Source organism: Lelliottia sp. 489 (assembly GCF_050435885.1).
GTDB classification, from domain to species: domain Bacteria; phylum Pseudomonadota; class Gammaproteobacteria; order Enterobacterales; family Enterobacteriaceae; genus Enterobacter; species Enterobacter nimipressuralis.
In genome coordinates this window covers 1-57,671 of the sequence record NZ_JBNDLC010000010.1, presented here as the reverse complement: position 1 = coordinate 57,671, position 57,671 = coordinate 1, and the positions used below count along the sequence as shown (strand labels likewise).

Sequence of the window (57,671 nt, the reverse complement as noted above, 5' to 3'; positions counted from 1 at the left end):
TCAAAACCAGCATTAAAACCAGTGCCAGCGTCAGCCAGAAAATGGCAAAGATGCGGGCGGTTAAACTGCCTATCATGAAGCGGAAACCATCAGATAACCGCGACCACGCAGGGTTTTAAACCATGGGTGACCGTCTTTGCGCTCCGGCAGCTTACGGCGCAGGTTAGAGATGTGCATGTCGATGGCGCGGTCAAACGGCGTGAGGCGCTTGCCGAGCACTTCCTGGCTTAAATGTTCACGCGAGACCACCTGGCCGAGATGCTGGGCCAGCAGGTACAGCAGGGTGAACTCGGTGCCGGTCAGTTCCAGCGTCTGGCCGTCAAAGCTCGCTTCCTGGCGGCCCGGGTTCAGGCTCAGAGAGTCCACTTCTAACGTTGGAGAGCTGTTGTCAGTATTCTGCTGCTGCTCGCTCCAGTGGGAACGGCGCAGGATTGCGCGAATACGGGCAACCAGCTCGCGGTCGTTAAACGGCTTGGGTAAATAGTCATCCGCGCCCAGCTCAAGGCCGAGAACGCGATCCAGTTCGCTGCCGCGCGCGGTCAGCATGATTACAGGTGTCTGGTGTGTCTGGCGTAATTCTTTCAGCGTATCAATACCGTTTTTCTTCGGCATCATCACGTCAAGCAAAAGCAAGTCGATGCTGTCATCAAGCAGGCTCAGCGCCTGTTCCCCATCGTGGGCAACCAGCACGTTAAAGCCTTCCATGTCGAGCAACTCTTTTAACAGGGATGTGAGCTCTCGGTCATCATCAACTAACAGGATTTTATTCATTGTTTAAATACCTCCGAGGCAGAAATTACGACATCAAGGCTATCTAATCCATGACTTTACGTTGTTTTACACCCCCTGACGCATGTTTGCAGCCCGAATCGTAAACTAGCTCTCGTTGAATCGCGACACGAAAGATTTTGGGAGCAAGTGATGCGCAAAGTTACCGCTGCCGTCATGGCCTCAACACTGGCGTTTAGTGCTCTTAGCCAGGCTGCTGGAGTCATCACCGGCGATAACGGTCCCTCGGCAGAGGGTATTACGCAGCACAGTGGCCAAAGCAATATGTTTGACGGCATAAGTTTAACCGAACATCAGCGTCAACAGATGCGAGATCTGATGCACAGGGCACGACACGATCGACTCCCTGTTAATGTTAGCGAAATGGAGACAATGCATCGCCTTGTCACCGCAGAAAATTTTGACGAAAGCGCTGTGCGCGCTCAGGCAGAAAAGATGGCGCAGGAACAAGTTGCCCGCCAGGTCGAAATGGCCAGGGTCCGCAACCAGATGTTCCACCTGCTATCGCCCGAGCAGCAAGCGGTTTTGAACCACAAACATCAGCAACGTATGGATCAGTTGCGTGAGGTTGCCCGGATGCAACAAAGCTCTGAGATAAAGCTTTTTAGTAGCAATACCCGTAGTAACCAGTAGACCCTGTTTTCCTTGCCATAGACACCATCCCTGTCTTCCCCCTCATGATGAGGGGGTTTTTTTTGCCCTTCATTCAAGTTTGTTAACCGTTTATTCATCCTTTGACTCCTTTTCCATCCGTTATACTAGCGGCATGGCATGACAGGAGTGTTTATGAATCAATCCTATGGCCGGCTGGTGAGCCGCGCCGCAATCGCCGCGACGGTTATGGCGTCGTGTTTGCTGATCATCAAAATCTTTGCGTGGTGGTATACCGGCTCGGTCAGTATTCTGGCCGCGCTCGTGGATTCGCTGGTGGATATCGCGGCATCCCTTACCAATCTGCTGGTGGTGCGCTATTCCCTGCAACCGGCGGATGAAGAGCACACGTTTGGCCACGGAAAAGCGGAATCGCTGGCGGCGCTGGCGCAAAGTATGTTTATTTCCGGCTCGGCGCTGTTCCTGTTTTTGACCGGTATCCAGCATCTGGCGTCACCGACGCCGATGAACGATCCGGGCGTTGGGGTTATCGTTACCGTTATCGCACTTATTAGCACAATTGTTCTGGTAACTTTCCAGCGCTGGGTGGTTCGCCGAACGCAAAGTCAGGCAGTACGGGCAGATATGCTTCATTATCAGTCTGATGTTATGATGAATGGCGCGATTCTTATTGCGCTCGGACTGGCGTGGTACGGATGGCATCGTGCCGACGCATTGTTCGCGTTAGGGATTGGGGTTTATATTTTATACAGCGCTTTACGCATGGGTTATGAAGCAGTGCAATCGCTTCTGGACCGCGCGCTGCCCGATGCCGAACGCGCAGAGATCTTTGAAATCGTGACCTCTTGGCCCGGCGTCAGTGGTGCTCACGATCTTCGTACGCGGCAGTCAGGGCCGACCCGCTTTATTCAGATTCATTTAGAAATGGAAGACAATTTACCGCTCGTTCAAGCGCATTTAGTGGCTGAGCAGGTAGAGCAGGCGATTTTGCAGCGTTTCCCGGGTTCAGACGTGATTATTCACCAGGACCCCTGCTCAGTCGTCCCCCGGGAAGGCAAAGGACATTTTGAGCTTTCGTAATTCGTTGTAAAAAAGTGAGCCAGGCCAGCATTTTGTGGATAAATTACCGCCATTGGGTCTGACCTGAATCAATTCAGCTGGAAGTGATTGATATACTATTTGCAGTATTGGTTGGTCGAATAGACGTCTTCCGGCAACAGATTTCATTTTTGCATTCCTAAGTTCAGAGGTAGTCATGATTAAGAAAATCGGTGTGTTGACAAGCGGCGGTGATGCGCCTGGCATGAACGCAGCCATTCGTGGGGTTGTTCGCGCGGCGTTGACGGAAGGTCTGGAAATTTTTGGCGTATATGACGGTTACCTGGGTCTGTACGAAGACCGCATGGTTCAGCTGGATCGCTATAGCGTATCCGACATGATTAACCGTGGCGGTACTTTCCTCGGTTCTGCGCGTTTCCCGGAGTTCCGTGAAGAGCACATCCGTGAAGTGGCTATCGAGAACATGAAAAAACGCGGCCTGGACGCGCTGGTTGTTATCGGCGGTGACGGCTCGTATATGGGTGCAAAACGTCTGACTGAAATGGGCTTCCCTTGCATCGGTCTGCCGGGCACCATCGACAACGACATCAAAGGCACCGACTACACCATCGGCTTCTTTACTGCCCTGGGTACTGTCGTTGAAGCAATTGACCGTCTGCGTGACACCTCTTCATCTCACCAGCGTATCTCTATCGTGGAAGTGATGGGCCGCTACTGTGGCGACCTGACCCTGGCGGCAGCGATTGCGGGCGGCTGCGAGTTCATCGTGGTGCCGGAAGTAGAATTCAGCCGCGAAGACCTGGTGAACGAAATCAAAGCAGGCATCGCGAAAGGGAAGAAACACGCGATCGTTGCTATCACCGAGCACATCTGTGACGTTGACGAGCTGGCGAAATACATCGAAACCGAAACCAAACGCGAAACCCGCGCTACGGTTCTGGGCCACATCCAGCGCGGTGGCTCCCCAGGGCCATACGACCGTATCCTGGCTTCCCGTATGGGCGCATATGCGATCGATCTGCTGCTGCAGGGCCACGGCGGCCGTTGCGTCGGTATTCAGAACGAGAAACTGGTTCACCATGACATCATCGACGCGATTGAAAACATGAAGCGTCCGTTCAAAGGTGACTGGCTGGACTGCGCGAAAAAACTGTACTGATTCGGCCTGATATCCTCACGCCAGCCCTCTCCCGACGGGAGAGGGTGAAAGAACGAAAAACGGTAATCTTCGGATTACCGTTTTACTTTTCCCGCCTGCTGAATATTTTTTATTCCACTCAGTTATAGCCAATCTTTTTTTATTCTTTAATCATTGGTTCGCTTTCTGGCACGCTGCATTCATCAAACACAATACAATGAGAGTTGGAAGATGAATAAATGGGGCGTGGGGTTAACTTTATTGCTGGCATCGTCCAGCGTTCTGGCTAAGGATATCCAGTTACTGAACGTGTCGTACGATCCGACGCGTGAGCTTTACGATCAATACAACAAAGCCTTTGCGGCACACTACAAACAAGAAACCGGCGATAACGTGGTGATTCGCCAGTCTCACGGTGGCTCAGGCAAACAGGCGACTTCTGTCATCAACGGCATTGAAGCGGACGTGGTCACTCTGGCGCTGGCCTATGACGTCGATGCTATTGCTGAACGTGGTCGTATTGATAAGAACTGGATCAAACGCCTGCCGGACAACTCTGCGCCATATACCTCCACCATCGTGTTCCTGGTGCGTAAAGGCAACCCGAAACAGATTCATGACTGGAATGATTTGATCAAACCGGGCGTGTCGGTCATCACCCCGAACCCGAAAAGCTCAGGCGGCGCACGCTGGAACTACCTGGCAGCGTGGGGCTACGCTCTGCATCACAACAACGGCGATCAGGCTAAAGCGCAGGATTTCGTCAAATCCCTGTTTAAAAACGTCGAAGTGCTGGACTCCGGTGCGCGCGGTTCGACCAATACCTTCGTTGAGCGCGGCATTGGCGACGTGCTGATTGCATGGGAAAACGAAGCGCTGCTGGCGACTAACGAGCTGGGCAAAGACAAGTTCGAAATCGTAACCCCGAGCGAATCGATTCTGGCTGAACCGACGGTTTCCATCGTCGACAAAGTGGTCGAGAAGAAAGATACCAAAGCGGTGGCAGAAGCTTACCTGAAGTATCTCTACTCTCCGGAAGGCCAGGAGATCGCCGCGAAGAACTTCTATCGTCCACGCGATGAGGCTGTGGCGAAGAAATATGACAGCGCGTTCCCGAAACTGAAGCTGTTCACCATCGACGAGGAGTTTGGCGGCTGGGCGAAAGCGCAGAAAGAGCACTTCTCTAACGGCGGCACTTTCGACCAGATCAGCAAACGCTAATCAACGCATGACACGGTGGCCCGGCGCGAGAAATCCGCCGGGCTTTTTTATTTGGTCATGTTTTTGCGTTACTCTTTCGCCTCTGACGACAACAGGGAACGCGTAATGAAAAAACTGATGGTCTTGATGGCGGTCGCCATTCTCCTCGCCGCAGGCGGCTGGATCTGGATAAAATCCGGCAATCCCGACGCGTTACGCCATATCGTTCTCGACCAGTGCCTGCCGAATCAGCTGAATAACCGCCAGCCAGCGCCCTGTGCGCAGGTGAAACCGGATGCCGGTTATGTGGTATTCAAAGACCGCAACGGGCCGCTACAGTATCTCCTGATGCCCACCTACCGCATCAACGGCACCGAAAGCCCGCTGCTCACCGAGCCGCAAACGCCGAATTTCTTCTGGCTGGCGTGGCAGTCGCGCAATTTTATGAGCATGAAGCGCGGCGCGGATGTGCCTGACAGCGCCGTCTCCCTGACCATCAACTCCCCAACCGGGCGCACGCAAAATCATTTCCACATCCACATCTCCTGCCTGCGTCCCGATGTGCGTGAAAAGCTCAATGCGCATCAGGGGGAAATCAGCACCCAATGGCTGCCTTTCCCGGGTGGGCTGGAAGGGCATGAATATTTGGCGCGACGGGTGACAGAAAATGAGCTGGTGCAGCGCAGCCCGTTTATGATGCTGGCCGACGAACTGCCGCAAGCGCGCGAGCACATGGGCCGCTTTGCGCTGGCGATGGCCCAGCAGTCCGACGGATCATTTGTGCTGCTGGCAACGGAGCGCAATCTGCTGACGCTTAACCGCGCTTCCGCTGAGGAATTGCAGGATCATCAATGTCATATCCTCCAGTGACCCCACCATAAATAGCGTTTACTCGCGCTGCCTGTCGCCGTAGACTTGCTGAAAAAATCTACAGGAGACAGGCATGTCGCTCTGGTTTGCTCACCCTCTGTTTCTGCCCTCGGCTATCGTTGGCGTCACCATCGTGCTGTGGGCCACCTCGCTCCTGCCGGAATTTATCACCGCGCTGCTGTTCTTCACGGCGGCGATGACCGCCAAAATCGCGCCACCGGACGTCATTTTCGGCGGCTTTGCCTCATCTGCATTTTGGCTGGTGTTCAGCGGCTTTGTGCTGGGTGTCGCGATCCGCAAAACCGGGCTGGCGGACAGGGCCGCGCGGGCGCTCTCGGCGAAACTCACCGACTCGTGGCCGCTGATGGTGGCAAGCGTGGTACTGCTGAGCTATGCCCTGGCGTTCGTGATGCCATCAAACATGGGGCGCATCGCGCTGCTGATGCCGATTGTGGCGGCGATGGCGAAGCGGGCCAGCATTGCGGACGGCTCGCGGGCGTGGTTTGGCCTGGCGCTGGCGGTCGGATTCGGTACTTTTCAGCTCTCAGCAACTATCCTTCCCGCTAACGTGCCCAATCTGGTGATGAGCGGCGCGGCGGAAGGCTCTTACGGCATCCACCTGAACTACGTGCCCTACCTGCTGCTGCACACGCCGGTGCTCGGCATTCTCAAAGGACTGATTCTGATTGGCCTGATCTGCTGGCTGTTCCCTGGCTCGCCAAAACCCGCGCGGGATCTTGCGCCATCCGCCCCAATGGGGCGCGATGAGAAGCGCCTGGCGTGGCTGCTGGCGGTTGTGCTGGTGATGTGGGTGACGGAGAGCTGGCACGGCGTAGGCCCGGCCTGGACGGGGCTGGCGGCGTCGGTGATCGTCATGCTGCCGCGCATTGGCTTTATTACCGGCGAAGAGTTTTCGGCCGGGGTGAATATGCGCACCTGTATCTATGTGGCAGGGATTCTGGGGCTGGCAATCACCGTGACGCAAACGGGCATCGGCAGCGCCGTCGGGGAGGCGTTGCTGCGCCTGATGCCGCTCGATGCGGATAAGCCGTTTACCAGTTTTATTGCCCTGACCGGTATTACCACGGCGCTCAATTTCATCATGACCGCCAACGGCGTTCCGGCGCTCTATACCACGCTTGCGCAGAGTTTCTCGGATGCGACGGGTTTCCCGCTGCTGTCGGTGATCATGATTCAGGTACTGGGGTATTCCACGCCATTACTGCCGTATCAGGCGTCGCCGATCGTGGTGGCGATGGGGTTGGGGAAAGTGCCTGCGAAAGCGGGAATGTTGCTGTGTCTGGCGCTGGCTGTGGTGACCTATCTGGTGCTGCTTCCGCTGGATTATTTGTGGTTCAGCGTGCTCGGACAGCTGTAAAAAAGCCCGGTGGCGACGAGCGCTTACCGGGCCTGGCATTTTGTCGGGCGGATAGCGAAACGCCACCCGTCACAACGGCAATTACGCCTGTTTAGCGGCTTCTGCTGCTTTAACGATCACCGCGAAAGCGTCTGCTTTCAGGGATGCGCCGCCAACCAGTGCGCCGTCGATGTCAGGCTGGGTGAACAGCTCTGCCGCGTTAGATGCGTTGACGGAACCGCCGTACTGGATGATCACTTGCTCAGCCACTTTCGCGTCGGCTTTAGCAATGTGGTCACGGATAAATTTGTGAACAGCCTGTGCCTGCGCTGGGGTGGCAGATTTGCCGGTACCGATCGCCCAGACTGGCTCGTAAGCGATAACCACGCCTTCGAACGCTGCTGCGCCCTGCGTTTTCAGCACGGCGTCGATCTGACGTGCGCAAACTTCTTCCGTTTTGCCTGCTTCGTTTTCGGCTTCAGTTTCACCGATGCACAGAACCGGGGTCAGACCCTGCTCTTTCAGCACAGCGAATTTCTTGGCGATGAACTCGTCGGACTCTTTGTGGTAAGTACGACGCTCAGAGTGGCCAATGATGATGTACTGTGCGCCGATGTCTTTCAGCATTTCTGCAGAGGTTTCACCGGTGAATGCGCCAGACAGGTTAACGTCAACGTTCTGCGCGCCCAGCACGATGTGGCTGCCGTCAGCGGCGTGTTTAGCCAGATCCAGATAGATGTCTGGTGGAGCGATCGCTACCGCACAGCCGGTCACGCCAGCCAGCTCTTTACGCAGATTAGCAATCAGCTCGTTTACCATGTGGCGGCTGCCGTTCAGTTTCCAGTTACCCATCACTAAAGGATGTCGCATTTCAATTCTCCACGCTAAAAAAGCGAATTAAGGATTATGGCCGCCCGTGAGAGCAGCATGGTCTGTGAATCAGTATAGAGATTTTCCCTCGAAAGGCTTTGCTTTTTGTCATTAATTCGCCCCTCCGAGTGCGTCAGATAGCGCCAGCTTAATCGGTTCAACAGCGAAGGTCAGTCCCTTTTCACCGTTATCTGCGACCACATAGCGAATCGCGCCTTCCGTTTCGGCGTAGTAGCGCTTGTTTTTGCCGCTGGTCAGCAGTTTTTGCAGCTTTTGCTGGCTCTGCGCTTTGGTCAGGCTCGGGGTGAAGGCGCGCAAAATGGCACTCATGTACTCCAGCGCTTTAGCTTTCGCGGCTTTTTGCTCTGGCCCCTGGATTGGCAGCCAGGTGATTTGCATGCTTTTGATTTTCAGCGTGCCGCGCTCCAGCGCCGTGGAGGCGTACAAGTTTTCGTTAATTTTGCTCGCGGCGCGCGTCAGGGTTGGCGTATCCCGCGCGCTGTCGATGGCGCGGAACTCGCCCAGCGCGAGCTTCGGGTTTTCTTTGTTGAAGGCTTCGCGAAACTGACTGATCGACTGATCAAACGATGGCGCGCCCTGCAGAAGGTAGGGTGCCGTTGCGGGGGCATCGGCGGCGAACAGGGAAAAGCTGGCACTCAGCAGGGTGAAACACAGCCAAAAAGGATAAGCCCAACTTTTCATCAACATTGTCCCTGAACGTAACTGTTCATGATTAAAACGATATCTGGTCTGCTTGTCAAAAAGTCACCACTCCAGGGTAAACTACGCAGCATACGATAATAAGGAACCTTACATGACCATACAGCAGTGGTTGTTTTCATTCAAAGGGCGTATCGGACGCCGTGATTTTTGGATCTGGATTGGTACGTGGATTGTCGCGATGCTGGTGCTTTTCGGCCTCGCCTATAACAACTGGTTAGGCACCCAAACGGCGGCGTTTGCGCTGGTGTGCCTGCTCTGGCCGACGGCGTCGGTTATTGTCAAACGTCTGCACGATCGTGGCCGGTCCGGCCTGTGGGCGTTGCTGGTGATTCTGGCGTGGATGCTGCTCGCGGGGAACTGGTCGATGTTGCCGTCAATTCTTCCGTGGGTGGTGGGAAAACTGCTCCCGACCGTCATCTTTGTGATGACGATTATCGACCTGGGCGCGTTTGTCGGCACCCAGAGCGAGAATAAATACGGTAAAGACACGCTGGAAGTGAAGTTCCGCTGATTACCAGTAGTGTTCGGCAGTCATATGGCCCGGTCGGCGACGCAAGTGTTTGGTCATCTGCCGGGAGTCTTTCAGCAACTGCTGGGTGTCGCGCACCATCTGCGGGTTACCGCACAGCATCACGTGGCTGTTTTCGGTGTTCATCGTCAGGCCGACAGCCGCTTCAAGCTCTCCGCTCTCAATCAGCGCCGGAACGCGCCCGGTCAGCGAACCTTCTGCCGTTTCGCGGCTCACCACGGTCTGGATTTTTAGCTTCCCTTCGTAACGCGTCTCCAGCGCCTGCATCAGCGGGAGATAGCTCAGGTCGGCGGCATACCGCGCGGCATGGACCAGCACGATGTTTTTGAAACGCTCCAGATCTCGCCCGTACTGCAAAATCGACAGATAAGGGCCGATGGCGGTGCCGGTCGCCAGCATCCACAGGGTGTCGCAGTCCGGGATTTCGTCCAGCACAAAGAAACCTGCCGCTTCGCTGACAATCTGAATCTCATCGCCCGGTTTTAGCGCCGCCAGTCGCGGGCTTAATTTGCCGTCTGGCACTGTGACCAGGTAAAATTCCAGATCCGGATTATCAGGCGCATTCACGTAAGAGTAGGCGCGCTGCACGCGCTCGCCGTCAATCTCCAGTCCCAGCTTGGCAAACTGCCCGGCTGTAAATGGGTGAATGGGAGCATGCACGGTGAGGCTAAATAGTGCATCGGTCCAGAATTCTACCTTTGTGACTTTTCCAGTTACCCACTCCGCCATGATGTTCTCCTGAGCTGTTTTCTTACGCTATCTTCCATTCTTGCGAGAGAGATTTCCAGCCTGCTGCGGCTGGAAAGCTCATTAGAACAAATTGCCCTACAGAATGTGCGTCTGTACGTTCGGGTCTTTGCGATCGAGATAGTGAATCGACTGAATGCGGCGGATGGTGCGTGATTTACCGCGAATCAGCAGGGTTTCGGTGGTCGCCATATTGCCCTTGCGGGTGATTCCGTCCAGCAGATCGCCTTTGGTAATACCGGTGGCCGAGAAGATGACGTTATCGCTGCGCGCCATTTCGTCCAGACGCAGCACCTTATTGGCTTCGATGCCCATCGCTTTACAGCGCGCCAGTTCGTCTTCACCGATACGACGGTTCTCTGCGTTATCGCCTTTGACATCGTGACGTGCCAGCAGACGGCCCTGCATATCGCCATCCAGCGCGCGAATCACGGCGGCTGACACTACGCCTTCCGGTGCGCCGCCGATGCCGTAGAGGACATCCACTTCGCTGTCTGGCATACAGGTCAGAATTGACGCTGCTACGTCGCCATCCGGGATAGCAAACACGCGCACGCCCAGCTGCTGCATATGCGCGATGGTGGCGTCGTGGCGCGGCTTCGCCAGAATAGTGACCGTGAGTTCGCTCAGCGGTTTACCCAGCGCAGCGGCGACGTTACGCAGGTTATCTTCCAGCGGCAGGTTGAGATCGATAGCGCCTTTTGCGCCCGGACCGACAATCAGCTTTTCCATGTACATATCCGGCGCGTTAAGGAAACAGCCTTTATCACCGACGGCCAGGACTGCCAGCGCGTTAGCCTGGCCCATGGCGGTCATGCGCGTGCCTTCGATCGGGTCGACGGCGATATCCACCGCGTCGCCATTGCCGGTACCGACTTTTTCGCCAATAAAGAGCATCGGCGCTTCGTCGATCTCGCCTTCGCCGATCACGATGGTGCCGTCAATGTTGACCTGGTTGAGCATAATGCGCATCGCGTGGACGGCAGCACCGTCAGCGATATTTTTATCGCCACGGCCTAACCATTTGTAGCCCGCCAGGGCGGCGGCTTCGGTTACGCGGGAAAATTCGATAGCAAGTTCACGTCTCATCAGATACTCATGCAGTCAAAAGGAATTGCACGAAGTTTATCACAGAGTGGGGGAGGGTGCGGTTTGATGCCCTCTCCGGGGGGAGAGGGCAGATAAGGCTTATTCGTCGTGATCTTCCCACGCCAGAGCGCGTTTTACCGCTTTTTTCCAGCCACTGTAGCGAACGTTACGCTCGGTGGTTTCGATGCCTGGGCGGAATTCACGTTCGATCACCGCTTTCTCTTGCAGTTCGTCCAGGTTCTGCCAGAAGCCAACCGCCAGACCGGCCAGATACGCCGCACCCAGCGCCGTCACTTCGCGGACTTCCGGGCGCTCAACGCGGGTACCCAGAATGTCGGACTGGAACTGCATCAGGAAGTTATTCGCAACAGCACCGCCATCCACGCGCAGGGCGTGCAGACGGATGCCGGAGTCTGCCTGCATCGCTTCCAGGACGTCGCGCGTCTGGTAGGCGATGGATTCCAGCGTGGCGCGAATGATGTGGTTCGAGTTCACACCACGCGTCAGGCCGAAGATGGCACCACGAGCATACGGGTCCCAATATGGCGCGCCGAGACCAGTGAACGCGGGCACCACGTACACGCCGTTGGTGTCTTTCACTTTGGTCGCGAAATATTCGGAATCGAACGCGTCGCTGATCAGCTTCATCTCGTCGCGCAGCCACTGAATGGACGCGCCCGCCATGAATACCGCGCCTTCCAGCGCATAGTTCACTTCACCTTTCGGACCGCAGGCGATGGTGGTCAGCAGGCCGTTGTCGGATTTCACCGCTTTCTCGCCGGTGTTCATCAGCATAAAGCAGCCGGTACCGTAGGTGTTTTTCGCCATCCCTTCTTTCACGCACAGCTGGCCAAACAGGGCCGCCTGCTGGTCACCGGCGATACCGGAGATGGGAATACGCGTGCCGCCTTTACCGCCAATGTTGGTCTGGCCGTAAACTTCGGAGGACTTGCGCACGTCCGGCAGCATGGCGCGTGGGATATCCAGCGCGTCCAGCATCTTGTCATCCCACTCAAGGGTGTTGATGTTGAACATCATGGTACGTGAGGCGTTGGTGTAGTCGGTGACGTGCACGCGTCCCTGGGTCATTTTCCAGATAAGCCAGGTGTCCACGGTGCCAAAAAGCAGTTCGCCGCGTTTTGCGCGCTCGCGGGAGCCTTCCACGTGGTCCAGAATCCACTTCACTTTGGTGCCGGAGAAGTACGGGTCCACCACCAGGCCGGTGGCGTTGCGGATGTACTCTTCCATGCCGTCGCGCTTGAGCTTCTCGCAGATCTCCGCTGTACGGCGGCACTGCCAGACGATGGCGTTGTAGATCGGTTTGCCGGTTTCGCGTTCCCAGACAATTGCCGTTTCACGCTGGTTGGTGATACCAATTGCGGCAATTTCGTCGGAGCTGATGTCGGCTTTCGCCAACACTTCGACCAGGGTGGAGCTTTGGGTGGCCCAGATTTCCATCGGGTCGTGCTCCACCCAGCCTGGCTTTGGATAAATTTGTTCGAATTCGCGCTGCGACACGCTGACGATATTCGCGTCATGATCCATTACGACAGCGCGGGAGCTGGTAGTGCCCTGGTCGAGCGCAACGATATATTTTTTGTCGGTCATAGTATGTGTCCCGTAGTCAGATTACAGCGAAGCATTTTGTTGTGTGGCAGAGGTCGTTTCCTTCTCTTCTTCCACACAGGTGTCGCACGGTAAGTGGCGACCAATTAATTTACGATAGCCGAATGCACCCAGCGCAGCCCCTACAATCGGGCCAAACAGCGGCACCAGGAAGTAAGGAATATCTTTCCCACCGGTGAAGGCAACGTCGCCCCAGCCAGCGAAGAAAGCGAAGGTTTTCGGTCCAAGGTCACGCGCCGGGTTCATCGCAAAGCCGGTCAGCGGCCCCATGGATGCGCCGATTACCGCAATCAGCAGGCCGATCAGCAGCGGTGCCAGCGGGCCACGCGGAATGCCGTTGCCGTCATCGCCCAGCGCCATAATGACGCCCATCAGAATAGCGGTAATCACCATTTCAACCGCGAACGCCTGCACAAAATTGATATGTGGGTTCGGATACGTGGAGAAGATACCGGCCAGATCAAGACTTTCGACGCTGCCGCGCACCATATGATGCGTCTGTTCGAAGTCGATGAAAAGATTGTAATAAAGCCCGTAAACTAACGCCGCTGCGCAAAAGGCGCCGGCAAATTGCGAAATGATGAAAGGGATAACTTTGCGTTTGTCGAAGCACGCGAACAGCCACAGCGCGATGGTCACCGCCGGGTTAAGATGTGCGCCGGAAACCCCTGCGGTCAGGTAGATGGCCATCGCCACACCCAGACCCCAGATAATGCTGATTTCCCACTGGCCAAACGTGGCACCTGCCACTTTCAGTGCAGCGACACAGCCTACCCCGAAGAAAATCAACAACCCGGTACCAAGGAACTCGGCGATGCACTGGCCTTTTAAGGTTGATGTCTGACTCATAATCGGAATCCTGAAGAAAGATGAATGTTATTGTTAGCGCAGCGACTGAGCGGCCACGATGTCCTGTAGACATGGTGTTAATTTATCGTTAACGAGCAAAAACGAGAAATATCGAAATCAAAATGTGTGTGCTGCGTCAATAAAATGAGCGTTATCGCGCCATAAAGCGCATTTTTGCATCATTTTGCAAATGAGAGCTGAATCATTTCATTAACTAAAGTATTAACAATTTAGGGGTATATGCAGCGAACGCACCAGGACCAGGCCGAAAAGTGTTGCAAACCGCAATCTGCGCGGTGTGCCGCTGGACAGGGACGGCGGCGCTCCATACAATCGACAACTATATGTCGTGCGCGTTTTCGTTAAAGCGTCGCCTTGCAATTCAGGAGAGGTATGACCATGTCATTAGAAGTGTTTGAGAAACTGGAATCGAAAGTACAGCAGGCGATTGACACCATAACGCTGCTGCAGATGGAAATTGAAGAACTGAAAGAGAAAAACAATTCGCTGTCGCAGGAAGTGCAGGCTGCACAACATGGCCGTGAAGAGCTCGAGCGCGAAAACAGCCAGCTGCGTGAGCAGCAGAACGGCTGGCAGGATCGTCTGCAGGCGCTGTTAGGGCGTATGGAAGAAGTTTAATTCCCCGTCCTCTTTCGCGCCGTAGCAGCTTTGCTATAGCGCGAAATCGTCAGGGGAAGGGTGACGCAGAAAAGTAGGCCGGGTAAGCGTAAACGCCACCCGGCTTTTTTATTACTCGATATCCAGCGGATCTTCGGAAAGGATAATGCCGGTATTGTCGGCGTAGAGATGGTCGCCAGAGAAGAAGGTTACGCCGCCGAAGTTGACGCGCACGTCGCTTTCGCCGATGCCGTCACCCGCCGCGCCGACCGGAATCGCCGCGATGGCCTGGATGCCTAAATCCAGCTCTTCGAGATCGTCCACCTGACGCACTGCGCCATACACCACCAGTCCTTCCCACTCGTTTTGCACGGCGAGACGGGCAAGGTCGGCATCGATTAACGCACGACGCATAGAGCCCCCGCCATCGACCAGCAGAATGCGACCACGGCCGTTCTGTTCGAGAAGTTCATACAGCAACCCATTATCCTCGAAACATTTTACCGTGATGATCTGTCCGCCAAACGATGACCGTCCTCCAAAGTTGGAGAACAGCGGTTCCACGACGTTGACATCTTCCTGGTAGATGTCACAAAGCTCGGAAGTATCGTATTTCATAGGTTTAATGTCTGGTTGCTGCGAATGTGTTCAGTATATCGCGCGAAACGCATTGTTGGCAAAATCATCAATTGTTAATTGATATTTGTCAGTTAACCGATCGTCTGGCTTAACACAATTCCGATGACAAACAATAGGTTAGTCAGCAGCGCGCCTTTTACCGTGCGTTCGAGCATCGGCGGCATCGCGGCAGGACTCATCTCGCGCATCACGAAACGGGCCTGTTTAATCAGCAGCGGCGCGGCTAGGACGAACAGCCAGCCCCAGATGCTGTGCAGTGAAATCAGGTTAAACAACGCCAGGCAGACCAGCGCACCCATCAGCAAAGCGGCGTGATAGCGACGCGCGTTGACCGGGCCTAAGCGCACTGCGAGGGTGTTTTTGCCGTTCAGACGGTCGCTGTCGATATCGCGCAGATTATTGATGTTTAACACCGCCGTCGCCAGTAAACCGCAGGCGGTGGCCGGCAGGAAAATGGCCGGAATCAGCGTGTGTGCCTGCAGATACCAGCTCCCCATGACGCTCAGCCAGCCGAAAAACACCAGCACGGAGATATCACCCAGGCCAATGTAACCGTAGGGACGCGTACCCACGGTGTAAGTGATTGCCGCCACGATAGCCAGCCCGCCCAGCACCATAAAGCCGATGAAATCCGCGGTGGTTTTACAGGCCACTGACACCAGCGACAGACCCGACAGACAGATCAGCACCACGGTGATAACCAGCGCGCGCTTCATCTGCGCCTGAGTAATCACCCCTTTTTGCATTCCGCGCAGCGGCCCGATACGGTCGGGTTTGTCACTGCCTTTCACCGCATCGCCATAGTCATTGGCGAGGTTTGAGAGGATTTGCAGCAAACCGGCCGTGATAAGCGCCAGCCCGGCGACCAGCGGATCGAAATGCCCCTGCCACCATGCCAGTGCGGAGCCAACGACGATGGCAGCGAATGCCAAAGGTAAGGTCTTAGGACGCAGGCTTTCCAGCCACGCCTGAGTACGGCTGATATCAGTCATAGTATTTAGCCAATAAAAATGGGGGCAGTAGCCCCCATCAATGATGATGAAATTACATTAAGCGCGATTATAGGATAAAACGGCTCAGATCTTCATCTGCCACTAACGCATCCAGATGTTTACTCACATAATCTGCATCAATGGTAATACTCTGACCGTTCAGATCGCTGGCTTCATAAGAGATATCTTCCACCAGACGCTCCAGCACCGTATGCAGACGACGTGCACCGATGTTCTCGGTGGTTTCGTTCACCTGCCACGCGGCCTGTGCGATGCGTTTGATACCATCTTCGGTGAACTCAATGTTCACGCCTTCGGTCGCCATCAGCGCTTTGTACTGCACGGTAATGGAGGCATTTGGCTCGGTGAGGATGCGCTCGAAATCTTCGGTGGTCAGCGCCTGCAGCTCAACGCGAATTGGCAGACGGCCCTGCAGTTCCGGGATTAAATCGGAAGGCTTAGCCACCTGGAATGCGCCAGATGCGATAAACAGGATGTGGTCGGTTTTGACCATGCCATGTTTGGTCGACACGGTGCAGCCCTCAACCAGCGGCAGCAGGTCGCGCTGAACGCCTTCGCGGGACACGTCCGGGCCGTTGGATTCGCCGCGCTTACAGATTTTGTCGATTTCATCGATGAACACGATACCGTGCTGTTCAACCGCGTCGATAGCGTCTTGTTTCAGCTCTTCCGGATTCACAAGTTTTGCCGCTTCTTCTTCGATCAGCAGCTTCATCGCATCTTTGATTTTCAGCTTACGCGGTTTTTGCTTCTGGCCGCCCAGGTTCTGGAACATGGACTGCAGCTGGCTGGTCATCTCTTCCATGCCCGGAGGGGACATGATTTCAACACCCATAGGTGCTGCGGCGAGATCGATTTCAATCTCTTTGTCGTCCAGCTCCCCTTCACGCAGTTTTTTGCGGAAGGACTGGCGCGCCGCAGAAGGCTCAGCGGGTTGCTCGGACTGTCCCCAGTTATTTTTCGCCGGTGGGATCAGCACGTCGAGAATACGCTCTTCCGCCATCTCTTCAGCGCGGTAGCGGTTTTTCTCGATCGACTGAATGCGCACCATTTTAATCGCAGAGTCGGTCAGATCGCGGATGATGGAATCCACTTCTTTCCCCACATAGCCCACTTCGGTGAACTTAGTGGCTTCGACTTTGATGAACGGCGCGTTGGCGAGTTTCGCCAGACGACGGGCGATTTCGGTTTTACCGACACCGGTCGGGCCGATCATCAGAATGTTTTTTGGCGTCACTTCATGGCGCAGCTCTTCGTCGAGCTGCATGCGGCGCCAGCGGTTACGCAGGGCAATGGCAACGGAGCGTTTCGCGTTATCCTGGCCAATGATGTGCTTGTTCAGCTCGCTGACAATTTCGCGTGGGGTCATTTCAGACATGGGAGATCCTTACGCTTTAGAGTTCAATTCTTCGATGGTATGGAAGTGGTTGGTGTAGATGCAGATATCACCTGCAATACCCAACGCCTTCTCGGCAATTTCGCGGGCGCTCAGTTCGGTATTTTCCAGCAGAGCACGCGCTGCGGCCTGGGCGTAAGGACCGCCGGAGCCGATAGCAATCAGATCGTTTTCTGGCTGAACGACGTCACCATTACCGGTAATGATCAGCGACGCGTTTTCATCGGCGACGGCCAGCAGCGCTTCAAGTTTGCGCAGCATGCGGTCGGTACGCCAGTCTTTCGCCAGCTCAACGGCGGCTTTGACCAGATGGCCCTGATGCATTTCCAGTTTACGTTCAAACAGTTCAAACAGCGTAAAGGCGTCAGCGGTGCCGCCAGCGAAACCGGCGATCACTTTGTCGTTATACAGACGGCGAACTTTCTTCACGTTGCCTTTCATGACGGTATTACCCAGCGTGGCCTGGCCGTCGCCGGCAATTACCACATGGCCGTTACGGCGTACACTTACAATTGTTGTCACGAGCAGACCCCCTGGTTACAAATTGGGAACAGATACCCCGAGCCTGTGCTCGGGGCTGAATAGAATGATAGATGGGGGGGATTTTGGGGGTTTCAACCCCCGGATGCGAGTCGAATGCAGTTTGTATGGCCGGCGATCTTCAGACGGCTAATGGTTCCATCGGCATTATCTTTGCCTTTGACCGGGCCAATGACCACGCGATTCCAGCCGTTATTGGTGGTAATGCGTGAATCAAATCCTTCGAACGCGAGCTGGGCGCGCACGGTTTCGGCCTGCTCTGCGCCTTTAAACGAACCGCACTGAACCATCCAGCGGCGCTCATCTTTTTTCTCTGCCGTCTGCTTCGGCGCCTCGGTTGCCTGTGCCACCGGTGCGCTCTGCTGTGGCTGTGCTTTAGGCTGCTGCGCGGCGGTATGCGCAGGCGTTTGCAGCAGATCCTGATACGGCTGAGTCGACGTCGCCGGTTTTTGCGTCTGCGTTTTCGGCGGCTGTTGAACTGGCTGGGTCTGCACCGTACGCGTCTGTTGCTGCGGCTGCTGATACGGTTGTTCCGTCACGCGCGGCTGCGTACGAGGCTGCTGCACTGGCTGCGTTTGCGTCCACTGCTGCTGTTGTTGCTGTTGCACTTGCTGCTGAACCTGGCGCTGACGTTGCAGGGTTTGCTGGCGCTGCTGCGGCGTCTGTTCATTCCACGGCACTTCGTTCAGCTGAGTTGGCTGCTGGCGCATGTCGGCCTGCATCTGGGCCAGCAGCTGGCGCTGTTCGTTGGTCAGCTGATCGGCGTTTTTCACTTCGCCACCGGCGGAAGGCTCAGTGGGCGCACGCACACCCGGCTGACGGCTTTCCAGCTCTTTGATATAGCGCCAGCGCTCTTCCGGTTTTGGCGGCAAACCATTGCCTACGACCTTGTTGCCCTGAAGGGCTTCAGCATCTTCTTTCTTGTGGTGAGTAATAAAGTACAGACCACCGATGAAGGCCACCAGAACGGCGGCAGCAATCGCGACCATTGCTGGCGAGACAGAGGGCAGGCTACGCTGCTTGCTCCGTGAGGTGCTCTTTTTGCGTCGCGAAGGTGCCGGCTGGCCGCGACGTACATAATCTCGTTGTGCCACTATCGTTTCGCTGTATTTATTCGTTCGTCAGCCCGCCATGTTACTTAAGCGGCGGGCCTTTGACCAGATAAGGGAGTCTGAAAGACATTTACTTTAAGTAAGCGCCTGTGTGGAGCCTCGAATGATCAGCTCGCAATCGAGTAAACGCGAGCCGCTGCTGACCGTTTGACCGTGCAGCTGATCGAGAAGCAAGAGCATCGCTTCGCGGCCAATGTCGTAGCGCGGCTGTGCGACCGTCGAGAGCGGCGGATCGCAAAACTCGGAGAGCGAAATGTTATCGAAGCCAATGATCGACAAGTCTTTTGGCACCCGCAGCCCGCGACGTTTGGCGTAGGACAATGCGCCCAGCGCCATCACATCGCTGTGACAGAACACGGCGGTTGGCGGCTCTGGTTGCGCGAGTAATTTTTCCAGCGCGAGGCCACCGGCTTCGAGGGTAAAATCGCCACGGGCGATGTAATGTGGATCGACCGTCACACCCGCGCGACGCAGCGCCTGAACGTAACCCTGCAGACGATAGTGGCACAGCGGCATCTCTTCCGGCCCGGCGATACAGCCAATGCGCTTATGTCCCAGTTCCTGAAGATAATTCACGGCGTTAAAGGCGGCGGTGAGGTTATCGATGTGGACGGTCGGCAGCTCCAGTTCTGGCGCGAACTCGTTCGCCATTACCATCGGCGGCAGATTGCGCTGCTCTTCGATACTGGCATCAAACGGCAGGCGGGAGCCGAGAAGCAGCATGCCGTCGATCTGCTTGGTGATAATCAGGTCAATAAAGGTTTTTTCTTGCTGATTCTGGTGGGCACAATCGCCGATCAACACCAGATAGCCTTGTTCCGCAGCGGTCACTTCAATGCCACGGATAATTTCGCTGAAGAAGGGATCGCAAATATCCGGCACGATAACCAGAATTGTACGCGATTCGTTACGCTTTACATTACGCCCCATGGCTTGCGGCAAATAGCCCACTTCCAGCGCCGCCTGCTCGACGCGATTGCGCGTCGCCTGAGAGACTTTATCCGGGTTCATTAATGCGCGGGACACCGTTGCCGTGGATACTTTGGCTCTCTGGGCAACGTCTTTCATGGTCGCCGAAGCAACCTCTTTCCTGGACTTCAACGTCTTCTCCTCGCAGGACCACCGAACTTCTGACGCATCCATTTTTACAGATAGTTTGTGGAAGCGGTTACAGAATTTTCATAAAAAGTGTGAGGTGCGTTAAATTTTTCGATCACTCTCGCAGCAATCGTTAACCTTCAATCGGATCGACGTCGAGAACCCACTTCACTTTGCGCGCCTCGGGCAGGGTATTGATCAGCGCCAGCGTGCCGCTGATGACGTGTTGCAGACGTACACGCGACGGGTGCTGGAGCAGAATCTGCCAGCGATAGCGGCCACCGCGTTTAGGGGCCAGCGCCGGGACCGGGCCTAATATCCACAGCTGATTGTCCACCAGCGGGCTGGCCTGCAGCAGATTGCGAAGCTGCTGCAGGAAAAGTGGGGCCTGCTGATTGTTATGATCTTCGGCGCGGATAATCACATGACTGGTCCACGGAGGCAGCTGCAGCGTCTGACGCTCGGCCAGCGCCTGCTCGGCAAACGCGTCGTAGCCTTTATGCAGCAAGGTTTGCAGCAGCGGATGTTCAGGATGATGGGTTTGCAGCACCACTTCGCCCTGCTTTCCGGCACGTCCGGCGCGGCCTGCAACCTGGGTATAGAGCTGGGCAAAGCGCTCGGCGGAACGGAAATCGGCGGAGAACAGTGCGCCATCGACGTCCAGCAATGCTACCAGCGTCACGTCCGGGAAGTGGTGGCCTTTGGCCAGCATCTGCGTACCAATCAGAATACGCGCGCCGCCGCGATGCACTTCGGCCAGCTGTTGTTCCAGCGCCCCTTTACGGCTGGTGGTATCGCGATCGATACGCGACAGCGGTACGCCGGGGAAGAATGGCGCGAGCGCCTGTTCGAGCTGCTCGGTACCCAGACCCACAGGCACCATATGCGTGGAGCCGCACGACGGGCACTGGCGCGGCACCGGGCGCTGGCTGTCACAATGGTGGCAGCGCAGATGATGCTGCGCCTGGTGCAGGGTGTAGTAGTGATCGCAGCGCGGGCACTCGGCAATCCAGCCGCAGTCGTGGCACAGCAGCGTCGGCGCGAACCCGCGGCGGTTCAGGAACAGAATCACCTGATTGTCGGCCTGTAAGTGCTGACGCATACGGCTGATGAGCGCGGGAGCCAGCCCCGCCTGCACCGGCTGACCTTTCAGATCCAGCACGTGCTGCGTCGCCGGGCGTGCATTTCCCGCGCGGCGCGTCAGACGCAGCATGTGATATTTGCGCTGACGCACGTTATGCAGCGTTTCCAGCGCAGGCGTTGCTGAGCCAAGAATAATCGGAATCTGCTCGCTGTGCGCCCGATACACCGCCAGGTCGCGAGCGTGATAACGCCAGCCTTCCTGCTGCTTATAGGAGCTGTCGTGCTCTTCGTCGATCACGATAACGCCAAGATTTTTAAAGGGTGTAAAGAGCGATGAACGGGTGCCAATCACAATGGCGGCTTCACCGTTTTTGGCTTTGAGCCAGGCGCTGAGGCGCTCGGTGTCGTTTAAACCAGAGTGCAGCACCTCCACCGGGGCGTTAAAGCGTTCGCGAAAACGGGCGATAGTTTGTGGCGTGAGGCCGATTTCCGGCACCATCACCAGCGCCTGTTTGCCCTGAGCGAGCACGTTTTCGAGAATACTCAGATAGACTTCAGTCTTACCGGACCCGGTGACGCCCGCGAGTAACCAGGCAGAGAAACGGTCGGAGGCGCTATGAATGGCCCCTACGGCGGTGGCCTGCTCGGTGTTAAGACGCAGGCGGTCGCCCGCCACGGAGAACCCGTTGCGCCAGTCCACCAGCGCCGGGGATTCGCTGGCCAGCTCACACAGACCCTTCTTGCGTAACCCTTGCAGCGCCGCGTCGTTAAAATCCAGGTCAGTCACCTGATGACGCCAAATCCTTCCCTGACGCAGCGCGGCAAGCGCCTGCTGCTGTTTAGGAGAGCGCTTGAGGCTGTTGATATCCACGGCCTGGCCCTGCTCGGTGGCAAACCAGTACCACATCGGCGCATGGCTGGCGCTTTTGCCCTGACGCAGCAGAATCGGCAGGGCGTGGAACAGCACGTCGCCAATCGGGTGATGATAATAATCTGCGGCCCACAGCAGCAGCCGCCAGACACTGGACGAGTAAACCGGCTCGTCGTCCAGAACTTCGACCACGGCTTTCAGTTCATTAAGGGGCAGCTCGCTTTTATCGCTTACTGATACTACGATCCCGACGCGCTGCTGCTTACCAAAGGGCACGCTCACGCGACAGCCCGCTTTGACGCTCATGCTGTCGGGCAGCAGATAGTCAAAGGTGCGGGGAAGCGGAACGGGCAGGGCAACGTGAGCGACGGGCATCGAATCTTCCTGACTTGAAAAGTGGCGCGTTAGTATACACATTAGTTGCTGTAGGCGTGCGGATCAGTTTGCATACGCTGGTTGAATTCTGTATGATTCGCCGCCTTTGGTGTAGGTTTATCCGCATCAAAATAGCTATTACCCGAAGATTTCGCGCTGCTGGATTGCAGCTAACGCAGAAGCGGCGAGGAAGGCTACGGGCAATTATTAACATCGCGTGGTGTCTGGCGTTAGGGCTGGAAGAGCGACGCGGCCTTAACTGAGGTTCTCCCCATGAAAAAAGATATTCACCCGAAATACGATTTTATTACTGCAAACTGCTCTTGCGGTAACGCGATCAAAATCCGCTCTACAGTGGGTCACGATCTGAACCTGGACGTTTGTGGTCAATGCCACCCGTTCTACACTGGTAAGCAGCGTGATGTTGCAACCGGTGGCCGTGTTGACCGCTTCAACAAGCGTTTCAGCATCCCGGGCGCTAAATAAGCTACCCGAAAAAAAAGCGCCGAAAGGCGCTTTTTTTGTGCCTGTAATATCCCTCCTGAATAAATCCTCATTTAATATTTCTCTTAAAAATAAATAACCAGGTATTGTTGTATTTAATATATTCGTCTGGTGTATTCTTTGACGGTTAGTGAACTGCATCTTCGTATTCTTTAATTCTTTGCCATTGTTTTTCTTTGTGTGTCAAAAAATAAAAGGTTTCCCTCATTGCGTAAAATTACACTTCGCTCGACATAAATTCTTATTTGCCATTTCATCTGCAATGGCTTTCAGGGCGCGTTTACTTCGAGGGAACTGTTATGAAAATGAAGCAACTGTTATTTGTGCTGCCATTATTATCTTGTGCAGCGCAAGCGGGATACGTTGATTACCGACACGAGTATTATGACGACGGGCGTAACTACGACCGTGTGTACATGTCACATCGCTTTGGCACTGGGTTTGGCGTGGCTGTGGAGGCGGTATCTCGCTCCGATGAGAAGCAGTCTAACGACGCGCTTAATAATATGGAAAGTAACAGCAACGAATATACCGCCAGCTATCAGTTCACCTGGCAAAATTTTATCTGGCAACCGGGCGTCGCTGTAGAAATGGGTGACGACATGACCATTTATAAGCCTTATCTGCGCGTGCAATATAATATTAATGACAGCTGGTGGACGGCTTTCCGCTATCGTACAGAATACACTCGCCGTAACGCGGATGGTAAAGATGACCGTATGGTTTATCGCCCGGAAATGTGGCTGGGTTATAATATTGATAACTGGATGTTCGAGCTGAACGGAATTTATAAGTTCGCCGACAACGAAGATCTGTATAACAATAAAAAAGAAGATTACGAATATAACTTCCGCGTGGCTTATAACATCGACTCATGGATCCCGTTTATCGAAGTGGGCAACGTCTCTTCAGGCTATAACACGGCCACCAGCGACGATCGCCAGACGCGTCTGCGTGTCGGCCTGGGCTACAACTTCTAAGAAACCATCCCGCTGAGTCACCTCAGCGGGATCACACCGCAGTTAGTATTCCCACGTATCCGGGTCGATACCCAGTTCACGCATGATCACTTTCGCCGCTTCCGGGATTTCATCGCTACGCTCTTTGCGCAGGTCTTCATCGTTCGGCAACGGCTGACCAGTAAACGCATGCAGAAATGCTTCGCACAGCAGTTCGCTGTTGGTCGCGTGACGCAGGTTGTTCACCTGACGACGCGTGCGTTCATCGGTGAGGATCTTCAACACCTTCAGAGGAATGGAAACCGTAATTTTCTTTACTTGTTCACTCTTCTTACCGTGCTCAGCGTATGGGCTGATATATTCGCCGCTCCATTCAGCCATGAGACCTTTAATCCTCTTTGTCATTAATAAAGGCTAAAACCTTACCTTTGATAAGGCTTTTAACCGTAATCTCGCGTAGTTTACCGTAAGGACGATACCGTGACACGGATATTGCGTCGGCGGCGTGTCCTAAAGCATGTAATTTTAACGGCTATTCTCGCATTGCTCAATCTATACGCAAAGAAGTTTAGATGTCCAGATGTATTGACGTCTATAGTTTCAGTGTTTACTCTGGTGCCTGACTTTTCACCTCTTTCGCCAGGAAGCCTTCACCATGACGCGTAAACAGGCCACTATCGCAGTGCGTAGCGGATTAAATGATGACGAGCAGTACGGCTGCGTTGTCCCGCCGATTCATCTTTCCAGTACTTACAATTTCACCGGATTTAATGAACCCCGTGCGCATGACTACTCGCGTCGTGGCAACCCTACGCGTGACGTGACCCAGCGCGCGCTGGCGGAGCTGGAAGGCGGTGCTGGCGCGGTATTGACCAATACCGGTATGTCAGCCATTCACCTGGTAACGACCGTGTTCCTGAAACCTGGCGATCTGCTGGTGGCTCCGCACGACTGTTACGGCGGCAGCTACCGTCTGTTCGACAGCCTGGAAAAACGCGGCTGTTACCGCGTTTTATTCGTCGATCAGAATGACGAAAAAGCGCTACAACAGGCGCTGGCCCAAAAGCCAAAGCTGGTTCTGGTGGAAAGTCCAAGCAATCCATTACTGCGCGTTGTCGATATTGCGAAAATTTGTCAGCTCGCAAGGGATGCGGGAGCGATAAGTGTAGTGGATAATACGTTCCTCAGTCCGGCGCTTCAGAACCCACTTTCGCTGGGTGCGGATCTGGTATTGCATTCATGCACCAAATATTTGAACGGCCACTCGGACGTGGTCGCCGGGGTGGTGATTGCAAAAGATCCGGAGGTTGTCACTGAACTGGCATGGTGGGCCAATAACATTGGCGTCACCGGCAGCGCGTTCGACAGCTATCTGCTGCTGCGCGGTCTGCGTACACTGTCGCCGCGCATGGAAGTGGCACAGCGTAATGCCCAGGCGATTGTCGAGTTCCTGAAAAACCAGCCGCTGGTGAAAAAGTTATATCACCCGTCGCTGCCGGAAAATCAGGGCCACGAGATTGCCGCGCGTCAGCAGAAAGGTTTTGGCGCGATGTTAAGTTTTGAACTGGATGGCGATGAGCAAACGCTGCGTCGCTTCCTGAGCGGGTTGTCACTATTTACGCTGGCGGAATCCTTAGGGGGAGTCGAAAGCTTGATCTCCCACGCCGCGACAATGACGCACGCAGGCATGGCGCCCGAGGCGCGTGCCGCCGCCGGAATTTCCGAGACGCTGTTACGCATCTCAACCGGTATTGAAGACTGTGAAGATTTAATTGCCGATCTGGAAAATGCCTTCCGGGTCGCAGCCAAGGGGTAATCATGAGTGTGATAGCGCAGGCAGGGGCGAAGGGTCGCCAGCTGCACAAGTTTGGTGGTAGTAGTCTTGCTGATGTGAAATGTTACCTGCGTGTCGCAGGGATCATGGCGGAGTATTCGATGCCGGGCGACATGATGGTTGTCTCGGCGGCAGGCAGCACTACCAACCAGTTGATTAGCTGGCTGAAATTAAGCCAGACCGATCGCCTTTCTGCGCATCAGGTTCAACAAACGTTACGCCGCTATCAGAGCGATCTGATCGCTGGCCTGCTGCCTGCGGACGCGGCAGACAGCCTCATCAGCGCTTTTGTTCACGATCTGGAGCGTCTGGCCGGATTGCTGGACAGCGGCGTGACCGAAGCGGTTTACGCTGAAGTGGTCGGCCACGGTGAAGTCTGGTCTGCGCGCCTGATGGCGGCAGTCCTGGAGCAGCAAGGGCTGGAGGCCGCGTGGCTGGACGCGCGCGATTTCCTGCGCGCTGAGCGTGCGGCGCAACCGCAGGTCGACGAGGGCCTCTCTTATCCTCTGCTGCAACAGCTGCTGGTGCAGCATCCGGGCAAACGCATCGTCGTGACGGGCTTTATCAGCCGCAGCAACGCGGGCGAAACCGTGCTGCTGGGCCGTAACGGCTCGGACTACTCGGCAACGCAAATCGGTGCGCTGGCGGGGGCGTCTCGCGTCACTATCTGGAGCGATGTGGCCGGGGTGTATAGCGCCGATCCGCGCAAAGTAAAAGATGCCTGTCTGCTGCCGCTGCTGCGTCTGGACGAAGCGAGCGAGCTGGCGCGTCTGGCAGCACCGGTGCTGCACGCCCGTACCTTACAGCCTGTTTCGGGCAGCGATATCGACCTGCAGCTGCGCTGTAGCTACACCCCAGATAAAGGTTCGACCCGCATCGAACGCGTACTGGCCTCGGGCACAGGCGCGCGCATCGTGACCAGTCACGATGATATTTGCCTGATCGAATTCCAGGTGCCTGCCGGACAAGATTTCAAACTGGCGCACAAAGATATCGACCTGATCCTCAAGCGCGCCCAGGTGCGCCCTCTGGCCGTTGGCGTGCACAACGACCGCCAGCTGCTGCAGTTCTGCTACACCGCCGAAGTGGCCGACAGCGCGCTGAAAATTCTTGATGAAGCCGGATTGCCGGGCGAACTTCGCCTGCGTCAGGGGCTGGCGCTGGTCGCGATGGTCGGCGCGGGTGTCACCCGTAACCCGCTCCATTGCCACCGTTTCTGGCAACAGCTGAAAGGCCAGCCGGTGGAGTTCACCTGGCAGTCGGAAGAGGGCATCAGCCTGGTCGCCGTGCTGCGTAAAGGCCCAACCGAGAGCCTGATTCAGGGGCTGCACACCACCCTGTTCCGCGCGGAAAAACGTATCGGCCTGGTGTTGTTCGGTAAGGGGAATATCGGTTCCCGCTGGCTGGAGCTGTTTGCCCGCGAGCAAACGACGCTCTCTGCACGCACCGGTTTTGAATTTGTATTGGCAGGCGTGGTGGACAGCCGCCGCAGCCTGCTGAACTACGACGGGCTGGACGCCAGCCGCGCGCTCGCATTTTTCAACGATGAAGCGGTCGAGCAGGACGAAGAGTCCCTGTTCCTGTGGATGCGCGCGCACCCGTACGACGATCTGGTCGTGCTGGACGTCACTGCCAGCGAGCAGCTGGCCGATCAGTACCTCGATTTTGCCAGCCACGGTTTCCACGTCATCAGCGCGAACAAACTGGCCGGCGCAAGCAGCACCGATAAATACCGCCAAATCCACGACGCGTTTGAGAAAACCGGTCGTCACTGGCTGTATAACGCCACCGTGGGTGCCGGTCTGCCGGTGAACCACACCGTGCGCGACCTGATCGACAGCGGCGACAGCATTCTGGCAATCAGCGGGATCTTCTCCGGTACCCTCTCCTGGTTGTTCCTGCAGTTTGACGGCACCGTTCCGTTTACGGACCTGGTGGACCAGGCGTGGCAGCAGGGGCTGACGGAGCCGGACCCGCGCGTGGATCTCGCCGGAAAAGACGTGATGCGCAAGCTGGTCATTCTGGCGCGTGAAGCGGGTTACGACATTGAGCCAGGCCAGGTGCGTGTGGAGTCGCTGGTTCCGGCCGGTTGCGAAGAGGGGTCAGTCGATCACTTCTTCGAGAACGGTGAGGAGCTGAACGAACAGATGGTGTCACGCCTGGAAGCGGCACGCGAAATGGGGCTGGTTCTGCGCTATGTGGCCCGTTTTGACGCCAACGGCAAAGCCCGCGTGGGTGTTGAGGCCGTTCGCCCTGAGCATCCTCTGGCGGCGTTGCTGCCGTGCGATAACGTCTTCGCCATTGAAAGCCGCTGGTACCGTGATAACCCGCTGGTGATTCGTGGGCCAGGCGCGGGGCGCGACGTCACCGCCGGGGCGATTCAGTCAGACATTAATCGCCTGGCGCAGCTGCTGTAGTCTTTTTGATTCCCTCTCCCTTTCGGGAGAGGGCAAGGGTGAGGGCGCCAGACCGCACTCACCCTGCACTTCTCCCCGCCATCATGAACGTTCTTCATCTTTCCTGAACATTCCTCACCGTTAATGCCGATGATTTCTGTTGACGTCATCCCGCTTTTCCGTCATTTTTACATCCAGACGTCTAAATGGATAGATGTTCATAGACAGCAATAATTATCACGCGATTGATGAGGTAAGGTATGAGCTTTTTTCACGCCAACCAGCGGGAAGCCCTGAATCAGAGCCTGGCTGAAGTGCAGGGCCAGATTAACGTCTCTTTTGAATTCTTTCCGCCGCGCACCAGTGAAATGGAGCAAACCCTGTGGAGCTCTATCGATCGCCTGAGCAGCCTGAAACCGAAGTTCGTCTCTGTGACTTACGGTGCCAACTCCGGTGAGCGCGACCGTACGCACAGCATTATTAAAGGCATTAAGGATCGCACCGGTCTGGAAGCAGCACCGCATCTGACCTGTATCGACGCGACCCGTGAAGAACTGCGCACTATCGCCCAGGACTACTGGGACAACGGCATTCGCCATATCGTCGCCCTGCGCGGCGACCTGCCACCGGGCAGCGGTAAACCGGACATGTACGCAACCGACCTGGTGGCGTTACTGAAAGAGGTCGGTGATTTTGATATCTCTGTGGCGGCGTATCCGGAAGTGCATCCGGAAGCGAAAAGCGCGCAGGCCGATCTGCTCAACCTGAAACGCAAAGTGGATGCCGGTGCAAACCGTGCGATCACACAGTTCTTCTTCGACGTGGAAAGTTATCTGCGTTTCCGCGACCGCTGCATCACGGCGGGCATTGATGTTGAGATCATTCCAGGTATCCTGCCGGTGTCCAACTTCAAGCAGGCGAAGAAATTCGCCGACATGACCAACGTGCGCATCCCGCTGTGGATGTCAAAAATGTACGAAGGGCTGGACGATGATGCCGAAACGCGCAAGCTGGTCGGTGCCAATATCGCGATGGACATGGTGAAGATTTTAAGCCGTGAAGGGGTCAAAGACTTCCATTTCTACACCCTGAATCGCGCCGAAATGAGTTACGCCATCTGTCACACTCTCGGCGTTCGCCCAGGTCTGTAAGCGACAAACCCTCTTCGGAGGGTTTTTTGTTTTCTTCTCCCTCCGCTTTCCCCGTCATATCAACGCCACCGCCCCTGCACACAATAGGCAGATAATTTCTATGGTCAATTAAACGGAAATAACTATCGAATCCGTGCGTTATCTCAACTATACCTTCTAAGCAGAGGTGTATATCTTTAAGCTAAATACTGTAGAGGGAGCATGAGAGATGAGCACAGACGATACCCATAACACGTTATCAACCGGACAGTGCCCTTTTCATAAAGGCGGGCCTGACCAAAGCGCGGGCGCTGGCACGAACAGCCGCGACTGGTGGCCCAAGCAACTTCGCGTCGATCTTTTGAATCAACATTCCAACCGTTCTAACCCGCTGGGTGAAGACTTCGACTACCGCAAAGAATTCAGCAAACTTGATTACTCCGCCCTCAAAGGCGATCTCAAAGCCCTTCTGACCGATTCTCAACCGTGGTGGCCTGCCGACTGGGGCAGCTACGCGGGCCTGTTTATTCGTATGGCATGGCATGGCGCAGGCACCTACCGTTCCGTTGACGGTCGCGGCGGTGCAGGGCGCGGTCAACAGCGTTTTGCACCTTTAAACTCCTGGCCGGACAACGTCAGCCTTGATAAAGCGCGCCGTTTGTTATGGCCGATTAAGCAAAAATACGGACAGAAAATCTCCTGGGCCGACCTGTTTATCCTGGCCGGTAACGTGGCGCTGGAAAACTCCGGCTTCCGTACCTTTGGTTTTGGTGCCGGGCGTGAAGATGTCTGGGAACCGGATCTGGATGTGAACTGGGGTGATGAAAAAACCTGGTTGGCTCATCGTGATCCGGAAGCGCTGGCGAAACGTCCGTTAGCCGCGACTGAAATGGGGCTGATTTACGTCAACCCGGAAGGGCCAAATGCCAGCGGTGAACCGCTGTCTGCGGCGGCGGCTATTCGCGCCACCTTCGGCAATATGGGTATGAACGACGAAGAGACCGTGGCCCTGATCGCGGGCGGTCACACGCTGGGTAAAACCCACGGCGCCGCAGAAGCGACGCATGTTGGCGTTGATCCAGAAGCCGCACCGATTGAAGCCCAAGGTTTAGGCTGGGCGAGCACCCACGGCAGCGGTGTGGGCGCAGACGCTATCACTTCCGGTCTGGAAGTGGTCTGGACGCAAACCCCAACTCAGTGGAGCAACTACTTCTTCGAGAACCTGTTCAAATTCGAATGGGTGCAGACGCGCAGTCCGGCAGGCGCAATTCAATTCGAAGCTGTCGACGCACCAGAGATGATTCCTGATCCGTTCGACCCGTCGAAAAAACGTAAGCCAACCATGCTGGTCACCGACCTGACCCTGCGTATGGACCCGGAATTCGAGAAGATTTCTCGTCGTTTCCTCAACGATCCGCAGGCGTTCAACGAAGCCTTTGCCCGCGCGTGGTTCAAACTGACGCACCGTGATATGGGGCCAAAAGCGCGGTACATCGGTCCGGAAGTCCCGAAAGAAGATCTCATCTGGCAGGACCCGCTGCCGCAGGCATTCTTCCAGCCGACGGCTGCGGACATTGAAAGCCTGAAAGCAGAAATTGCAGCTTCCGGGCTGTCCGTTAGCGAACTGGTGTCGGTTGCCTGGGCGTCGGCTTCCACCTTCCGTGGTGGCGATAAACGCGGAGGTGCCAACGGGGCGCGTCTGGCGCTGGCACCGCAGCGCGACTGGGATGTTAACGCCGCTGCAGCGCGCGCGTTACCAACCCTCGAGGGCATCTATAAGTCTGCCCATAAAGCGTCGCTGGCCGACATCATCGTGCTGGCCGGTGTGGTGGGTGTTGAACAGGCTGCGAAAGCGGCAGGTGTTTACATCACCGTACCGTTCACGCCGGGCCGCGTGGATGCGCGTCAGGATCAGACGGATATCGAAATGTTTGAGCTGCTCAAGCCGGTTGCCGATGGTTTCCGTAACTATCGCGCTCAGCAGGACAGCGCGACGACAGAATCTCTGCTGATCGACAAAGCCCAGCAGCTGACGCTCACTGCGCCAGAAATGACTGCGCTGGTGGGTGGGATGCGTGTTCTGGGGGCCAACTTTGACGGCAGCCAGAACGGCGTCTTCACCGATCGCGTTGGTGTGCTCAGCAACGATTTCTTCGTCAATCTGCTGGATATGAACACTCAATGGAAAGCCACCGATGACTCAAATGAGCTGTTCGCTGGCAGCGATCGTCAAAGCGGAGAGGTGAAATACACCGCAACGCGTGCCGATCTGGTGTTCGGTTCCAACGCGGTTCTGCGTGCACTGGCAGAAGTGTATGCCAGCCAGGATGCCGGTGAGAAGTTCGTGAAGGACTTTGTCGCCGCCTGGGTGAAAGTGATGAATCTGGACCGTTTCGACCTGCTGTAATTGAGTACAGATGAAAATCCCCGCTCTGGCGGGGATTTTTTTTATTCTGCGGCGGCTGCGCTTGTGTGCTCCTAAGCAATTAGTAGGCCGGGTTAGCGCAGTGCCATCCGGCGACAGGAATTACTCCCACTCATGTAAAAAACGCTGCCCGTACTGATCGGCAACCAGCAGTGCAGCGTACACCTGATCCGGCGTTACACCGCCAGGCATATTGTGAATCGTCTCGCCTTCTGCGCATGACGCTTCTGCCACCAGACGCATTTTGCCCGGAATATCCTCTTTGATATCCAGCTGTGCCAGCGTGATCGGCAATCCGACGCTATGGCACAGCGCGGCCACCGTTTCGATCTCCTCAACCGAGGCATTTTCCAGCACCAGCTGGGTGAGGGTGCCAAACGCGACTTTTTCACCGTGGTAATAGTGGTGCGCATCAGGGATGGCCGTCAGACTGTTGTGGATCGCATGTGCTGCGGCTAATCCGCCGCTCTCAAAGCCCACGCCGCTCAGATAGGTGTTGGCTTCGATCACGCGCTCAAGGGCGGGTGTCACGACATGCTGTTCGGCGGCGAGCATCGCTTTTTCGCCTTCCTGAATAAGCGTGTTGTAGCACAGCTCGGCCAGAGCCAGTGCGGCCTGGGTACATTTCCCGCCCGCCATAGTGGTGGCGCCGCTGCGGGAGCAGGCGCGTGCTTCGAACCAGGTTGCCAGCGCATCGCCGATCCCTGCCGCTAACAGGCGGGCTGGCGCACCGGCCACGACTTTGGTGTCGACGATAACCATATTCGGATTGTGCGGCAGCATCAGGTAACGATCGAACTCGCCGCTGTCGGTGTAGATGACTGAAAGGGCGCTGCACGGTGCATCCGTTGAGGCAATGGTCGGCGCGATAGCGACCGGCACATCCATAAAGTGGGCGAGCGCTTTGGCCGTATCCAGCGTCTTCCCGCCGCCAATACCTAAAACGGCCTGGCAATCGGCGCTTTTTGCCAGCTTGCGCAGACGATCGATTTCCGTCTGGGAGCATTCGCCGCCAAACGGGGCGATTTCGACATGCAGTTCAGCATTTTTGAAGCTTTGACGCAGCGTCACTTCGGCAAAGCCGAGAACGAATTTATCACCGACAACCAGCCAGCGCGCGGCCAGCGGTTTCAGGTAGTCACCAAGGCGGGTGAGAACATCCGCGCCCTGAATGTATTTTCCCGGTGATTGAATGATACGGTCCATAACGTTTCTCCTTTAGAGATTGAGGTTACCAAACGCGTTTTTCCAGTCGTGCTCGAACTTCTCTATTGCTGACTCTACCGCTGGCGTGCCGAGCATTTGTTGCGCTACATCTAAAGGAAGTGTGATCGCCTCACATCCGGCGAGCAGGCAGTCGAGAGCCTGACGCGGCGTTTTGAAGCTGGCGGCCAGCACTTTGCTGTCGGGGACATGCAGTTCCAGCAGGGACTGCAGCTCCTGCACCATGCGAATCCCGTCGCCGCCCTGGGCATCGACGCGGTTAACGTATGGCGCGACATATTTCGCTCCAGCCAGCGCGGCCAATAAACCCTGCGCCGCGCTGTAAACGGCGGTGCCGAGAGTCGTAATACCTTCTTTTTTCAACGCTTTGATTGCGACCAGCCCTTCCGCGGTGACAGGGATTTTGACCACGATATCCGGCAGTACGTTGCTCAGACGTTTGGCTTCGGCCACCATGGTTTCGGCATCACGGCCCATCGTTTGTGCAAACAGGGTGCCCTCCGGCCCGATGGCTTTTTGCAGGCGCGGCAGCACTTCCCAGAGAGACTCGCGGCTGGCGGCGACAATGCTGGGATTGGTGGTCACGCCAGCAATCGGAAAAATACGGGCCAGACGTTCAACTTCCGCCACGTTGGCGGTATCAAGATACAGTTCCATGACTCTTCCTCTGTTTACAGTTCTAATTCACGTTGCAGGAGGACCGCGATGGCCTCTTCGGAGCTGGCATTAACCAGCGCGTTGCGGAAATCTTCGTGCATGATGCGGCGCGCCAGACGCGAGAAAATACGCATGTGCTGATCGCCCGCGGCGTGTTTGTTGAGGGTCAGCATAATGATGAACTGCGCCTCTTCATCGCCCCAGTGGACGGGGGCTTTCAGCCGCGCGACGCTGATGGTGGATTGCTCAATGTGCTCAGATTTGCTGTGCGGAATGGCAAAGCTGAAACCAAGACCGGTCGAGAAAACGGCTTCCCGCGCCCATAAATCGGCTTCCAGCTTGCGCGGATAGCGGCAACGCCCGGCCAGCAGTAGCTTGTCGGTCATGCCCTTCATGACCTCTTCTTTGCTAACCCAGTCGTTATCAAGAGAAATACAGCGCGGCGTGACCAGCGGGGTGTCCTGCTGATTCATACGGAACTGCGCTAACAGATGCTCCACTTCAAGAGACGTGCGGCATGCCATCGCCTGATTGAGTAACTGACGACACGCGCGGCTGTCCAGCTGTGCCAGACGCGCTTTGGTCGCCGGAATCGACGGCGAGCCCATGCTAAGTTCATCCAGCCCCAGCCCGACCAGCAGTGGCAGCACAGAGCCTTTTGCCCCGAGTTCACCGCAAAGACCAATCCATTTCCCCTGACGATGCACGGCCTGCACGGCGAAATCGAGCGCCCGCAGAAATGCCGGATTCAGGCTGTTGTAATGGCGGGTCACTTTGGCGTTATCCCTGTCGACCGCCAGCAGGTACTGCGTCAGGTCATTACTGCCAATACTAAAGAAATCAATCTCTTCGCAGCACTGGTTGATGATGAACATCACTGACGGCACTTCCAGCATGATGCCGAGGGGGATTTTCTCCTCAAACGGAATATGTTCGGCACGTAGCTGCTGTTTGGCTTCAGCAAGTTTTTCCTTCACCCACAGGATCTCTTCCATCGAGGAGATCATCGGGATCATGATCTTCAGGCTGCCATGCGCAGACGCGCGAAGGATCGCCCTGAGCTGAGTGGTAAACAGCGCGGAATATTCTTCGTAAATACGGACGGCGCGATAGCCGAGGAACGGGTTGTTCTCCGCCGGGATATTAAGATACTCAACGGGTTTATCACCGCCGATATCCATGGTGCGCACAATGATGCTCCGCCCGTTTGCACTTTCCAGAGCCTGACAAAAAATGTTGTACAGCTCGTTTTCACAGGGCGCGCAGGCGCGATCCATGTACAGCATTTCGGTGCGGAACAGGCCAACTCCCTCAGCGCCATTGCCAAAGGCGGCCTGCGCTTCTGCCGAATGGGCAATGTTGGCGGCAATTTCAATGCGCAAACCATCCGCGGTTCTCGCTTCGCGATCGAGCCAGACGCTCTGTTGTTCGCGAAGCTGCTCCTGCACGGCCTTTTCCTGCTGGTAATAACGGGCAACCGCCTCGCTGGCATTCACCACGATGGCACCGGCATTGCCGTCAATAAACACCGATTGATCGCGCCATGACAGCAGGCTATCGCTGTCGACGCCCACCAGCGTTGGGATGTTAAACGAACGCGCCAGAATCACCGTGTGGGAAGTGGTGCCGCCGCTTTTCAGCAGCAGGCCTTTCAGCAGGGTTTTATCCAGCTCCAGGAACTGGCCCGGCGTGAGGTCGTCTGCCAGACAGACGGACGGTTGCGTCAGCTGACCCGGTGCCGGAAAGCGCTCCTCGCCGTAAATCTGCTGTAAGAGTTGATAGCAGACATCGCGTACGTCCAGTACGCGCTCCTGTAAATAACTGCTGCTGGAGCGCGAAAACTCAGCGCAGAAATGATTTGCCGTGGCGATAACCGCCTGTGCGCAACTTAGCCCCTGATTGACGCCTGCAAGAAGATGCTGACGCAGTGAGGTGTCCGTCGCCAGCGAGCGATGGGCTTCCAGAATGGCGCTTGCGGTGCTGTCGCTATCCAGCGCGCGCAGCTCAATGCTTTTCACCAGCAGCGTCAGACCTTTATCCAGTGAAGATTGTTCTTCCTCCGCGCCTCGGTCGTCAGGGAGTGACGTTAACGCGTTGAGATCCAGCGAAGTCAGCAGTGTAAGCACGCCGCGATCGCTGCCGCTGCATACGGGCAGGGCGCGAAAGAGCGTCGGGTTGAGGCGAGTCAGGGATTCCGGTAGCGGGTCGAGGTCGGTGCTAATCGTGGCGGCGAGGGGAGCGTCACAGTGGGGAAACTCCTCTTTTAGCCACTGGGCCAGGCGCTGATAGGCATGCTGTTCATCTGCACCGGTAATCACCAGGCGACAGGCATCACCCGTCAGAGTATCGGTGCCGATCAGGGCGAGCGCGCTTTTGGCATCGCCTTTCCGATCGCTGCGCAGATTGTGCCACTCAATCTGCGAGGTAAAAGTATTGCACAGCGTTTCAACATGACTTGCCGGGCGTGCATGTACGCCATTGGGCAAATCACAGACAAAATCTACAACCTGGGTCATACGCACACTCCTGAAAACCAAAATCACTATTAGTGGAAAGCATACGAGCGCGACGGTGAGACGCGCCATGTGACAAAACTGCCAAACGCTGGACAAATGTAATGTCCGGCGAAAAGTGAGATTTGACTCACAGGTTCACTGTTTTTGCGCTTTTTGAAGGAGGGTGGAAATTTCGAGGCGGATCGCATTTTTCTTTCTGTATTACAAAAATCCAGCAAATGCCCTTTTTGTCCACTGTCAGCCCGCTTTCCGATTGCCTATTGTTGCCACAACATCTTTATGGATATAGGCGAGCGAAAGCCCGGGAGCGACACATGAAAGAGTTGATGCATATTCTCAAGAACACGCGGCAGCATCTGATGACAGGGGTGTCGCACATGATCCCCTTCGTCGTCGCAGGCGGTATTTTGCTGGCCGTTTCGGTCATGCTCTATGGCAAAGGCGCTGTTCCGGACGCGGCCACCGATCCCAATCTGAAAAAACTGTTCGATCTTGGCGTGGCAGGCTTAACGCTGATGGTGCCTTTCCTGGCGGCCTATATCGGTTATTCCATTGCCGAACGCGCGGCGCTCGCCCCCTGCGCTATCGCAGCATGGGTCGGTAACAGCTTCGGCGCAGGGTTCTTCGGCGCCATCATCGCCGGGATCCTCGGCGGCATCGTCGTCTTCTACCTGAAGAAACTGCCAGTGCCGAAAGTGCTTCGCTCGGTCATGCCGATTTTCATCATCCCTATCATCGGCACCTTTATCACCGCCGGCATCATGATGTGGGGCCTCGGTGAGCCTGTTGGCGCACTCACTACCGGATTAACGCAGTGGCTGCAAGGCATGCAGCAGGGCAGCATCGTGGTACTCGCCGTCATCATGGGACTCATGCTGGCCTTCGACATGGGTGGTCCTATCAATAAGGTGGCCTACGCGTTCATGCTGATTTGCGTGGCGCAGGGGGTTTATACCGTGGTGGCTATCGCGGCGGTTGGGATCTGCGTACCGCCATTAGGACTGGGGCTGGCGACGCTGATCAACCGCAAGAATTTCAACGCAGAAGAGCGCGAAGCGGGTAAAGCCGCGCTGGTGATGGGCTGCGTGGGCGTGACGGAAGGGGCAATACCTTTTGCCGCTGCCGATCCGCTGCGCGTCATTCCTTCCATCATGCTTGGCTCAGCCTGCGGTGCAGTCACAGCAGCCGTATTTGGCGCGCAATGTTATGCCGGGTGGGGCGGCCTGATTGTGCTGCCCGTAGTGGAAGGCAAGCTCGGGTATATCGCGGCCGTTGCCGTGGGGGCCGTGGTCACGGCGGTCAGCGTCAACGTACTGAAAAGCATTGCGCGTAAGAACGCGAAACAGGTCGAAGAGAAGGAAGACGACCTGGATCTGGATTTCGAAATTAACTGAGTGAGGAAGAAAATATGGCCCGAATTATTGCAGTCACCGCGTGTCCGTCTGGCGTTGCCCACACCTACATGGCCGCCGAAGCGCTGGAAAGCGCCGCTAAAGCCAAAGGCTGGGAAGTCAAAGTCGAAACCCAGGGGTCTATCGGCCTCGAAAATGAACTGACGGCTGAAGACGTTGCCGCAGCGGATATGGTCATCCTGACCAAAGATATCGGCATTAAGTTTGAAGAGCGCTTCGCCGGAAAAACCATTGTGCGCGTCAACATCAGTGATGCGGTCAAACGCGCAGAAGCCATCATGAACAAAATTGATGCCCACCTGGCGCAAACCGCCTGACCTCTTCCCGCCCTTCGGGGCGGGCTTGTTTTCAGTTACTGGAGTTTAATCATGACGAATCGTATTCAGCGCCTGAAAGACGCATTGTTCGCCAGCCCACGTGAAATCTCGCTTGAACGTGCGCTGCTCTACACCGAAAGCCATCAGCAGACGGAAGGCGAACCGGTCATTCTGCGTCGGGCAAAAGCGACGGCGTATATTCTCGACCACGTTGAGATCGCGATTCGTGATGATGAACTGATTGCCGGTAACCGCACGGTGAAACCGCGCGCCGGGATTATGTCGCCCGAAATGGACCCGTACTGGCTGCTGAAAGAGCTGGAGCAGTTCTCCACTCGCCCGCAGGATCGCTTTAATATCAGCGAAGAAGACAAACGCCTCTACCGCGACGTGCTTTATCCGTACTGGGAAAAGCGGTCGATGAAGGATTTCATCAATAGCCAGATGACGGAAGAGGTCAAAGCGGCGGTGAGCACGCAGATTTTCAGCGTTAACCAGACGGATAAAGGCCAGGGGCACATCATCATTGATTACCCGCGTCTGTTGAACAACGGGCTGGGTGCTCTGGTGGCTGAGATGAATGAGCACTGTCAGCGCGAGCCGCAGAATGCATTTTACCAGGCCGCGCTGCTGCTGCTTGAAGCCTCGCAGCGCCATATCCTGCGCTATGCGGCGCTGGCGGAAGAGATGGCTGAACACTATGATGAACCGCGTCGACAGGAGCTGTTGGCCATCGCTGCAAACTCGCGCCACAACGCCCAATACAAGCCAAAAAGCTTCTGGCAGGCGTGTCAGCTGTTCTGGTACATGAACGTCATTTTGCAGTATGAATCTAACGCCAGTTCGCTCTCTATTGGCCGCTTCGATCAGTACATGCTGCCGTTTTATCAGGCCTCACTGAGCCAGGGCGAAGATGCGGCGTTCCTTAAAGAGTTATTAGAATCTCTGTGGGTGAAATGCAACGACGTGGTGCTGTTGCGCTCGACCAGCAGCGCCCGCTATTTTGCCGGATTCCCGACGGGCTACACCGCGTTGCTGGGCGGTCTGACGGAAAATGGCCGCAGCGCGGTCAACGTGCTCTCATTCCTCTGCCTCGATGCCTATCAGAGTATCCAGTTACCGCAGCCGAACCTGGGCGTTCGCGTCAATGAGTTTATCGACAGGCCGTTCCTGCTCAAAACGGCGGAAACTATTCGTCTGGGCACCGGTATTCCGCAGATTTTCAATGACGAGGTGGTGGTGCCCGCTTTCCTGAATCGCGGGGTGTCGCTGGAAGATGCGCGCGATTACGCGGTTGTCGGCTGCGTTGAGTTATCGATTCCGGGTAAAACCTATGGTCTGCACGATATCGCCATGTTTAACCTGCTGAAGGTCATGGAAATTGCGATGCAGGAGAACGAAGGCAATACGGCGCTGAGTTATGACGAATTGCTGGAACATATCCGCACCAAAATTAACCACTACATTGCGTTAATGGTCGAAGGCAGCAATATCTGCGACATTGGCCATCGCGACTGGGCACCGGTTCCGCTGCTTTCTTCCTTTATCAGCGACTGTCTTGATAACGGCAAGGACATCACCGAAGGCGGGGCACGGTATAACTTCTCCGGCGTACAGGGTATTGGGATCGCCAATCTGAGTGATTCGCTTCATGCCTTAAAAGGGCTGGTGTTTGAGCAGCAGCGCTTAAGTTTTGATGAACTGCTGGCGGTACTCAAAGCGAACTTCGCGACGCCCGAGGGGGAAAAGGTCCGTGCGCGGCTTATCCATCGCTTCGAAAAATACGGCAATGATATCGACGAGGTCGACAATATCAGCGCTGAACTCCTGCGCCACTACTGCAAAGAGGTCGAAAAGTATCGTAATCCGCGCGGGGGGCAATTCACGCCGGGATCTTATACCGTCTCAGCCCACGTGCCGCTCGGTGCTGTCGTTGGAGCCACGCCGGATGGGCGTTTTGCCGGTGAGCAGCTGGCGGACGGCGGCCTGTCGCCGATGCTCGGCCAGGACATGCAGGGCCCGACGGCGGTGCTGAAATCTGTGAGTAAGCTGGATAACTATCTGCTCTCTAATGGCACGCTGCTGAATGTGAAATTCACGCCAGCCACGCTCGAAGGCGACGCAGGGTTACAAAAACTGGCCGATTTCCTGCGTGCATTCACCCAGCTGAAATTACAGCATGTTCAGTTCAACGTGGTGAATGCGGATACGCTTCGCGAAGCGCAACAACGCCCGCAGGATTTTGCCGGGCTGGTGGTCCGCGTCGCCGGGTACAGTGCCTTCTTTGTTGAGCTGTCGAAGGAGATTCAGGATGACATTATCCGCCGTACCGCGCATCAGCTGTGAAATGATAGAAACACGCGCTGACCAGGCGCGTATTTTTAACATCCAGCGCTACTCCCTGAATGATGGGCAGGGCATCCGCACGGTGGTCTTTTTCAAAGGCTGTCCCCACTCCTGCCCGTGGTGCGCGAATCCGGAATCCATCTCGCCAAAGATCGAGACCGTGCGCAGGGAGAGCAAATGTCTGCACTGCGCACCCTGCTTGCGAGATGTTGCCGAATGCCCTTCCGGTGCGTTTGAGCACATTGGTCGCGATGTTACGCTTGAAGAACTTGAACGCGAGGTGATGAAAGATGAGGTCTTCTTTCGCTCCTCCGGCGGTGGTGTGACGCTCTCCGGCGGTGAGGTGTTAATGCAAGCCCCCTTTGCCACTCAGCTATTGCAACGGCTGCGTCGGTGGGGAGTTCATACCGCCATTGAAACCGCAGGCGATGCGCCGCTTTCCCGCCTTTTACCCCTGGCGAAGCAGTGCGATGAAGTGCTGTTTGATCTGAAAATCATGGATTCAGACCAGGCGAAAACCGTGATAAATATGAATCTACCGAGGGTGCTGGATAATCTGCTGCGTCTGGTGGAAGAGAGGATCAACGTGATCCCACGCGTGCCGCTCATCCCCGGCTATACGCTGAGTGAGACGAATATGAATCGCGTACTGGCATTTCTGATACCCTCAAAAATACGGCAACTGCATTTGTTGCCCTTCCATCAGTACGGCGAGCCGAAATATCGGCTGCTCGGACACGCGTGGACCATGAGCCAGGTGGCTGTACCGACGGAAGAGGATATCGCCCGGGTGCGACAGATGGCCGAGCGTGCAGGATTTTTGGTAACCGTTGGAGGTTAATATGGCCGCTATCGCGGAACACCGAATTGTCGCAGTGACCGCCTGTGTAAGCGGTGTCGCCCATACTTACATGGCAGCTGAACGGCTGGAAAAGCTCTGCCACCAGGAAAAGTGGAACATTCGAATCGAAACCCAGGGTGCTCTGGGCATTGAATGCGAACTGACAGAAGAGGACATTCGTCAGGCGGAAGTGGTTCTGCTCATTACGGATATTGAACTGGCTGGCGTGGAGCGATTCGAGCAGTGTCGCTATGTGAAATGCGGCATCAATGCGTTCTTACGCGATCCGCAGAAGGTGATGGTTGCCGTACGTAAACTGCTGTCTGCCCCGCAACATACCCAGCTTATTTTGGATTAACCGACTTTCCGGTGAGCTGGCTGTGGTACTGGCGGCGATACTCAGACGGCGAGCGTTCCGTATTTTTGCGGAACAGTCGGCAAAAATAGTTACTGTCAATAAACCCGCAGCTGTGTGCGATCTCTTTGACCTTCAAATCATACCCCTTCAGCAACCGGCGAGCATGTTCGAGCCGGGTATGCGTCAGATATTCGTTAAATCCCACCGCGCCTGTCTTCTGGAAAAGATGCGAAAGATAGTTGGGTGAGATGTAGAACGCTTTCGCGACGGATTCACGGGTCAGCGGCGACGCGTAGTGCTCATCAATATAGTCACGAATGGCGCCAAACAGGGCCTGGCTGCGTGAAGCGGTCTGGATCTGGCTGCCGAGCAGGTCGGTGCAATGGCTGAGCAGGCTCAAGGTAATCAGCCTGGCTGTTTGCTGCTCCTGTGGCTGCATCTGCATTTCATGCAATGTTTGCAGCAGGAATGAGCCAATACGCGGGCCTCGGCGTGCAACGTGCTGTTTCGCCAGATTGCGCAGGGCTATGCCATCCCACTGCACCAGACTAAAACCAAGCTGTTGTTTGCCAAACAGAATGCTTAACGCGGTTGCGGGTTGTTGCCATTGCGGCGAGTTCCAGCCGCCTGCCGGGATATATAAGACATCCTGAGCCTGCAAAACTCCGGTCGATACGTCTTTCACGGAGCCTTCCAGCACAATCTCCAGACGTGGGAAATCAACCTGCAGCGCCAGCTCTGGTGCGGGAGTCGCGGGGTTAGCAAAATGCACTTTCCGCAGGGATGCCGGGCCTTCAATCAATTCGGCCAGGATCAGGCTGATATCTTGCTGCATGGCATTTCCTTCCGTGTTGACCAAAGAGAAAACCTTACCTGCAAGCATAAAAAAAGGCCACACATGGTGTGGCCTGATGAGCGTAAAACAGAGATTAGCCCGTGTTACGCATGCCCGCAGCGACGCCCGCGATGGTGACCATCAGCGCTTGTTCCACGCGTGGGTCTGGCTCTTTGCCAGCTTCTTCTGCCTGACGGGAACGGTGCAGCAGTTCTGCCTGCAATACGTTCAGTGGGTCAGTGTAGATGTTGCGCAGCTGGATGGACTCGGCAATCCAGGGTAAATCTTCCATCAGATGCGAGTCGTTGGCGATATCCAGCACGACTTTAATGTCGCCTTCCAGCAGCTCGCGTAGCTCTTTACCCAGGCCCCACAGCTCCGGTTTGACCAGGCGCTGATCGTAGTATTCCGCCAGCCACAGGTCGGCTTTGGAGAACACCATCTCCAGCATGCCCAGACGGGTGGAGAAGAACGGCCAGTCGCGGCACATGGTTTCCAGCTCGCTTTGCTTGCCGTCCTCGACCACTTTTTGCAGCGCCGCACCGGCGCCCAGCCAGGCAGGCAGCATCAGACGGTTTTGCGTCCAGGCGAAGATCCATGGAATGGCGCGCAGAGACTCTACGCCACCGGTTGGGCGGCGTTTCGCAGGACGTGAACCGAGCGGCAGTTTGCCCAGCTCCTGTTCAGGCGTTGCTGAGCGGAAGTACGGGACGAAATCTTTGTTTTCACGCACATAGCCACGGTACAGATCGCAGGAGATATCTGACAGCTCGTCCATGATATGACGCCATGCGTCTTTTGGCTCCGGTGGTGGCAGCAGGTTCGCTTCCAGAATCGCGCTGGTGTAGAGCGACAGGCTGCTGATGGTCACTTCCGGCAAGCCATATTTAAAGCGGATCATCTCGCCCTGCTCGGTGACACGCAGGCCGCCTTTCAGGCTGCCCGGCGGCTGCGAAAGCAGTGCCGCGTGCGCTGGTGCGCCGCCGCGACCGATAGAGCCGCCGCGTCCGTGGAACAGCGTTAATTCGATACCCGCTTTTTCGCAGGTTTTGATCAGCGCGTCCTGCGCCTGGTACTGCGCCCAGGAGGCCGCCATTACGCCCGCGTCTTTTGCAGAGTCGGAATAGCCAATCATTACCATCTGTTTGCCCTGAATAAAGCCGCGATACCAGTCGATGTTCAGCAACTGGGTCATCACGTCGTTGGCGTTATTCAGGTCGTCGAGAGTTTCAAACAGCGGAGCCACCGGCAGCGCAAAGCTAATACCGGCTTCTTTTAACAGCAAATGCACGGCCAGCACGTCGGATGGAGTCTTCGCCATGGAGATCACATAGGCGGCGACAGATCCTTTTGGCGCATCAACGATCGCTTTACAGGTGTTGAGCACTTCGCTGGTCTCTTCGCTCGGCTCCCAGCTGCGCGGGAGAAGAGGGCGTTTTGAGTTCAGCTCGCGGATCAGGAAGGCCTGTTTGTCGGCTTCAGACCAGCTTTCGTAATCGCCAATGCCGAGATAGCGGGTCAGCTCGCCCAGCGCTTCGGTGTGGCGGGTGCTTTCCTGACGCACGTCGATACGTACCAGCGGCACGCCGAAACACTTCACGCGGCGCAGGGTATCGAGCAGCTCGCCGTTGGCGATGATGCCCATTCCGCATGCCTGTAGTGATTTATAGCAGGCGTAGAGCGGGTCCCACAGTTGTTCGTTTTGGCTGAGCAGTCCCGCCGGTTTCGGCAGACGCTGGCCTTTCAGGCGCGCTTCCAGCCAGGCTTGGGTCGCCATCAGCTGACTGCGCAGGTTTTTCATCAGGTAACGATACGGCTCGCTGGCGCCCGCTTCGCCGACCAGTTCCAGCAGCTCTGGCGTCGCTTCAACCATCGACAGCTCAGAAATCAGGATTTGAATATCTTTCAGGAACAGGTCGGTAGCTTTCCAGCGGCTCAACAGCAGGACGTGGCGGGTGATTTCAGCGGTGACGTTTGGGTTGCCGTCGCGGTCGCCACCCATCCAGGAGGTGAAGCGCACCGGCACAAAATCCACCGGCAGGCGATAGCCCAGATTCTCTTCGAGCTGTTCGTTTAGCTCGCGAAGGTAGTTTGGCACACCTTCCCACAGGCTGTTTTCCACGACTGCGAAGCCCCATTTGGCTTCATCAACCGGGCTTGGACGGTACTTACGGATTTCATCCGTGTGCCAGGACTGGGCAATCAGCTGGCGAAGACGGCGCATCAGCTGGTTGCGTTCGTAATCGACAATGTCTTTGTTATCAAGCTGCTTCAGGCAGTTGTTCACTTCCACCATTTTGTGGATAAGCGTACGACGGGTGATCTCGGTCGGGTGGGCAGTGAGCACCAGTTCCAGGGAGAGGGATTCCACCGCTTTTTTGATGGTCTCTTCGTTGAGATCGGGCTGGTCTTTGAGTTTTCTGAGCGTGCGGGCAATCACTTCCGGGTTGCTGGCAGCTTCGCCCTTCGGCGAAATACTGTGGTATTGCTCGGCGGTGTTAGCCAGGTTCAGGAACTGGCTGAACGCGCGCGCGACGGGCAGCAGCTCGTCGTTGGACAGGTTCTGCAAGGTGGTGAGCAGCTCCTGGCGGTTCGCTTCATTTCCTGCACGGGAGGATTTGGACAGCTTACGGATGGTTTCAACGCGGTCGAGAATGTTCTCTCCCAGCGCGTCCTTGATGGTATCTCCCAGCACTTTGCCGAGCATACTGACATTACTACGCAACGCGGAATATTGTTCGTTCATAAAAACCCAGTCACCCCATCATTTTTGTTTATGCCCATTCAGAAATCTTTTGGACATTTATTTGTCATCTCCCTTTATAAAGCCACGTAAACCCCCTGCCGTCAATTGCTGCGAAAACGGTTCAGCAAACGAATAAATGTGGGCAATTTACGAAATTTAATTCGCTTCGCGTCAGATAAGAGATGCTTATGAGAATGTGACGAGGATCATGCGTTTTGGTGCCCTCTCCTGGCGGAAGAGGGCACTCAAAAAGAAATGTCAGTGCCAGCAGAAATGATGCACAACCTGGGTAATTAATTCGCGTGTCGGCTTAATAAAGCGGGTTTCCAGGTATTCATCCGGCTGGTGAGCCTGATTAATGGAACCCGGGCCAAGCACCAGTGTCGGGCACAGCGTCTGGATAAACGGCGCTTCGGTGCAGTAGTTCACCACATCGGTTTGCGCGCCGAGCAGTTTTTCGACCACCTGCACCAGCTGGTGGTCCGGCGGGCATTCGTAGCCAGGGATCGGCGGGTGCAGCTCGGAAATGGTCAGACGGCCCGGCCAGCGCTCGCTCACAGGGGCCAGTGCTTCCGTCAGCAGGCCATCCAGATCGCTTAAGGTCATGCCCGGCAGCGGGCGGATATCCATATGCAGTTCGCAGCAAGCGCAGATGCGGTTGGAGGCGTCACCACCGTGCAGACTGCCCAGGTTCAGCGTTGGGTACGGTACGGTAAACGAGTCGTGGTGATAGCGCTCTTTCAGGGAGTCGCGCAGCTGCATGATACGGCCAATCGCATCATGCATCAGTTCGATGGCGTTGACGCCACGAGCGGGATCGCTGGAGTGGCCGGACTGGCCCATCACGCGCACGGCGGTAGAGATATGGCCTTTGTGGGCGCGAATCGGTTGCAGTGAGGTCGGTTCACCGATAATGGCGCAATCCGGGCGCAGGGCGGTGTTCTCCGAAAAATAGCGCGCACCCGCCATGCTGGTCTCTTCATCGGCGGTGGCCAGAATATAGAGCGGCTTTTTCAGGGTTTTCACATCCACGTCACGCAGGGCATCAAGAATAAAGGCGAAGAAGCCTTTCATATCCGCCGTGCCCAGACCGTAGAGCTTGTTGTCGTGCTCGGTCAGGGTGAAGGGATCGCGCGTCCAGCGGCCATCATCAAAGGGAACGGTATCCGTATGTCCGGCCAGCAGCAGGCCGCCAGCACCCTCGCCGGTACTGGCGAGCAGGTTGAATTTATTGCGGGTTCCTGGAACGGGTTGAACTTCCACCTTAAACCCGAGTTCGCTAAACCAGCCAGCCAGTAAATTGATTAAAGACTCATTGCTCTGGTCGAGCGCTTCTTCGGTCGCACTGATGGACGGCGTGGCAATCAGGGCGCGGTAAATCTCGATAAAGGGTGGTAAATTCATTTTCATTGTTGACATACCTTAGGTCGTGATAGTATCAATATTCATGCACTAAATGTGAATAAAAATACACTAACGTTGATCGTAAAGGAACCCGATGTTGAATACGCTGATTGTGGGCGCTAGCGGTTATGCGGGCGCAGAGCTTGTGAGCTACGTGAATCGCCATCCTCATATGACCATAACCGCTTTGACCGTATCAGCGCAAAGCAATGATGCGGGAAAATTAATTTCTGATTTGCATCCGCAGCTTAAGGGAATCGTGGATTTGCCGTTGCAGCCGATGTCCGACATCAGCGAGTTTACCGACGGTGTGGATGTGGTGTTTTTGGCCACCGCCCACGAAGTTAGCCACGACCTGGCACCGCAGTTCCTGGCGGCCGGCTGTGTGGTTTTCGATCTCTCCGGCGCGTTCCGCGTTAAAGACAGTGCGTTTTATGAAAAATATTACGGCTTTACTCACCAGCATCCGGATCTGCTTAAAAAAGCGGTTTATGGTCTGGCGGAGTGGAGCGCGGATAAGCTGAAAGAAGCCAATTTGATTGCCGTTCCGGGATGCTATCCAACGGCGGCACAGCTTTCTCTTAAACCTTTGATCGACGCAGGTCTGCTGGATCTCAATCAGTGGCCTGTGATCAACGCCACCAGTGGCGTCAGCGGTGCCGGGCGTAAGGCGGCCATTTCCAACAGCTTCTGCGAAGTGAGCCTGCAGCCGTATGGCGTGTTCAACCACCGTCATCACCCGGAAATCACCACACACCTGGGCGCGGAAGTGATTTTCACCCCGCATCTGGGCAACTTCCCGCGCGGGATTCTGGAAACCATCACCTGCCGTCTGAAACCGGGCGTGACCAAAGATCAGGTAGCCGAAGCCTTTAATCAGGCTTATGCCGATAAACCGTTGGTGCGTCTGTATGACAAAGGTGTCCCGGCACTGAAAAACGTGGTCGGCCTGCCGTTCTGCGATATCGGTTTTGCCGTTCAGGGCGAGCACCTGATCGTGGTGGCTGCAGAAGATAACCTTCTCAAAGGCGCTGCCGCCCAGGCGGTGCAGTGCGCAAACATTCGTTTTGGCTACGCCGAAACGCAGTCTCTTATTTAAGGTGTGATGATGAATCCATTAATTATCAAACTCGGTGGTGTACTGCTGGACAGCGAAGAAGCGCTGGAGCGTCTGTTTACTGCACTGGTGAACTATCGTGAATCACACCAACGTCCGCTGGTGATTGTGCACGGCGGCGGCTGCGTGGTGGATGAGCTGATGAAAGGGCTGAATCTGCCGGTGAAGAAGAAAAACGGCCTGCGTGTGACGCCAGCCGATCAGATCGACATCATTACCGGCGCGCTGGCGGGAACCGCAAACAAAACGCTGCTGGCGTGGGCAAAGAAACACCATATCGCCTCCGTGGGTCTGTATCTGGGCGACGGTGATAGCGTAAATGTGACCCAGCTCGACGAAGAACTGGGCCATGTTGGACTGGCGCAGCCGGGTTCACCTAAGCTGATTAACACCCTGCTGGAAGGCGGTTTCCTGCCGGTTGTAAGCTCTATCGGAGTGACCGAAGAGGGACAACTGATGAACGTGAATGCCGACCAGGCGGCCACGGCGCTGGCGGCGACGCTGGGCGCGGATCTGATTCTGCTCTCCGATGTGAGCGGGATTCTGGATGGAAAAGGCCAGCGTATTGCCGAGATGACGGCGGCGAAGGCTGAGCAGTTGATCGACCAGGGCATTATTACCGACGGCATGATTGTGAAGGTGAATGCCGCGCTGGATGCCGCTCGCACTTTGGGTCGCCCGGTCGATATTGCCTCGTGGCGTCACGCGGAACAATTGCCCGCGCTGTTTAACGGCACGCCGATTGGTACACGTATTCTGGCCTAATATTTTGTGCCGGTAAGCGTAGCGTTACCGGGCAAAAAAAGAGTATTGATGATTGCAGGTCGGGTAAGCGCAGCGCGACCCGACAGAACTAACCGAATTTAAGGAAGCATGTTATGGCACTTTGGGGTGGGCGTTTTACACAGGCAGCGGATCAGCGTTTTAAACAGTTCAACGACTCTTTGCGCTTCGACTACCGCCTGGCCGAACAGGATATCGTCGGCTCTGTGGCCTGGTCTAAAGCGCTGGTTACCGTTGGCGTGCTGACGGCAGACGAACAAGTGCAACTCGAAGAGGCGCTGAACAATCTGCTGGAAGAGGTGCGCCTGAATCCGCAGCAGATCCTCGAGAGCGATGCTGAAGATATTCATAGCTGGGTGGAAGGCAAACTGATCGACAAAGTCGGCCAGTTGGGTAAAAAGCTGCACACCGGGCGTAGCCGTAACGATCAGGTCGCAACTGACCTGAAGCTGTGGTGTAAAGACACTGTTGTGGAGCTGCTGTCGGCGAATCGCCAGCTGCAGAGTGCGCTGGTGGAAACCGCGCATCACAATCAGGACGCGGTGATGCCGGGTTATACCCACCTGCAGCGCGCGCAGCCGGTGACGTTTGCTCACTGGTGTCTGGCCTATGTTGAAATGCTGGCGCGCGATGAGAGCCGTTTGCAGGATACCCTGAAGCGTCTGGACGTCAGCCCGCTGGGCAGCGGCGCGCTGGCCGGCACGGCGTATGAAATCGACCGTGAACAGCTGGCCGGCTGGCTGGGCTTTGCTTCTGCCACCCGTAACAGCCTGGACAGCGTTTCCGATCGCGACCATGTGCTGGAGCTGCTGTCGAATGCGTCCATTGGCATGGTGCATCTGTCGCGCTTTGCCGAAGATCTGATTTTCTTCAACTCCGGTGAAGCCGGGTTTGTTGAGCTGTCTGATCGCGTGACGTCCGGTTCTTCCCTGATGCCGCAGAAGAAAAACCCGGATGCGCTGGAGCTGATCCGGGGTAAATGTGGTCGCGTGCAGGGCGCGCTGACCGGCATGATGATGACGCTGAAAGGACTGCCACTGGCCTACAACAAAGACATGCAGGAAGATAAAGAGGGTCTGTTCGATGCTCTCGATACCTGGCTCGACTGCCTGCACATGGGCGCGCTGGTGCTGGACGGTATTCAGGTGAAACGTCCGCGTTGCCAGGAAGCGGCGCAGCAGGGCTACGCGAACTCTACGGAGCTGGCGGATTATCTGGTCGCGAAAGGCGTGCCGTTCCGTGAGGCGCACCATATTGTGGGCGAAGCGGTGGTTGAGGCGATTCGTCAGGGCAAGCCGCTGGAAGATCTTACGCTTGCCGATCTGCAGAAATTCAGTGCGGTGATTGGCGATGACGTCTATCCGATTCTGGCGCTGCAATCCTGCCTGGATAAGCGTGCGGCGAAAGGCGGTGTGTCGCCGAAGCAGGTGGCGCAGGCGATTGCGGATGCGAAAGATCGGCTGATTTAAGTCGGTACATTGCTGGGTGGCGCAGCGCTTACCCGGCCAATAAAAATCAGGCCTGGCGTTTGCCGGGCTTTTTTTATGCAAAAAAAAAGCGGACACAGGGTCCGCAAAAGTTCACGTTGGCTTTAGTTGTTCGAGTTTTGAGAGAAACTCGTATAACGCGGCGGTGCTTCAAGGGTCAAACAGTCACCGCCTCGTCTATGTGGTGTATTATTCAACAGAATGCTTGATAGGGATAATCGTTCGTTGCTATGCTATCTATCGCCATGAACTATCGTGGCGACGGAGGATGAATAATGAATATTCGTGATCTTGAATACCTGGTAGCGTTAGCTGAGCATCGTCATTTTCGCCGCGCGGCAGATTCCTGCCACGTCAGCCAGCCGACCCTGAGCGGTCAGATCCGCAAGCTGGAAGATGAGCTGGGCGTGATGCTGCTGGAACGTACCAGTCGTAAAGTGCTGTTCACCCAGGCCGGTTTGCTGCTGGTGGATCAGGCGCGCACCGTGCTGCGCGAGGTCAAAGTGCTCAAGGAAATGGCAAGCCAGCAGGGGGAAGCCATGTCCGGCCCGCTGCACATTGGCCTGATCCCTACCGTTGGCCCCTATTTGTTGCCGCAAATTATCCCGATGCTGCACCAGACCTTCCCGAAACTCGAAATGTATCTGCACGAAGCCCAGACCCATCAACTGCTGGCGCAGCTGGATAGCGGTAAGCTCGACTGTGCCATTCTGGCGCTGGTCAAAGAGAGCGAAGCCTTTATCGAAGTGCCGCTGTTTGATGAGCCGATGATGCTGGCGATCTATGAGGATCACCCTTGGGCGAACCGCGATCGCGTGCCGATGTCCGATCTGGCGGGTGAAAAGCTGCTGATGCTCGAAGATGGTCACTGTCTGCGCGATCAGGCGATGGGCTTTTGCTTTGAAGCGGGTGCGGATGAAGATACCCATTTCCGTGCAACCAGCCTGGAAACGCTGCGCAATATGGTGGCGGCGGGAAGTGGTATTACACTGCTGCCTGCGCTGGCCGTACCGCGCGAGCGCAAACGCGATGGTGTGGTTTATCTGCCGTGTATTAAACCTGAGCCGCGTCGTACCATTGGTCTGGTCTATCGTCCAGGATCACCGCTGCGCAGCCGCTATGAGCAGCTGGCAGAGGCCATCCGCAGTTCGATGGATGGCCACTTTGACGGTGCGTTAAAACAGGCGGTTTAAACCGTTCAGCGCTGCTACCCGATAGGCTTCTGCCATCGTCGGGTAGTTAAAGGTGGTGTTAACGAAGTACTCAATCGTGTTACCGCCACCTTTTTGCTCCATGATGGCCTGACCGATATGAATGATTTCCGCCGCGCGTTCACCGAAGCAGTGAATCCCGAGGATCTCTTTCGTCTCGCGATGGAACAAAATCTTCAGCGTTCCCACGCTCATTCCCACGATTTGCGCCCGAGCCAGATGCTTGAACTGCGCACGACCCACCTCGTAAGGCACCTTCATTGACGTCAGCTGCTGTTCGGTTTTGCCCACCGAGCTGATCTCCGGAATGGTGTAAATCCCGGTTGGAATATCTTCGATCAGATGCGCAGTCGCTTCGCCTTTCACCAGCGCCTGTGCAGCGATGCGGCCCTGGTCGTAAGCGGCGGAAGCCAGGCTCGGATAACCAATCACATCCCCCACCGCGTAGATATGCGGTAAGGCAGTCTGGTACATGCTGTTGACCTTCAGCTGACCACGGCTGTCCGTTTCAAGACCGATGTTTTCCAGCGCCAGCGAATCGGTGTTACCCGTACGCCCGTTGGCATACAGCAGGCAGTCGGCTTTGAGCTTTTTCCCGGATTTCAGGTGCATGATCACACCGTCATCGCAGCCTTCGATTTTCTCGTACTCTTCGTTGTGGCGAATAACCACGCCGCTGTTCCAGAAGTGGTAGGAGAGGGAGTCGGACATCTCCTGATCGAGAAACGCCAGCAGACGGTCGCGGGTGTTGATCAGGTCGACTTTGACGTCCATTCCACGGAAGATCGACGCATATTCGCAGCCAATCACCCCTGCGCCGTAGATGAGCACGTGGCGCGGTTCGTGGTGCAGGCTCAGAATCGAGTCGCTGTCGTAGACGCGCGGATGAGAGAAATCGACGTCAGTCGGATGGTACGGGCGTGAGCCGCAGGCGATGACAAATTTCTCGGCGGTAATCGTCTCGACGGAACCGTCATGACACTTCAGCGCCAGCGTGTGTTCGTCAACAAAGTGCGCGTCGCCCTGCAAAATTTCGCAGTGATTGCGCTCGTAAAACCCCTGGCGCATCCGCGTTTGCTGATTAATGACGTTATCAGCATGGTTGAGGATGTCGGCAAAGGAAGAACGAAGAAGTCGGGAATGGTCGCTGTAAAGAGGGTTCTGGTTAAATTCAATAATGCGGCTAACGGCGTGGCGGAGGGCTTTAGAAGGGATGGTGCCCCAGTGGGTGCAACCGCCGCCAACATTATGGTAGCGCTCGATGACCGCTACTCTGGCTCCCTGTTTCACCAGTCCCATAGCAGCGCCTTCGCCGCCGGGGCCGGAACCAATAACTATTGCGTCGTAATCGTAGGTGTGTGGCATGGCAAGGCTTACCTGTTCTTATACATAAAAGCAACAGAATAGTAACATCATTAGCAGGATAACCCAATTATCGTTGTGCTCTTTTCGAGCTGTGGAGCACAACCTCGCGTAAACAATCATTCACAAAGTGATGCAAACAGATTAATTTTATTCTCTGGTATAGTGCCTGAAGGCCTTTGGAAGGATTCAACTATTGTGATGGGCGTAAGAGCACAACAAAAAGAGAAAACCCGGCGTTCGCTGGTGGAAGCGGCATTTAGTCAACTGAGTGCTGAGCGAAGTTTTGCCAGTTTGAGCCTGCGCGAAGTCGCACGCGAGGCCGGGATTGCGCCAACGTCCTTTTATCGTCATTTTCGTGATGTGGATGAGCTGGGTCTGACCATGGTGGATGAGAGCGGCCTGATGCTGCGCCAGCTTATGCGCCAGGCGCGTCAGCGTATCGCCAAAGGCGGCAGCGTGATCCGCACGTCCGTTTCAACTTTTATGGAATTTATCGGCAACAATCCCAACGCGTTTCGACTGTTATTGCGCGAACGTTCGGGGACATCTGCCGCGTTTCGTGCCGCCGTTGCGCGTGAAATTCAGCATTTTATTGCGGAACTTGCCGACTATCTCGAAATCGAAAACCATATGCCACGCGCCTTCACGGAAGCGCAGGCCGAGGCGATGGTGACCATTGTTTTCAGTGCGGGTGCCGAAGCACTGGATGTTGGCGTTGAACAACGCAAGCAACTCGAAGAGCGACTGGTATTACAGCTGAGGATGATTTCCAAAGGGGCGTATTACTGGTACCGCCGGGAACAAGAAAAGTCGGCGCATCACATCGACGAAGGTGAGTAATGAAACAGTCAGGTCAGGATAAAGGTACGTTGTTGCTGGCATTGATCGCTGGCTTATCTATTAACGGAACATTTGCAGCCGTGTTCAGCTCGATTGTGCCGTTTTCGATCTTCCCGCTTATCGCCCTGGTGCTGACGGTTTACTGCCTGCATCAGCGCTATCAGAACCGTACCATGCCGGTAGGTTTACCGGGCCTGGCTGCCGCGTTCTTTATCCTGGGCGTTCTGCTGTATAGCACCGTGGTGCGCGCGGAATATCCGGATATCGGCTCTAACTTCCTGCCTGCGGTACTGTCTGTGGCGCTGGTGTTCTGGATTGGTATTAAGATGCGTAACCGTAAGCATCAAATCCATGAATAACGGGATGTTGTAGGGCAGACAGGCGTAGCGCCACCTGCCGAAAAAAAGCCGGATGGCGTTTCGCTTATCCGGCCTACGAGATTTTACTTCGCCGTTAACAGTACGCCGCACTCCATGTGGTGCGTGTACGGGAACTGATCGAACAACGCCAGACGTTCAACCTTGTGCGTCTGGCTTAACGTTTCCAGATTCTTACACAGCGTCTCTGGATTGCAGGAGATGTAAAGAATACGCGGATAGGCCTGCACCATCTTCTCGGTTTCGCTGTCCAGCCCGCTGCGCGGTGGATCGACGAAAATCGTCTCGCACTGGTAGCTCTTCAGATCGATTCCCTGCAAGCGGTTAAATTCACGCACGCCGTTCATCGCCTGCGTAAACTCTTCGGCTGCCATACGGATAATTTGCACGTTATCAATGTGGTTCGCCGCGATGTTGTACTGCGCTGCCGCGACGGAGGGTTTAGCAATTTCGGTGGCCAGAACGCGCTCGAAGTTGCGCGCCAGCGCGAGGGAGAAGTTGCCGTTCCCGCAGTATAGCTCGAGCAAATCACCCGTTGCCCCTTCGGTGGCGTTCAGCGCCCACTCCAGCATCTGCACGTTCATCGCCGCATTCGGCTGCGTGAAGCTGTTTTCGACCTGGCGATAGATCATCTCTTTCCCGGCCACCGGCAGACGTTCATCCACATAGTCCTGATCGAGCATAATTTTGGTTTTGGTGGCGCGGCCAATCAGATGCACATTGATATTCTGGGCACGCAGCGCATCGCGCAGCGCTTCCGCTTCCTGACGCCATTCATCATTCAGGGTTTTGTGATAGAGCAGTGAGACGATCGCCTGGTTGCTTTGCGTGGTCAGGTAATCAATCTGGAACAATTTGTGGCGCAGAATCGGGTTTTCACGTACGCCTTCAATCATCAGCGTCATTAATTGGTTAATTAATTCACTCGCGGCCGGGAAGCTGTTTACGCGGATGCGGGACTTGGTCTGCTGATCGAAAATGATGTGGTACAAATCGTCGCCGTCATGCCAGATACGGAATTCAGCGCGCATGCGATAATGACTGACCGGCGAGCGGAACACCTCGGGAACGGGCGCCGCAAAAGGCGTCATCATACTTTGCAGGCGGACCACTTTTTCTGCCAGCTGCGCGTCGTACTGTTCTGTCGGGAGGAGTTCGGGGGTCATGATGCATCCTGAGTGGTAAACAATTTCGCGGGGATTGTAAGCACTGTACAGGGGATGTCCAGATTTAATCATGCATAGCTGTCTGGACATCCATACGTTTCTAATTGTAGCATTCTGTTTCCGGTCTCCTGTAAGTGAAAAGGGAATCCAGTGTAAATCTGGAGCTGACGCGCAGCGGTAAAGACTGGCGGGATGAATGTTGTAGACACTGCTTTCGAGTGGGAAGTCTTCATCCACACACGCCACCAAGCCCGAAGACCTGCCGGTGTTACGTCGCATTTGGTTTCATCATCGCGTGCTATAGATGACGCCTGCGGCATCCTTCTTATATTGTGGATGCTTTAACAATGATTAAAAAAGTATCGCTGATGACGGCGCTTTCCGTCACGGCTTTTTCGGGCTGGGCGCAGGAAAGCGCTGACTCGTTGGTGGTGACAGCAAACCGTTTTGAGCAACCGGCAAATACCGTTCTGGCGCCGACGTCGGTGGTGACCCGTGAAGATATCGAACGCTGGCAGGCCAAGAGCGTCGTTGAAGTCATGCAGCGCCTGCCGGGTGTGGATATCGCCCAAAGCGGCGGCATGGGGGCAAACGCTTCTACTTTTATACGCGGTACGGAATCACGTCACGTTCTGGTGCTGATTGACGGCATCCCGCTGAACAACGCCGGGATCAGTAACGTCGCCGATCTTAGCCAAATCCCTACTTCTCTTATCCAACGTCTTGAGTACATTCGCGGTCCACGGTCCGCGCTGTATGGTTCCGATGCGATTGGCGGCGTAATCAACATTATCACCGGACGCGATCAGCCTGGCGGTGAGATCTCTGCGGGCGTGGGGTCGAAGGGCTATCAGTCTTACGACGGTTCATTCCAGCAGCGCTTCGATAAAACCAAAGTCACCCTTGCGGGCAACTATACCTATACCCGCGGTTTTGATATTGATGCGCAGGATGCACCGCATCAGCCAGATCGCGACGGTTTTATGAGTAAGTCTCTGTACGGCTCCGTGGAGCAGCAAATCACCGACAGCGTGAGCGGCTTCTTCCGTGGCTTTGGCTATGACAACCGTACCGCGTATGACGGTTATGATCACTATGATGCCAATTTCATGATCGACGGAAGACCAGATACACGCCAGCTCTACAGTCAAAACTGGGATACGGGCCTGCGTTATAACCAGGGGATTTTCCAGTCTCAACTGGTGGCGGGGTATGGCCGCAGTAAAGATCAGAATTATGATCCGAAAAAAGGACGTTACGCGGATTCGGCAACGACTGACGATGTGAAGCAGTACACCACTCAATGGCTGAATCATGTTCAAGTCGGCCACGGTAATATCGGTGCGGGTCTGGACTGGCAGAAACAAAAAACCCAGGCGGGAACGGGTTATCTGGATAAAGGTTACGAGCAACGTAATACCGGTGTGTTCTTGTCTGCTATGCAGCAGTTCAATAGCGTGACGCTTGAAGCGGCTGCGCGTAATGACAATAACTCTAACTTTGGTAATCACGGTACCTGGCAAACCAGTGCGGCGTGGGAGTTTATTGATGGTTACCGCGCTATTGCCTCTTACGGTACGGCGTATAAAGCCCCAACAATGAGCCAGATCCACAGCGCGACTTACGGGAATCCGGACCTTAAACCGGAAGAGAGTAAGCAGTGGGAAGGAGGCTTTGAAGGTCTGACGGGACCGGTAAACTGGCGTGTTACAGGTTATCGTAATGATATTGATAACCTGATCAGCAGCGATCCGCACACGTATCGTTACTACAACGTCGACGAAGCCCGTATTAAAGGTATCGAAGCCACAGCGCAGTTCGACACTGGCCTGGTGGGGCATCAGATTTCCTATGATTATGTGGATCCCCGTAACGCTAAAACTAACGAAGTGCTGGCCCGTCGTTCTAAACAGCAGGTTAAGTATCAGCTGGACTGGCAGGTATGGGATCTCGACTGGAATCTGGCCTACCGCTATCTGGGCACGCGTTATGATGTGGCATACGATCCCAATACCTATACGTCTGAACGTGTGAAAATGGGTGGCGTAAGTCTGTGGGATGTCGCAGTTTCATATCCTGTCACCTCACATCTGACAGTTCGTGGTAAAATAGCTAACCTGTTCGATAAAGATTACGAGACAGTTTATGGCTACCAAACTGCAGGACGGGAATACACCTTGTCTGGCAGCTACACCTTCTGATCCACGACCCACCGTGCTGGTGTTTGACTCCGGCGTCGGTGGGCTTTCGGTCTACGATGAGATTCGGCATCTTCTGCCGGATCTTCATTACATCTATGCTTTCGATAACGTCGCTTTTCCTTATGGGGAAAAGAGCGAAGACTTTATCGTTGAGCGTGTCCTGGAAATCGTCACTGCCGTCCAACAGCGTTATCCCTTAGCGCTGGCCGTGATTGCCTGTAATACCGCAAGCACCGTTTCCCTTCCTGCATTACGCGAAAAATTCCCGTTCCCCGTTGTGGGCGTGGTGCCGGCGATTAAGCCTGCGGCTCGTCTGACGGCGAACGGTATCGTCGGCCTGCTGGCGACGCGCGGGACGGTAAAGCGTCCTTATACGCGTGAGCTGATTGACCGCTTCGCTAACGAATGCTCGATTGCCATGCTCGGCTCAGCCGAACTGGTGGAGATGGCCGAAGCGAAGCTGCATGGTCATCCGGTGCCGCTGGAGGAGCTGCGTCGCATTTTGCGTCCATGGCTACGAATGGCTGAACCACCGGATACGGTTGTGCTGGGCTGCACGCATTTCCCGCTATTACAGGACGAGCTGCTTGAGGTCTTGCCGGAAGGCACACGTCTGGTCGACTCCGGTGCCGCGATTGCCCGACGCACCGCGTGGCTGCTTGAACATGAAGCGCCAGATGCCAAATCCAGTGACAAGAATATTGCTTTCTGTATGGCGCTCACCTCTGAGACTGAGCAACTTTTACCCGTCTTACGCCGATATGGCTTTGAAAGGCTCGAAAAACTGGCGCTGTAGCACGGTTTTGAACAAAAAAAAGGCGGTTGAAAGTTTTTTTTAAAAGAGGGGTTGTCAACGTCTGAGAACTCCCTATAATGCGCCTCCACTGACACGGAACAACGGCACGCAAGCCGCCGGGACAGAAGGGGTTCAGCGATGAACGCCGACAGCGAAAAGCGAAATTAAACGCTTGACTCTGAATGAGGAAAACGTATTATACGGGACCTCGCAACGGTGAG

At 55.6% G+C, this 57,671-nt stretch carries 51 protein-coding genes and 1 riboswitch (1 of these 52 running past the window's edge); of the genes, 27 read left to right on the top strand and 24 right to left on the bottom strand.

Annotation, left to right across the window (positions count from 1 at the left end):
* A protein-coding gene (gene cpxA, locus ABIE11_RS20750; RefSeq protein WP_100778360.1) for an envelope stress sensor histidine kinase CpxA crosses the window boundary here: on the bottom strand, positions 1-76 show its beginning. Its footprint begins 1,298 nt before the window's first position; only the first 76 of its 1,374 coding nucleotides appear in the window; the start codon lies at positions 74-76; the stop codon falls past the left edge of the window.
* Complete coding sequence (gene cpxR, locus ABIE11_RS20745) at positions 73-771, bottom strand: envelope stress response regulator transcription factor CpxR (protein ID WP_006179159.1); 699 nt, start codon at positions 769-771, stop codon at positions 73-75. The genes cpxA and cpxR overlap by 4 nt, the downstream gene beginning before the upstream one ends.
* A 150-nt stretch (positions 772-921) precedes the next feature.
* Here cpxR and cpxP point away from each other — a divergent pair, with 150 nt between their 5' ends.
* From cpxP to ABIE11_RS20715, 6 genes are all read left to right on the top strand, one after another.
* Positions 922-1,422 (top strand): cell-envelope stress modulator CpxP, encoded by a 501-nt coding sequence (gene cpxP / locus ABIE11_RS20740; protein WP_429185316.1) that lies wholly within the window; start codon positions 922-924, stop codon positions 1,420-1,422.
* A gap of 153 nt (positions 1,423-1,575) precedes the next feature.
* Entirely contained in the window at positions 1,576-2,481 is a 906-nt protein-coding gene (fieF, locus tag ABIE11_RS20735; protein WP_102105683.1) for a CDF family cation-efflux transporter FieF, read from the top strand.
* Positions 2,482-2,656: 175 nt separating this feature from the next.
* A complete protein-coding gene (pfkA, locus tag ABIE11_RS20730; RefSeq protein WP_100778363.1) occupies positions 2,657-3,619 on the top strand; it encodes a 6-phosphofructokinase in 963 nt (320 codons plus the stop codon).
* Between the two features lie 210 nt (positions 3,620-3,829).
* On the top strand, positions 3,830-4,819 hold the full coding sequence (locus ABIE11_RS20725) for a sulfate ABC transporter substrate-binding protein (protein WP_102105682.1): 990 nt from the start codon (positions 3,830-3,832) through the stop codon (positions 4,817-4,819).
* Between the two features lie 105 nt (positions 4,820-4,924).
* On the top strand, positions 4,925-5,668 hold the full coding sequence (locus tag ABIE11_RS20720) for a CDP-diacylglycerol diphosphatase (protein ID WP_129035615.1): 744 nt from the start codon (positions 4,925-4,927) through the stop codon (positions 5,666-5,668).
* Positions 5,669-5,741: 73 nt separating this feature from the next.
* Complete coding sequence (locus tag ABIE11_RS20715) at positions 5,742-7,046, top strand: SLC13 family permease (RefSeq protein WP_429185315.1); 1,305 nt, start codon at positions 5,742-5,744, stop codon at positions 7,044-7,046.
* A gap of 81 nt (positions 7,047-7,127) precedes the next feature.
* On the opposite strand, the gene tpiA is transcribed toward ABIE11_RS20715, so the two are convergent.
* Together tpiA and ABIE11_RS20705 are read right to left on the bottom strand one after the other, a co-directional pair.
* Positions 7,128-7,895 (bottom strand): triose-phosphate isomerase, encoded by a 768-nt coding sequence (gene tpiA / locus ABIE11_RS20710; protein WP_100778367.1) that lies wholly within the window; start codon positions 7,893-7,895, stop codon positions 7,128-7,130.
* Between the two features lie 111 nt (positions 7,896-8,006).
* Positions 8,007-8,597, bottom strand: a complete 591-nt coding sequence (locus ABIE11_RS20705) for a DUF1454 family protein (RefSeq protein WP_100778368.1) — start codon at positions 8,595-8,597, stop codon at positions 8,007-8,009.
* A 112-nt stretch (positions 8,598-8,709) separates the two neighbouring features.
* On the opposite strand from ABIE11_RS20705, the gene ABIE11_RS20700 reads away from it, so the two are divergent.
* A complete protein-coding gene (locus tag ABIE11_RS20700) occupies positions 8,710-9,129 on the top strand; it encodes a DUF805 domain-containing protein (RefSeq protein WP_312070175.1) in 420 nt (139 codons plus the stop codon).
* Here ABIE11_RS20700 and fpr read toward each other — a convergent pair whose 3' ends face one another.
* The 4 genes from fpr to ABIE11_RS20680 form a co-directional block, all read right to left on the bottom strand.
* Positions 9,130-9,876 (bottom strand): ferredoxin--NADP(+) reductase, encoded by a 747-nt coding sequence (gene fpr, locus ABIE11_RS20695; RefSeq protein WP_123429945.1) that lies wholly within the window; start codon positions 9,874-9,876, stop codon positions 9,130-9,132.
* A gap of 96 nt (positions 9,877-9,972) precedes the next feature.
* The gene (gene glpX / locus ABIE11_RS20690; RefSeq protein ID WP_181827030.1) at positions 9,973-10,983 is read right to left on the bottom strand and encodes a class II fructose-bisphosphatase; all 1,011 of its coding nucleotides are present in this window, start codon (positions 10,981-10,983) and stop codon (positions 9,973-9,975) included.
* A gap of 99 nt (positions 10,984-11,082) precedes the next feature.
* A complete protein-coding gene (glpK, locus tag ABIE11_RS20685; RefSeq protein ID WP_100778372.1) occupies positions 11,083-12,591 on the bottom strand; it encodes a glycerol kinase GlpK in 1,509 nt (502 codons plus the stop codon).
* 21 nt (positions 12,592-12,612) lie between these two features.
* Positions 12,613-13,458 (bottom strand): MIP/aquaporin family protein, encoded by an 846-nt coding sequence (locus tag ABIE11_RS20680; RefSeq protein WP_107702616.1) that lies wholly within the window; start codon positions 13,456-13,458, stop codon positions 12,613-12,615.
* A gap of 393 nt (positions 13,459-13,851) precedes the next feature.
* On the opposite strand from ABIE11_RS20680, the gene zapB reads away from it, so the two are divergent.
* A complete protein-coding gene (gene zapB, locus ABIE11_RS20675) occupies positions 13,852-14,097 on the top strand; it encodes a septal ring assembly protein ZapB (RefSeq protein ID WP_100778374.1) in 246 nt (81 codons plus the stop codon).
* Positions 14,098-14,208: 111 nt separating this feature from the next.
* On the opposite strand, the gene rraA is transcribed toward zapB, so the two are convergent.
* The 7 genes from rraA to priA form a co-directional block, all read right to left on the bottom strand.
* A complete protein-coding gene (rraA, locus tag ABIE11_RS20670; RefSeq protein WP_100778375.1) occupies positions 14,209-14,694 on the bottom strand; it encodes a ribonuclease E activity regulator RraA in 486 nt (161 codons plus the stop codon).
* A gap of 92 nt (positions 14,695-14,786) precedes the next feature.
* Entirely contained in the window at positions 14,787-15,707 is a 921-nt protein-coding gene (gene menA / locus ABIE11_RS20665; protein ID WP_100778376.1) for a 1,4-dihydroxy-2-naphthoate polyprenyltransferase, read from the bottom strand.
* A gap of 67 nt (positions 15,708-15,774) precedes the next feature.
* Positions 15,775-17,106, bottom strand: a complete 1,332-nt coding sequence (gene hslU, locus ABIE11_RS20660; RefSeq protein WP_100778377.1) for an HslU--HslV peptidase ATPase subunit — start codon at positions 17,104-17,106, stop codon at positions 15,775-15,777.
* Positions 17,107-17,115: 9 nt separating this feature from the next.
* Positions 17,116-17,646 carry an ATP-dependent protease subunit HslV gene (gene hslV / locus ABIE11_RS20655; RefSeq protein WP_100778378.1) on the bottom strand — a complete coding sequence of 177 codons (531 nt, stop codon included), beginning with the start codon at positions 17,644-17,646 and terminating at the stop codon, positions 17,116-17,118.
* 92 nt (positions 17,647-17,738) lie between these two features.
* Positions 17,739-18,758, bottom strand: a complete 1,020-nt coding sequence (gene ftsN / locus ABIE11_RS20650) for a cell division protein FtsN (RefSeq protein WP_100778379.1) — start codon at positions 18,756-18,758, stop codon at positions 17,739-17,741.
* Between the two features lie 93 nt (positions 18,759-18,851).
* Positions 18,852-19,877 (bottom strand): DNA-binding transcriptional regulator CytR, encoded by a 1,026-nt coding sequence (cytR, locus tag ABIE11_RS20645; protein ID WP_100778380.1) that lies wholly within the window; start codon positions 19,875-19,877, stop codon positions 18,852-18,854.
* Between the two features lie 130 nt (positions 19,878-20,007).
* On the bottom strand, positions 20,008-22,203 hold the full coding sequence (priA, locus tag ABIE11_RS20640; RefSeq protein WP_100778381.1) for a primosomal protein N': 2,196 nt from the start codon (positions 22,201-22,203) through the stop codon (positions 20,008-20,010).
* A 273-nt stretch (positions 22,204-22,476) separates the two neighbouring features.
* On the opposite strand from priA, the gene rpmE reads away from it, so the two are divergent.
* Together rpmE and ABIE11_RS20630 are read left to right on the top strand one after the other, a co-directional pair.
* The gene (gene rpmE / locus ABIE11_RS20635) at positions 22,477-22,689 is read left to right on the top strand and encodes a 50S ribosomal protein L31 (RefSeq protein ID WP_015960996.1); all 213 of its coding nucleotides are present in this window, start codon (positions 22,477-22,479) and stop codon (positions 22,687-22,689) included.
* A gap of 317 nt (positions 22,690-23,006) precedes the next feature.
* A complete protein-coding gene (locus tag ABIE11_RS20630) occupies positions 23,007-23,687 on the top strand; it encodes an oligogalacturonate-specific porin KdgM family protein (RefSeq protein ID WP_102105676.1) in 681 nt (226 codons plus the stop codon).
* 42 nt (positions 23,688-23,729) lie between these two features.
* On the opposite strand, the gene metJ is transcribed toward ABIE11_RS20630, so the two are convergent.
* Positions 23,730-24,047: a met regulon transcriptional regulator MetJ gene (gene metJ, locus ABIE11_RS20625; protein ID WP_015960995.1), complete on the bottom strand. Its 318-nt coding sequence runs from the start codon at positions 24,045-24,047 to the stop codon at positions 23,730-23,732.
* Positions 24,048-24,321: 274 nt separating this feature from the next.
* Between metJ and metB the strand changes: the two genes are divergently transcribed.
* From metB to katG, 4 genes are all read left to right on the top strand, one after another.
* Positions 24,322-25,482 carry a cystathionine gamma-synthase gene (gene metB, locus ABIE11_RS20620; protein ID WP_123429949.1) on the top strand — a complete coding sequence of 387 codons (1,161 nt, stop codon included), beginning with the start codon at positions 24,322-24,324 and terminating at the stop codon, positions 25,480-25,482.
* A gap of 2 nt (positions 25,483-25,484) precedes the next feature.
* Complete coding sequence (locus ABIE11_RS20615; protein ID WP_102105675.1) at positions 25,485-27,917, top strand: bifunctional aspartate kinase/homoserine dehydrogenase II; 2,433 nt, start codon at positions 25,485-25,487, stop codon at positions 27,915-27,917.
* Between the two features lie 239 nt (positions 27,918-28,156).
* Positions 28,157-29,047 (top strand): methylenetetrahydrofolate reductase, encoded by an 891-nt coding sequence (gene metF / locus ABIE11_RS20610; RefSeq protein WP_100778386.1) that lies wholly within the window; start codon positions 28,157-28,159, stop codon positions 29,045-29,047.
* A gap of 208 nt (positions 29,048-29,255) precedes the next feature.
* The gene (gene katG, locus ABIE11_RS20605; protein ID WP_268195161.1) at positions 29,256-31,433 is read left to right on the top strand and encodes a catalase/peroxidase HPI; all 2,178 of its coding nucleotides are present in this window, start codon (positions 29,256-29,258) and stop codon (positions 31,431-31,433) included.
* Positions 31,434-31,553: 120 nt separating this feature from the next.
* On the opposite strand, the gene gldA is transcribed toward katG, so the two are convergent.
* From gldA to ptsP, 3 genes are read right to left on the bottom strand one after another with little or no spacing between them, the layout of a single operon-like run.
* Positions 31,554-32,657 carry a bifunctional L-1,2-propanediol dehydrogenase/glycerol dehydrogenase gene (gene gldA, locus ABIE11_RS20600; protein WP_429185312.1) on the bottom strand — a complete coding sequence of 368 codons (1,104 nt, stop codon included), beginning with the start codon at positions 32,655-32,657 and terminating at the stop codon, positions 31,554-31,556.
* Between the two features lie 12 nt (positions 32,658-32,669).
* Positions 32,670-33,332: a fructose-6-phosphate aldolase gene (gene fsa / locus ABIE11_RS20595; protein WP_429185311.1), complete on the bottom strand. Its 663-nt coding sequence runs from the start codon at positions 33,330-33,332 to the stop codon at positions 32,670-32,672.
* Between the two features lie 14 nt (positions 33,333-33,346).
* A complete protein-coding gene (gene ptsP, locus ABIE11_RS20590; RefSeq protein ID WP_429185310.1) occupies positions 33,347-35,848 on the bottom strand; it encodes a phosphoenolpyruvate--protein phosphotransferase in 2,502 nt (833 codons plus the stop codon).
* 314 nt (positions 35,849-36,162) lie between these two features.
* Here ptsP and ABIE11_RS20585 point away from each other — a divergent pair, with 314 nt between their 5' ends.
* From ABIE11_RS20585 to ABIE11_RS20565, 5 genes are read left to right on the top strand one after another with little or no spacing between them, the layout of a single operon-like run.
* Positions 36,163-37,242: a PTS fructose transporter subunit EIIC gene (locus ABIE11_RS20585; RefSeq protein WP_100778391.1), complete on the top strand. Its 1,080-nt coding sequence runs from the start codon at positions 36,163-36,165 to the stop codon at positions 37,240-37,242.
* 14 nt (positions 37,243-37,256) lie between these two features.
* Complete coding sequence (locus ABIE11_RS20580) at positions 37,257-37,577, top strand: PTS fructose-like transporter subunit IIB (RefSeq protein WP_100778392.1); 321 nt, start codon at positions 37,257-37,259, stop codon at positions 37,575-37,577.
* Positions 37,578-37,628: 51 nt separating this feature from the next.
* Entirely contained in the window at positions 37,629-39,923 is a 2,295-nt protein-coding gene (locus tag ABIE11_RS20575) for a formate C-acetyltransferase (RefSeq protein ID WP_429185308.1), read from the top strand.
* Complete coding sequence (locus ABIE11_RS20570) at positions 39,889-40,764, top strand: [formate-C-acetyltransferase]-activating enzyme (protein WP_429185307.1); 876 nt, start codon at positions 39,889-39,891, stop codon at positions 40,762-40,764. Before ABIE11_RS20575 ends, ABIE11_RS20570 begins: the two co-directional genes overlap by 35 nt.
* Position 40,765: 1 nt before the next feature.
* Positions 40,766-41,122 carry a PTS fructose-like transporter subunit IIB gene (locus tag ABIE11_RS20565; RefSeq protein WP_100778395.1) on the top strand — a complete coding sequence of 119 codons (357 nt, stop codon included), beginning with the start codon at positions 40,766-40,768 and terminating at the stop codon, positions 41,120-41,122.
* Here the strand turns inward: ABIE11_RS20565 and ABIE11_RS20560 are convergent.
* The 3 genes from ABIE11_RS20560 to argE form a co-directional block, all read right to left on the bottom strand.
* Entirely contained in the window at positions 41,109-41,957 is an 849-nt protein-coding gene (locus tag ABIE11_RS20560) for a helix-turn-helix transcriptional regulator (RefSeq protein WP_429185305.1), read from the bottom strand. The genes ABIE11_RS20565 and ABIE11_RS20560 overlap by 14 nt on opposite strands.
* Before the next feature lie 94 nt (positions 41,958-42,051).
* Positions 42,052-44,703, bottom strand: coding sequence for a phosphoenolpyruvate carboxylase (gene ppc, locus ABIE11_RS20555; RefSeq protein WP_100778397.1), 2,652 nt, complete (start codon positions 44,701-44,703; stop codon positions 42,052-42,054).
* 258 nt (positions 44,704-44,961) lie between these two features.
* On the bottom strand, positions 44,962-46,113 hold the full coding sequence (gene argE / locus ABIE11_RS20550; protein ID WP_100778398.1) for an acetylornithine deacetylase: 1,152 nt from the start codon (positions 46,111-46,113) through the stop codon (positions 44,962-44,964).
* An 88-nt stretch (positions 46,114-46,201) separates the two neighbouring features.
* On the opposite strand from argE, the gene argC reads away from it, so the two are divergent.
* The 4 genes from argC to oxyR all read left to right on the top strand — a co-directional run bounded on the left by argC (position 46,202) and on the right by oxyR (position 50,687).
* A complete protein-coding gene (argC, locus tag ABIE11_RS20545; RefSeq protein ID WP_429185304.1) occupies positions 46,202-47,206 on the top strand; it encodes an N-acetyl-gamma-glutamyl-phosphate reductase in 1,005 nt (334 codons plus the stop codon).
* Between the two features lie 6 nt (positions 47,207-47,212).
* Positions 47,213-47,989 carry an acetylglutamate kinase gene (gene argB, locus ABIE11_RS20540; protein WP_095283929.1) on the top strand — a complete coding sequence of 259 codons (777 nt, stop codon included), beginning with the start codon at positions 47,213-47,215 and terminating at the stop codon, positions 47,987-47,989.
* 113 nt (positions 47,990-48,102) lie between these two features.
* A complete protein-coding gene (argH, locus tag ABIE11_RS20535) occupies positions 48,103-49,476 on the top strand; it encodes an argininosuccinate lyase (RefSeq protein ID WP_100778400.1) in 1,374 nt (457 codons plus the stop codon).
* A 293-nt stretch (positions 49,477-49,769) separates the two neighbouring features.
* The gene (gene oxyR, locus ABIE11_RS20530; RefSeq protein ID WP_095283927.1) at positions 49,770-50,687 is read left to right on the top strand and encodes a DNA-binding transcriptional regulator OxyR; all 918 of its coding nucleotides are present in this window, start codon (positions 49,770-49,772) and stop codon (positions 50,685-50,687) included.
* On the opposite strand, the gene sthA is transcribed toward oxyR, so the two are convergent.
* Positions 50,670-52,070: a Si-specific NAD(P)(+) transhydrogenase gene (sthA, locus tag ABIE11_RS20525; protein WP_100778401.1), complete on the bottom strand. Its 1,401-nt coding sequence runs from the start codon at positions 52,068-52,070 to the stop codon at positions 50,670-50,672. The two genes, oxyR and sthA, sit on opposite strands and share 18 nt — an antisense overlap.
* A gap of 195 nt (positions 52,071-52,265) precedes the next feature.
* Here sthA and fabR point away from each other — a divergent pair, with 195 nt between their 5' ends.
* Positions 52,266-52,910, top strand: coding sequence for an HTH-type transcriptional repressor FabR (gene fabR, locus ABIE11_RS20520; RefSeq protein ID WP_123429959.1), 645 nt, complete (start codon positions 52,266-52,268; stop codon positions 52,908-52,910).
* A complete protein-coding gene (locus tag ABIE11_RS20515; RefSeq protein WP_100778403.1) occupies positions 52,910-53,269 on the top strand; it encodes a YijD family membrane protein in 360 nt (119 codons plus the stop codon). Before fabR ends, ABIE11_RS20515 begins: the two co-directional genes overlap by 1 nt.
* A gap of 83 nt (positions 53,270-53,352) precedes the next feature.
* Here ABIE11_RS20515 and trmA read toward each other — a convergent pair whose 3' ends face one another.
* Positions 53,353-54,453, bottom strand: a complete 1,101-nt coding sequence (trmA, locus tag ABIE11_RS20510) for a tRNA (uridine(54)-C5)-methyltransferase TrmA (protein WP_429185303.1) — start codon at positions 54,451-54,453, stop codon at positions 53,353-53,355.
* A 104-nt stretch (positions 54,454-54,557) separates the two neighbouring features.
* Positions 54,558-54,734, top strand: a riboswitch (cobalamin riboswitch).
* A 66-nt stretch (positions 54,735-54,800) separates the two neighbouring features.
* Here trmA and btuB point away from each other — a divergent pair.
* Together btuB and murI are read left to right on the top strand one after the other, a co-directional pair.
* The gene (gene btuB, locus ABIE11_RS20505) at positions 54,801-56,654 is read left to right on the top strand and encodes a TonB-dependent vitamin B12 receptor BtuB (protein ID WP_429185302.1); all 1,854 of its coding nucleotides are present in this window, start codon (positions 54,801-54,803) and stop codon (positions 56,652-56,654) included.
* Positions 56,599-57,450, top strand: coding sequence for a glutamate racemase (gene murI / locus ABIE11_RS20500; RefSeq protein ID WP_429185301.1), 852 nt, complete (start codon positions 56,599-56,601; stop codon positions 57,448-57,450). The genes btuB and murI overlap by 56 nt, the downstream gene beginning before the upstream one ends.
* Positions 57,451-57,671: the final 221 nt, after the last annotated feature.

Bases quoted from the DNA above. Each gene is read 5' to 3' on its own strand.
- cpxR (WP_006179159.1), bottom strand. From the start codon at position 771: ATGAATAAAATCCTGTTAGTTGATGATGACCGAGAGCTCACATCCCTG.
- cpxP (WP_429185316.1), top strand. From the start codon at position 922: ATGCGCAAAGTTACCGCTGCCGTCATGGCCTCAACACTGGCGTTTAGT.
- fieF (WP_102105683.1), top strand. From the start codon at position 1,576: ATGAATCAATCCTATGGCCGGCTGGTGAGCCGCGCCGCAATCGCCGCG.
- pfkA (WP_100778363.1), top strand. From the start codon at position 2,657: ATGATTAAGAAAATCGGTGTGTTGACAAGCGGCGGTGATGCGCCTGGC.
- ABIE11_RS20725 (WP_102105682.1), top strand. From the start codon at position 3,830: ATGAATAAATGGGGCGTGGGGTTAACTTTATTGCTGGCATCGTCCAGC.
- ABIE11_RS20720 (WP_129035615.1), top strand. From the start codon at position 4,925: ATGAAAAAACTGATGGTCTTGATGGCGGTCGCCATTCTCCTCGCCGCA.
- ABIE11_RS20715 (WP_429185315.1), top strand. From the start codon at position 5,742: ATGTCGCTCTGGTTTGCTCACCCTCTGTTTCTGCCCTCGGCTATCGTT.
- tpiA (WP_100778367.1), bottom strand. From the start codon at position 7,895: ATGCGACATCCTTTAGTGATGGGTAACTGGAAACTGAACGGCAGCCGC.
- ABIE11_RS20705 (WP_100778368.1), bottom strand. From the start codon at position 8,597: ATGAAAAGTTGGGCTTATCCTTTTTGGCTGTGTTTCACCCTGCTGAGT.
- ABIE11_RS20700 (WP_312070175.1), top strand. From the start codon at position 8,710: ATGACCATACAGCAGTGGTTGTTTTCATTCAAAGGGCGTATCGGACGC.
- fpr (WP_123429945.1), bottom strand. From the start codon at position 9,876: ATGGCGGAGTGGGTAACTGGAAAAGTCACAAAGGTAGAATTCTGGACC.
- glpX (WP_181827030.1), bottom strand. From the start codon at position 10,983: ATGAGACGTGAACTTGCTATCGAATTTTCCCGCGTAACCGAAGCCGCC.
- glpK (WP_100778372.1), bottom strand. From the start codon at position 12,591: ATGACCGACAAAAAATATATCGTTGCGCTCGACCAGGGCACTACCAGC.
- ABIE11_RS20680 (WP_107702616.1), bottom strand. From the start codon at position 13,458: ATGAGTCAGACATCAACCTTAAAAGGCCAGTGCATCGCCGAGTTCCTT.
- zapB (WP_100778374.1), top strand. From the start codon at position 13,852: ATGACCATGTCATTAGAAGTGTTTGAGAAACTGGAATCGAAAGTACAG.
- rraA (WP_100778375.1), bottom strand. From the start codon at position 14,694: ATGAAATACGATACTTCCGAGCTTTGTGACATCTACCAGGAAGATGTC.
- menA (WP_100778376.1), bottom strand. From the start codon at position 15,707: ATGACTGATATCAGCCGTACTCAGGCGTGGCTGGAAAGCCTGCGTCCT.
- hslU (WP_100778377.1), bottom strand. From the start codon at position 17,106: ATGTCTGAAATGACCCCACGCGAAATTGTCAGCGAGCTGAACAAGCAC.
- priA (WP_100778381.1), bottom strand. From the start codon at position 22,203: ATGCCCGTCGCTCACGTTGCCCTGCCCGTTCCGCTTCCCCGCACCTTT.
- rpmE (WP_015960996.1), top strand. From the start codon at position 22,477: ATGAAAAAAGATATTCACCCGAAATACGATTTTATTACTGCAAACTGC.
- ABIE11_RS20630 (WP_102105676.1), top strand. From the start codon at position 23,007: ATGAAAATGAAGCAACTGTTATTTGTGCTGCCATTATTATCTTGTGCA.
- metJ (WP_015960995.1), bottom strand. From the start codon at position 24,047: ATGGCTGAATGGAGCGGCGAATATATCAGCCCATACGCTGAGCACGGT.
- metB (WP_123429949.1), top strand. From the start codon at position 24,322: ATGACGCGTAAACAGGCCACTATCGCAGTGCGTAGCGGATTAAATGAT.
- ABIE11_RS20615 (WP_102105675.1), top strand. From the start codon at position 25,485: ATGAGTGTGATAGCGCAGGCAGGGGCGAAGGGTCGCCAGCTGCACAAG.
- metF (WP_100778386.1), top strand. From the start codon at position 28,157: ATGAGCTTTTTTCACGCCAACCAGCGGGAAGCCCTGAATCAGAGCCTG.
- katG (WP_268195161.1), top strand. From the start codon at position 29,256: ATGAGCACAGACGATACCCATAACACGTTATCAACCGGACAGTGCCCT.
- gldA (WP_429185312.1), bottom strand. From the start codon at position 32,657: ATGGACCGTATCATTCAATCACCGGGAAAATACATTCAGGGCGCGGAT.
- fsa (WP_429185311.1), bottom strand. From the start codon at position 33,332: ATGGAACTGTATCTTGATACCGCCAACGTGGCGGAAGTTGAACGTCTG.
- ptsP (WP_429185310.1), bottom strand. From the start codon at position 35,848: ATGACCCAGGTTGTAGATTTTGTCTGTGATTTGCCCAATGGCGTACAT.
- ABIE11_RS20585 (WP_100778391.1), top strand. From the start codon at position 36,163: ATGAAAGAGTTGATGCATATTCTCAAGAACACGCGGCAGCATCTGATG.
- ABIE11_RS20580 (WP_100778392.1), top strand. From the start codon at position 37,257: ATGGCCCGAATTATTGCAGTCACCGCGTGTCCGTCTGGCGTTGCCCAC.
- ABIE11_RS20575 (WP_429185308.1), top strand. From the start codon at position 37,629: ATGACGAATCGTATTCAGCGCCTGAAAGACGCATTGTTCGCCAGCCCA.
- ABIE11_RS20570 (WP_429185307.1), top strand. From the start codon at position 39,889: ATGACATTATCCGCCGTACCGCGCATCAGCTGTGAAATGATAGAAACA.
- ABIE11_RS20565 (WP_100778395.1), top strand. From the start codon at position 40,766: ATGGCCGCTATCGCGGAACACCGAATTGTCGCAGTGACCGCCTGTGTA.
- ABIE11_RS20560 (WP_429185305.1), bottom strand. From the start codon at position 41,957: ATGCAGCAAGATATCAGCCTGATCCTGGCCGAATTGATTGAAGGCCCG.
- ppc (WP_100778397.1), bottom strand. From the start codon at position 44,703: ATGAACGAACAATATTCCGCGTTGCGTAGTAATGTCAGTATGCTCGGC.
- argE (WP_100778398.1), bottom strand. From the start codon at position 46,113: ATGAAAATGAATTTACCACCCTTTATCGAGATTTACCGCGCCCTGATT.
- argC (WP_429185304.1), top strand. From the start codon at position 46,202: ATGTTGAATACGCTGATTGTGGGCGCTAGCGGTTATGCGGGCGCAGAG.
- argB (WP_095283929.1), top strand. From the start codon at position 47,213: ATGATGAATCCATTAATTATCAAACTCGGTGGTGTACTGCTGGACAGC.
- argH (WP_100778400.1), top strand. From the start codon at position 48,103: ATGGCACTTTGGGGTGGGCGTTTTACACAGGCAGCGGATCAGCGTTTT.
- oxyR (WP_095283927.1), top strand. From the start codon at position 49,770: ATGAATATTCGTGATCTTGAATACCTGGTAGCGTTAGCTGAGCATCGT.
- sthA (WP_100778401.1), bottom strand. From the start codon at position 52,070: ATGCCACACACCTACGATTACGACGCAATAGTTATTGGTTCCGGCCCC.
- ABIE11_RS20515 (WP_100778403.1), top strand. From the start codon at position 52,910: ATGAAACAGTCAGGTCAGGATAAAGGTACGTTGTTGCTGGCATTGATC.
- trmA (WP_429185303.1), bottom strand. From the start codon at position 54,453: ATGACCCCCGAACTCCTCCCGACAGAACAGTACGACGCGCAGCTGGCA.
- btuB (WP_429185302.1), top strand. From the start codon at position 54,801: ATGATTAAAAAAGTATCGCTGATGACGGCGCTTTCCGTCACGGCTTTT.
- murI (WP_429185301.1), top strand. From the start codon at position 56,599: ATGGCTACCAAACTGCAGGACGGGAATACACCTTGTCTGGCAGCTACA.